Source organism: Sphaerisporangium flaviroseum (assembly GCF_039537005.1).
GTDB classification, from domain to species: Bacteria; Actinomycetota; Actinomycetes; order Streptosporangiales; family Streptosporangiaceae; genus Sphaerisporangium; species Sphaerisporangium flaviroseum.
Genome location: NZ_BAAAZR010000002.1, coordinates 1012447 through 1067032, shown reverse-complemented (window position 1 = coordinate 1067032; position 54586 = coordinate 1012447). Strand labels below are relative to the sequence as shown.

52 protein-coding genes and 4 tRNA genes (1 of these 56 cut by a window edge) are annotated in these 54586 nt (G+C 69.4%); 35 read left to right on the top strand and 21 right to left on the bottom strand.

Translation table 11 applies throughout. The features are described 5' to 3' along the window. Nucleotides 1-19 precede the first annotated feature (19 nt). The 6 genes from ABD810_RS10905 to ABD810_RS10880 form a co-directional block, all read right to left on the bottom strand. Nucleotides 20-3505: a ThuA domain-containing protein gene (locus ABD810_RS10905; RefSeq protein ID WP_344937503.1), complete on the bottom strand. Its 3486-nt coding sequence runs from the start codon at nucleotides 3503-3505 to the stop codon at nucleotides 20-22. A 70-nt stretch (nucleotides 3506-3575) separates the two neighbouring features. Further along, on the bottom strand, nucleotides 3576-4409 hold the full coding sequence (locus ABD810_RS10900; RefSeq protein ID WP_344937502.1) for a sugar phosphate isomerase/epimerase family protein: 834 nt from the start codon (nucleotides 4407-4409) through the stop codon (nucleotides 3576-3578). Further along, complete coding sequence (locus tag ABD810_RS10895; protein ID WP_344937501.1) at nucleotides 4406-5623, bottom strand: ABC transporter substrate-binding protein; 1218 nt, start codon at nucleotides 5621-5623, stop codon at nucleotides 4406-4408. Before ABD810_RS10895 ends, ABD810_RS10900 begins: the two co-directional genes overlap by 4 nt. 13 nt (nucleotides 5624-5636) lie before the next feature. Beyond that, the gene (locus ABD810_RS10890) at nucleotides 5637-6569 is read right to left on the bottom strand and encodes an ABC transporter permease (RefSeq protein ID WP_344937499.1); all 933 of its coding nucleotides are present in this window, start codon (nucleotides 6567-6569) and stop codon (nucleotides 5637-5639) included. Further along, a complete protein-coding gene (locus ABD810_RS10885) occupies nucleotides 6566-7567 on the bottom strand; it encodes an ABC transporter permease (RefSeq protein WP_344937497.1) in 1002 nt (333 codons plus the stop codon). Before ABD810_RS10885 ends, ABD810_RS10890 begins: the two co-directional genes overlap by 4 nt. Further along, nucleotides 7564-8988 (bottom strand): sugar ABC transporter ATP-binding protein, encoded by a 1425-nt coding sequence (locus tag ABD810_RS10880; protein WP_344937588.1) that lies wholly within the window; start codon nucleotides 8986-8988, stop codon nucleotides 7564-7566. The genes ABD810_RS10885 and ABD810_RS10880 overlap by 4 nt, the downstream gene beginning before the upstream one ends. A 1108-nt stretch (nucleotides 8989-10096) precedes the next feature. On the opposite strand from ABD810_RS10880, the gene ABD810_RS10875 reads away from it, so the two are divergent. After that, nucleotides 10097-12262, top strand: coding sequence for a hypothetical protein (locus tag ABD810_RS10875; protein ID WP_344937495.1), 2166 nt, complete (start codon nucleotides 10097-10099; stop codon nucleotides 12260-12262). 280 nt (nucleotides 12263-12542) lie between these two features. Here the strand turns inward: ABD810_RS10875 and ABD810_RS10870 are convergent, their stop codons facing one another. Then, nucleotides 12543-13262, bottom strand: a complete 720-nt coding sequence (locus tag ABD810_RS10870) for a GntR family transcriptional regulator (protein WP_344937493.1) — start codon at nucleotides 13260-13262, stop codon at nucleotides 12543-12545. Between the two features lie 18 nt (nucleotides 13263-13280). Then, nucleotides 13281-13817, bottom strand: a complete 537-nt coding sequence (locus tag ABD810_RS10865; protein ID WP_344937586.1) for a GntR family transcriptional regulator — start codon at nucleotides 13815-13817, stop codon at nucleotides 13281-13283. Nucleotides 13818-14099: 282 nt separating this feature from the next. On the opposite strand from ABD810_RS10865, the gene ABD810_RS10860 reads away from it, so the two are divergent. The 21 genes from ABD810_RS10860 to ABD810_RS10760 all read left to right on the top strand — a co-directional run bounded on the left by ABD810_RS10860 (nucleotide 14100) and on the right by ABD810_RS10760 (nucleotide 26758). Then, a complete protein-coding gene (locus ABD810_RS10860; protein ID WP_344937491.1) occupies nucleotides 14100-14255 on the top strand; it encodes a hypothetical protein in 156 nt (51 codons plus the stop codon). Continuing rightward, nucleotides 14255-14965, top strand: a complete 711-nt coding sequence (locus ABD810_RS10855) for a hypothetical protein (protein WP_344937489.1) — start codon at nucleotides 14255-14257, stop codon at nucleotides 14963-14965. Before ABD810_RS10860 ends, ABD810_RS10855 begins: the two co-directional genes overlap by 1 nt. Before the next feature lie 115 nt (nucleotides 14966-15080). Continuing rightward, nucleotides 15081-15221, top strand: coding sequence for a hypothetical protein (locus ABD810_RS10850; protein ID WP_344937487.1), 141 nt, complete (start codon nucleotides 15081-15083; stop codon nucleotides 15219-15221). Next, nucleotides 15218-15343, top strand: coding sequence for a hypothetical protein (locus ABD810_RS10845; protein WP_344937485.1), 126 nt, complete (start codon nucleotides 15218-15220; stop codon nucleotides 15341-15343). The genes ABD810_RS10850 and ABD810_RS10845 overlap by 4 nt, the downstream gene beginning before the upstream one ends. Before the next feature lie 35 nt (nucleotides 15344-15378). Further along, entirely contained in the window at nucleotides 15379-15609 is a 231-nt protein-coding gene (locus ABD810_RS10840; protein WP_344937483.1) for a hypothetical protein, read from the top strand. Between the two features lie 292 nt (nucleotides 15610-15901). After that, a complete protein-coding gene (locus ABD810_RS10835; protein ID WP_344937480.1) occupies nucleotides 15902-16039 on the top strand; it encodes a hypothetical protein in 138 nt (45 codons plus the stop codon). A gap of 84 nt (nucleotides 16040-16123) precedes the next feature. Next, the gene (locus ABD810_RS10830; RefSeq protein WP_344937477.1) at nucleotides 16124-16348 is read left to right on the top strand and encodes a helix-turn-helix domain-containing protein; all 225 of its coding nucleotides are present in this window, start codon (nucleotides 16124-16126) and stop codon (nucleotides 16346-16348) included. Next, a complete protein-coding gene (locus ABD810_RS10825) occupies nucleotides 16345-16647 on the top strand; it encodes a hypothetical protein (RefSeq protein ID WP_344937475.1) in 303 nt (100 codons plus the stop codon). Before ABD810_RS10830 ends, ABD810_RS10825 begins: the two co-directional genes overlap by 4 nt. Further along, the gene (locus ABD810_RS10820; RefSeq protein ID WP_344937472.1) at nucleotides 16647-16874 is read left to right on the top strand and encodes a hypothetical protein; all 228 of its coding nucleotides are present in this window, start codon (nucleotides 16647-16649) and stop codon (nucleotides 16872-16874) included. The genes ABD810_RS10825 and ABD810_RS10820 overlap by 1 nt, the downstream gene beginning before the upstream one ends. Then, the gene (locus ABD810_RS10815) at nucleotides 16871-18214 is read left to right on the top strand and encodes a DUF2637 domain-containing protein (protein ID WP_344937470.1); all 1344 of its coding nucleotides are present in this window, start codon (nucleotides 16871-16873) and stop codon (nucleotides 18212-18214) included. Before ABD810_RS10820 ends, ABD810_RS10815 begins: the two co-directional genes overlap by 4 nt. Then, a complete protein-coding gene (locus tag ABD810_RS10810; protein WP_344937468.1) occupies nucleotides 18211-18519 on the top strand; it encodes a hypothetical protein in 309 nt (102 codons plus the stop codon). Before ABD810_RS10815 ends, ABD810_RS10810 begins: the two co-directional genes overlap by 4 nt. Next, nucleotides 18516-18821, top strand: a complete 306-nt coding sequence (locus ABD810_RS10805; protein WP_344937467.1) for a hypothetical protein — start codon at nucleotides 18516-18518, stop codon at nucleotides 18819-18821. Before ABD810_RS10810 ends, ABD810_RS10805 begins: the two co-directional genes overlap by 4 nt. After that, nucleotides 18821-19138 carry a hypothetical protein gene (locus tag ABD810_RS10800; RefSeq protein WP_344937465.1) on the top strand — a complete coding sequence of 106 codons (318 nt, stop codon included), beginning with the start codon at nucleotides 18821-18823 and terminating at the stop codon, nucleotides 19136-19138. Before ABD810_RS10805 ends, ABD810_RS10800 begins: the two co-directional genes overlap by 1 nt. A gap of 24 nt (nucleotides 19139-19162) precedes the next feature. Further along, a complete protein-coding gene (locus tag ABD810_RS10795) occupies nucleotides 19163-19543 on the top strand; it encodes a hypothetical protein (protein ID WP_344937463.1) in 381 nt (126 codons plus the stop codon). Then, complete coding sequence (locus tag ABD810_RS10790; protein WP_344937462.1) at nucleotides 19543-21843, top strand: DNA translocase FtsK; 2301 nt, start codon at nucleotides 19543-19545, stop codon at nucleotides 21841-21843. Before ABD810_RS10795 ends, ABD810_RS10790 begins: the two co-directional genes overlap by 1 nt. Nucleotides 21844-22099: 256 nt before the next feature. Then, nucleotides 22100-22399: a hypothetical protein gene (locus ABD810_RS10785; protein ID WP_344937461.1), complete on the top strand. Its 300-nt coding sequence runs from the start codon at nucleotides 22100-22102 to the stop codon at nucleotides 22397-22399. Continuing rightward, complete coding sequence (locus ABD810_RS10780) at nucleotides 22396-22569, top strand: hypothetical protein (protein WP_344937459.1); 174 nt, start codon at nucleotides 22396-22398, stop codon at nucleotides 22567-22569. Before ABD810_RS10785 ends, ABD810_RS10780 begins: the two co-directional genes overlap by 4 nt. Continuing rightward, nucleotides 22556-23458, top strand: coding sequence for a bifunctional DNA primase/polymerase (locus ABD810_RS10775; protein WP_344937457.1), 903 nt, complete (start codon nucleotides 22556-22558; stop codon nucleotides 23456-23458). The genes ABD810_RS10780 and ABD810_RS10775 overlap by 14 nt, the downstream gene beginning before the upstream one ends. After that, nucleotides 23455-25029 carry a hypothetical protein gene (locus ABD810_RS10770; RefSeq protein ID WP_344937455.1) on the top strand — a complete coding sequence of 525 codons (1575 nt, stop codon included), beginning with the start codon at nucleotides 23455-23457 and terminating at the stop codon, nucleotides 25027-25029. Before ABD810_RS10775 ends, ABD810_RS10770 begins: the two co-directional genes overlap by 4 nt. Nucleotides 25030-25360: 331 nt before the next feature. After that, a complete protein-coding gene (locus tag ABD810_RS10765; protein ID WP_344937452.1) occupies nucleotides 25361-25513 on the top strand; it encodes a hypothetical protein in 153 nt (50 codons plus the stop codon). Between the two features lie 78 nt (nucleotides 25514-25591). Further along, nucleotides 25592-26758, top strand: a complete 1167-nt coding sequence (locus ABD810_RS10760; protein ID WP_344937449.1) for a site-specific integrase — start codon at nucleotides 25592-25594, stop codon at nucleotides 26756-26758. A gap of 65 nt (nucleotides 26759-26823) precedes the next feature. Here the strand turns inward: ABD810_RS10760 and ABD810_RS10755 are convergent. Further along, nucleotides 26824-26898 (bottom strand) — tRNA-Val (locus tag ABD810_RS10755). A gap of 447 nt (nucleotides 26899-27345) precedes the next feature. Here ABD810_RS10755 and ABD810_RS10750 point away from each other — a divergent pair. Continuing rightward, nucleotides 27346-27759, top strand: a complete 414-nt coding sequence (locus tag ABD810_RS10750) for an SsgA family sporulation/cell division regulator (RefSeq protein WP_262843788.1) — start codon at nucleotides 27346-27348, stop codon at nucleotides 27757-27759. Between the two features lie 44 nt (nucleotides 27760-27803). Here ABD810_RS10750 and ABD810_RS10745 read toward each other — a convergent pair whose 3' ends face one another. After that, on the bottom strand, nucleotides 27804-28436 hold the full coding sequence (locus ABD810_RS10745; RefSeq protein ID WP_344937444.1) for a DUF305 domain-containing protein: 633 nt from the start codon (nucleotides 28434-28436) through the stop codon (nucleotides 27804-27806). 100 nt (nucleotides 28437-28536) lie between these two features. Here ABD810_RS10745 and ABD810_RS10740 point away from each other — a divergent pair, with 100 nt between their 5' ends. Continuing rightward, entirely contained in the window at nucleotides 28537-29952 is a 1416-nt protein-coding gene (locus tag ABD810_RS10740) for an LVIVD repeat-containing protein (RefSeq protein ID WP_344937442.1), read from the top strand. Here the strand turns inward: ABD810_RS10740 and ABD810_RS10735 are convergent, their stop codons facing one another. The 3 genes from ABD810_RS10735 to ABD810_RS10725 all read right to left on the bottom strand — a co-directional run bounded on the left by ABD810_RS10735 (nucleotide 29953) and on the right by ABD810_RS10725 (nucleotide 32852). Beyond that, on the bottom strand, nucleotides 29953-30783 hold the full coding sequence (locus tag ABD810_RS10735; protein ID WP_344937440.1) for an aminotransferase class IV: 831 nt from the start codon (nucleotides 30781-30783) through the stop codon (nucleotides 29953-29955). A 114-nt stretch (nucleotides 30784-30897) separates the two neighbouring features. Continuing rightward, nucleotides 30898-31857: a chorismate-binding protein gene (locus tag ABD810_RS10730; protein ID WP_344937438.1), complete on the bottom strand. Its 960-nt coding sequence runs from the start codon at nucleotides 31855-31857 to the stop codon at nucleotides 30898-30900. A 29-nt stretch (nucleotides 31858-31886) separates the two neighbouring features. Then, nucleotides 31887-32852 carry a LysR family transcriptional regulator gene (locus ABD810_RS10725; RefSeq protein ID WP_344937436.1) on the bottom strand — a complete coding sequence of 322 codons (966 nt, stop codon included), beginning with the start codon at nucleotides 32850-32852 and terminating at the stop codon, nucleotides 31887-31889. Between the two features lie 73 nt (nucleotides 32853-32925). Here ABD810_RS10725 and ABD810_RS10720 point away from each other — a divergent pair, with 73 nt between their 5' ends. Continuing rightward, nucleotides 32926-34248, top strand: a complete 1323-nt coding sequence (locus tag ABD810_RS10720; RefSeq protein ID WP_344937434.1) for an NAD(P)-binding domain-containing protein — start codon at nucleotides 32926-32928, stop codon at nucleotides 34246-34248. A 69-nt stretch (nucleotides 34249-34317) separates the two neighbouring features. Here the strand turns inward: ABD810_RS10720 and ABD810_RS10715 are convergent, their stop codons facing one another. Together ABD810_RS10715 and ABD810_RS10710 are read right to left on the bottom strand one after the other, a co-directional pair. Further along, entirely contained in the window at nucleotides 34318-35142 is an 825-nt protein-coding gene (locus ABD810_RS10715) for a WD40 repeat domain-containing protein (RefSeq protein ID WP_344937432.1), read from the bottom strand. After that, nucleotides 35142-35270, bottom strand: coding sequence for a hypothetical protein (locus tag ABD810_RS10710; RefSeq protein ID WP_344937430.1), 129 nt, complete (start codon nucleotides 35268-35270; stop codon nucleotides 35142-35144). The genes ABD810_RS10715 and ABD810_RS10710 overlap by 1 nt, the downstream gene beginning before the upstream one ends. A 449-nt stretch (nucleotides 35271-35719) precedes the next feature. Here ABD810_RS10710 and ABD810_RS10705 point away from each other — a divergent pair, with 449 nt between their 5' ends. The 3 genes from ABD810_RS10705 to ABD810_RS10695 all read left to right on the top strand — a co-directional run bounded on the left by ABD810_RS10705 (nucleotide 35720) and on the right by ABD810_RS10695 (nucleotide 38887). Beyond that, complete coding sequence (locus ABD810_RS10705) at nucleotides 35720-36997, top strand: ABC transporter substrate-binding protein (protein WP_344937427.1); 1278 nt, start codon at nucleotides 35720-35722, stop codon at nucleotides 36995-36997. Nucleotides 36998-37078: 81 nt separating this feature from the next. Beyond that, nucleotides 37079-38035 carry a carbohydrate ABC transporter permease gene (locus tag ABD810_RS10700; protein WP_344937424.1) on the top strand — a complete coding sequence of 319 codons (957 nt, stop codon included), beginning with the start codon at nucleotides 37079-37081 and terminating at the stop codon, nucleotides 38033-38035. A gap of 9 nt (nucleotides 38036-38044) precedes the next feature. Beyond that, complete coding sequence (locus ABD810_RS10695; RefSeq protein WP_344937422.1) at nucleotides 38045-38887, top strand: carbohydrate ABC transporter permease; 843 nt, start codon at nucleotides 38045-38047, stop codon at nucleotides 38885-38887. A gap of 66 nt (nucleotides 38888-38953) precedes the next feature. On the opposite strand, the gene ABD810_RS10690 is transcribed toward ABD810_RS10695, so the two are convergent. Then, a complete protein-coding gene (locus ABD810_RS10690; RefSeq protein ID WP_344937420.1) occupies nucleotides 38954-40495 on the bottom strand; it encodes a glycosyl hydrolase family 18 protein in 1542 nt (513 codons plus the stop codon). 444 nt (nucleotides 40496-40939) lie between these two features. Between ABD810_RS10690 and ABD810_RS10685 the strand changes: the two genes are divergently transcribed. Continuing rightward, the gene (locus ABD810_RS10685) at nucleotides 40940-44113 is read left to right on the top strand and encodes an amidohydrolase family protein (protein ID WP_344937418.1); all 3174 of its coding nucleotides are present in this window, start codon (nucleotides 40940-40942) and stop codon (nucleotides 44111-44113) included. Nucleotides 44114-44140: 27 nt separating this feature from the next. On the opposite strand, the gene ABD810_RS10680 is transcribed toward ABD810_RS10685, so the two are convergent. Continuing rightward, the gene (locus tag ABD810_RS10680; RefSeq protein ID WP_344937415.1) at nucleotides 44141-44764 is read right to left on the bottom strand and encodes a lysozyme family protein; all 624 of its coding nucleotides are present in this window, start codon (nucleotides 44762-44764) and stop codon (nucleotides 44141-44143) included. Next, complete coding sequence (locus ABD810_RS10675) at nucleotides 44701-45675, bottom strand: serine/threonine-protein kinase (protein ID WP_344937413.1); 975 nt, start codon at nucleotides 45673-45675, stop codon at nucleotides 44701-44703. The genes ABD810_RS10680 and ABD810_RS10675 overlap by 64 nt, the downstream gene beginning before the upstream one ends. 109 nt (nucleotides 45676-45784) lie before the next feature. Between ABD810_RS10675 and ABD810_RS10670 the strand changes: the two genes are divergently transcribed. Continuing rightward, complete coding sequence (locus ABD810_RS10670) at nucleotides 45785-46513, top strand: FHA domain-containing protein (protein WP_344937411.1); 729 nt, start codon at nucleotides 45785-45787, stop codon at nucleotides 46511-46513. A 19-nt stretch (nucleotides 46514-46532) separates the two neighbouring features. On the opposite strand, the gene ABD810_RS10665 is transcribed toward ABD810_RS10670, so the two are convergent. Then, a complete protein-coding gene (locus ABD810_RS10665) occupies nucleotides 46533-47393 on the bottom strand; it encodes a M23 family metallopeptidase (protein WP_344937409.1) in 861 nt (286 codons plus the stop codon). A gap of 243 nt (nucleotides 47394-47636) precedes the next feature. On the opposite strand from ABD810_RS10665, the gene ABD810_RS10660 reads away from it, so the two are divergent. Continuing rightward, nucleotides 47637-49451: a CocE/NonD family hydrolase gene (locus ABD810_RS10660; RefSeq protein ID WP_344937407.1), complete on the top strand. Its 1815-nt coding sequence runs from the start codon at nucleotides 47637-47639 to the stop codon at nucleotides 49449-49451. A 115-nt stretch (nucleotides 49452-49566) separates the two neighbouring features. Here ABD810_RS10660 and hutH read toward each other — a convergent pair whose 3' ends face one another. Beyond that, a complete protein-coding gene (gene hutH / locus ABD810_RS10655; RefSeq protein ID WP_344937405.1) occupies nucleotides 49567-51114 on the bottom strand; it encodes a histidine ammonia-lyase in 1548 nt (515 codons plus the stop codon). Nucleotides 51115-51568: 454 nt separating this feature from the next. Between hutH and ABD810_RS10650 the strand changes: the two genes are divergently transcribed. The 3 genes from ABD810_RS10650 to ABD810_RS10640 all read left to right on the top strand — a co-directional run bounded on the left by ABD810_RS10650 (nucleotide 51569) and on the right by ABD810_RS10640 (nucleotide 51837). Then, nucleotides 51569-51640, top strand: a tRNA-Gly gene (locus tag ABD810_RS10650). A gap of 32 nt (nucleotides 51641-51672) precedes the next feature. Further along, nucleotides 51673-51743 (top strand) — tRNA-Cys (locus tag ABD810_RS10645). 19 nt (nucleotides 51744-51762) lie between these two features. Next, nucleotides 51763-51837 (top strand) — tRNA-Val (locus tag ABD810_RS10640). Between the two features lie 126 nt (nucleotides 51838-51963). Here ABD810_RS10640 and ABD810_RS10635 read toward each other — a convergent pair. Further along, nucleotides 51964-52971 carry a 1-aminocyclopropane-1-carboxylate deaminase gene (locus ABD810_RS10635; protein ID WP_344937403.1) on the bottom strand — a complete coding sequence of 336 codons (1008 nt, stop codon included), beginning with the start codon at nucleotides 52969-52971 and terminating at the stop codon, nucleotides 51964-51966. A 275-nt stretch (nucleotides 52972-53246) separates the two neighbouring features. On the opposite strand from ABD810_RS10635, the gene ABD810_RS10630 reads away from it, so the two are divergent. After that, nucleotides 53247-54586, top strand: the 5' portion of a protein-coding gene (locus ABD810_RS10630; RefSeq protein ID WP_344937400.1) for a serine/threonine protein kinase. The gene runs 562 nt beyond the window's last position; 1340 of the gene's 1902 nt are visible here — the first part of the coding sequence; the start codon lies at nucleotides 53247-53249; the stop codon falls past the right edge of the window.

The following is a 54586-nucleotide window of genomic DNA, read 5'->3' as shown; positions in this document are numbered from 1 at the left end:
TCGGGGCCTCACATCGCGGTCAGACGCGGGTCCACTTCTGGTTGTTCTGGCCGTTGCACGTCCAGATCTGCGCCTTGGTGCCGTTGGCGGTGCCGCTGACGTTCAGGCACTTGTTCGCCCCGATGGCGGTGATGGTGCCGTCGGAGTTGAGGCGCCATTTCTGGTTGTTCTGGCCGTTGCAGTCCCAGATGTTCACCGCGGTGCCGTCCGCGGTGCCGGCGCCGTTGACGTCCAGGCACTTGTTGCCGTAGACCCGCAGCTCACCGGAGGCGGTGGGGGTCCACTGCTGGTTGGCCTGCCCGTTGCAGTCCCAGATCTGCGCCAGGGCGCCGTTGGACTGTGAGGCGCCGTTGACGTCCAGGCACCGGTTCGACGCCACACCCCGCAGCGCGCTCGCGCTCCCCGGGGCGGTCGGAGTGGGCGTGGGCGACGGGTTGGACGACCCGCCGGCGACGGTGAACGAGTCGAAGTCGAACGCGTTCGCCGTCGGCGCCTTGAACACGACGTAGACGTTGCGGGTGCCACCGGGGTCGGTGACCCGCACCGCGGGCAGGTTCACGTAGGTGTCCCATCCTCCGGTCGCCGGCACGGAACTGGAGGCGATGAGCGTCCCGGTCGGCGAGTCGGCGCGCAGCTCGATGGACGCCCCGGTGCTGGACGGCGCGGAGACGCGGAAGGACACCGTCTCGATCCCGGACAGGTTGATCGGTGTGAAGGAGATCCAGTCGTTGTTGGAGATGTCGCCGACGCGCCTGCCGCCCTCGGCTCCGGCCTGGTCGACGATCCGGATCCCGGACGAGCCGGTGAAGTGCTCCGCCTGCTTGTGCCTGGGCTGGAGCGTGATGCCGGCGGTGCCCTTCAGGCCGCCCCTGTCGGTGTAGTCGGCGATCAGGGCGTAGTAGACGTTGGCGGCCTCGTCGTGGCCGGAGGCGGTGGTCGTGACCGTCCCGGTGCAACCGGTGTACTGACCGGTGTCGTGGGCGTGCTGGTCATGGCCCAGCGCGGTGATCACGTTGACTCTGGCGCAGTCGATGGTGCCGTCCTCGGGATCGGTGACAGTGACGGTGTAGGGCATCGTGTCGCCGAAGTCGAAGAACCCGCCGTCGGGCGGAGCCGAGAAGACGATCCGGGGCCGGGTGTTGCCGACGACGACGGACAACGTGATGGTGCCCGTCTTCCCGGTCGAGTCCCGTACGGTCAGCCTGACGGTGTAGGTGCCGTTGGCGGAGTAGGTGTGGGACGGGTTGGCGCTGGTGGAGGTCCCGCCGTCGCCGAAGTCCCAGCTGTAGGTGATCGGGTCGCCGTCGGGGTCGGACGAGCCGGCCGAGGAGAACGCCACCGTGAGCGGCGCGTTGCCCGAGTCGGGGTTGGCGCTCGCCTTGGCCGTGGGAGCGCGGCTTCCCACCACGTAGTCGATGCGGTAGATGCTGTCGTCGGTGTTCGCGTGGCCGAAGCCGTTGCCCCAGTCGGCCATGTACAGTGCGCCGTCCGGGCCGAACTTCATGTCGATCGGCGCGTGCGGAGCGATCTGCGCCACGAAGGGGTTGATCTTCAGCAGGTTGCCGGAGGAGTCCAGGCGGAGCTCCTTGACGAAGTTGCGGCTCCATTCGTAGAGGAACGGCGTGCCGTTGTAGTACTCGGGGAACTTGCGGTCGGAGGTGCTGGCCGCGTCGTAGCGGTAGAACGGCCCGCCCATCGGGCCCGCGCCGCCGCAGCAGTTGATCTCGGGGAACTCGGCCGAGGCGTGGTAGTTGTACCACACCGTCGCGGGCTGGGCCGCGGGCAGGGTCGTCAGGCCGGTGTTGTTGGGCGAGTTGTTGACCGCCGCCGAGCAGTTGAACTTCGCCCCCGAGGTGTTGGTGGCGAAGTTGAAGTCGTTGAACGGGATGTTGTTGCCGACGCAGTAGGGCCAGCCGTAGAAGCCCGGCTGCTTGATGAGGTTCCACTCGACCGTGCCCTCGGGGCCGCGGTTGGCGTTGGCGCTGCCCGCGTCGGGACCGTAGTCCCCCACCGAGATCCAGCCGGTGACCTTGTCGACCGAGAAGCGGAACGGGTTGCGGAAGCCCATCGCGTAGATCTCCGGCCGCGTCCTCGCGGTGCCCGGCGCGAACATGTTGCCGGACGGGGTCGTGTAGGTGCCGTCGGCCTCGGGGTGGATGCGCAGGATCTTGCCACGCAGGTCGTTGGTGTTGGCAGAGGACCGCTGGGCGTCGAAGTGCTCCCGGCCTTGCCGCTCGTCGATCGGGGCGTAGCCGCTGGACCCGTTGGGATTGGTGTCGTCACCCGGGCCGATGTACAGGTTGCCGCCCGGGCCGAACGCGAGGTAGCCACCGGTGTGGCCCGGCTCGTCGACGTTGCGGTACGCCGGAACCTCGATGACCCTCTTCTCACTCGCCAGGTCGAGGCTGGTGCCGTTGAAGGTGAACCGCGACACACGGTTCACCTCACCGCCACCGGACGGCGAGTAGTTGACGTAGATCCAGCCGTTGGTGGCGAAGTTCGGATCCAGTGCCAGCCCGATCCCGCCGTCCTCACCGCCGTCGTACACCGACAGGGTGCCGATGACGCGCGTGGCCCCGCCGCCCGCGGGGATCAGGTTCACCTTGCCCGATCGCGAGATGTAGAAGACCCGGCCGTCGGCGGCCACGTCCAGCTCCATCGGCTGGTCCGGCGCGCCGTCGAGGGTCACCTTCTGGTAGCGGGCCGCGATCGTGCCGCCGCAGTCACCGTTCGCCGCGCCGGCCGCCCATGTCACGCCACCCAGCAGGTGCTGCTTGAACAGCGTCTCAGAGTAGGAGGACGCCTGGTGGCCCATCGCGGTCGCCCACACCCGGCCGCCCTCCGGGTTGTGACACCAGGAGATCGGGTGGTCGGCGCCCATCCTGCTGGACCCCGCGTCATAGGTGGTCTCGTCGGCGGTCACCAGCACGTGCACCGAGCCGCGCATGTTCTTGTCGAAGTTGTACCACTCCTCGGTGCGCACCCATCGATCAGGCAGGCCCTTGGTGGAGGGGTGGACCTTGTCGGCCACCTTGGCGGTGCCCTGCACGGTGGCCGAGTGCGCGGTCATGTGCGCGCCGGCCAGCGCGACCTGGTCCCACCAGGGGAACTGTGCCTCGATGTTCATGTCGGTGGCGTTGTGGATCGCGACGACGCCGTGCCCGGCGCGCACGTAGGCCTGGAACGCCTGACGCTGGGCGTCGTTGTCCCACACCATGCCGCTGGTCTGGAACATGATGATCGCGTCGTAGGTGTTCAGGGTCGCCGACGTGAAGACGGAGGAGTCCTCGCTGCGGTCGAGCTGGAAGTTGTTGTCGGTCGCCATCTGCTGGAACATCGTGATACCGGCGGAGATGGAGTCGTGCCGGTAGGCGCCGCTCGCGGTCTTGCTGAACAACAGCACCTTGAACTGCGGGGCGGCCGCGTTCGCCACCGGCGGCGTCAACGACAGCAGCAGCCCTGACAGGGCCGCGACGAGGGCGAGAAGCAGGCGTGGTCTTCGCATGGATGGTCTCCTCGGGATGGTGGGAGTTGGGGGTGCGAAGGGGATGAGCCGTCGTGGCTCGGGCGGTCGGTCACGTCGTGAGGGTGCGGAGGAAGGCCAGGCCCTCGGTCGCGAGGGCGTCCTGGCTGGGGGCGAGGGGACGCCAGACGGATGCGGCGGTGGCGATGGCCTGGTTGCCGGCGGTGAAGGACTCGATCACGAGCGGGCCGCGGTAGCCCACGTCGCGGACGGCCGCGGCGAAGCCCGGCCAGTCGAAGTGGTCGCCGCCGGGGGCGCCGCGGTCGGTCCCGCACACCTGGAGGTGCGCGATCCGGGCGCCCGCCAGCCGGACGGCCCGCGGGGGATCCCTCTCCTCGATGTTCATGTGGTAGGTGTCGAGGGCGAGCCCACATTCCTCCGGGAGTGCTTCGAGCGCCTGCTCGACGGTGTTGATGACGCTGGTCTCGTACCGGTTGAGCGGTTCGACACCGATCCGGACCCCGCGTTCCGCCGCGTAGGCGACGACCGGTTTCAGGTTCTCCCTCAGCTCGGCGTAGAGCGCCCGCCGCTCGTCCGGGCTCATACGCCAGGCCCGGCCGACCGAGGCGTAGGCGGGACCGCTGACCGCCGGCGCACCGACGGTCACCGCCACATCCACGCAGTGCCGCAGATAGTCCTGGGTCTCCTGGACGCCCTGCGGCGAGGTGCCGACGAGCTCGCGTCCCGGTGGCATCGTGAGCACCACCGAGGCGCCGAGACCGAGACCGTCCAGGAGGGCCGCGGCCCGCTCCGGATCCCAGTCACCGGGGTGCTCGACCGGCAGTTCGGCGACGTCGAAGCCCCACTCCGCGATCCGCGGCGCGAGTGCGGCCAGGAGGTCATCGGTGAGCGGCGAGACCCAGACCCACGTGTTGACGCCGATCACGACGCGCCGCCCCACTTCTCGGGGTAGCCGGGCAGGTCCTCACAGCCGCACAGGGCGTAGTGCAGCGGCGGCATGCCGGGCTTGAGGTAGGTGGGGAGGTTCTCCTGAGTGATCGTCGGTTGCGGAAGGTTCCAGACCTTCGGCACCTGCTCACCCTTGAGGATCTTGAGCGCCGCGATGACGGGGGTACGCCACTGGTACGTCGGATAGGTCGGGGCGATCGCGGTGAGCTTCGCCTCGCTCCACTTCGCCAGGAAGTCCTGCTGGTCCTCGCCGTTGATCGGCGGTACGGGCCGGCCCGCGTCCTCGAACGCCTCGACGGCCGCGACGGCGGTGGCGCCCGCGTCCATCCAGACTCCGTCGATCTTGCCGTGGCGCTGGATGTAGTCGCTGACGATGCTCTTGGTCTTCGCGGCGTCGCCGTCGGTGAACTCCACGCCGACGACCTCGAGGTCGCTCTTGTCGAACGCGACCTTCGCCGCCGACCAGCGGGTCTCCAGCACGTCCACCCCGGGCAGGATGCGCAGCGCCAGGATCTTCCCGCCGGGCGGCACCTTGTCGATGAGGAACTCGGCCGCCTCGGCGCCGAAGGCGTACCCGCCGATCGGCTTGATGAAGGTGACCGGGCAGTCGGTCTGGACGCCCCGGTCGAACACGATGACCGGCACCTTCGGGCAGGCCCCGGACACCGCGGGAGTCAGCGTCGCCGTGGTGTTGGGCGAGATGATCAGCACGTCGCAGCCCTTGCTCCGCAGCTCCTCGATGTCGGAGATCTGCTTGTCGTCCTTGCCTTCGGCGTCCAGGGCGGTGAAGCGCGTGATCTCCTTGTGCAGGGCGACCTCCGCCTGCATGGTCTTCCAGCCGACCTGCCGCCAGGGGTTGTTGACCGCGGCGTTGGAGAAGCACAGGTGGTACGGCCCCGCCTTCTTGTACTCGGCGGTGTCGACGAGCCGCGGATCGATGCTCTGCTCCCACGGCTTGTCCGGCGAGCCGGTCGGCTCGGCCCGGCGCATCGCCATCTGGGCGTCGTGGTCGGCCTGCACGAAGAACTTCGACTGCGCTCCGGTGCCCTTGTCCGCCGGCCCGGCGGACCCGGCCGGCGCGGCGGAGGCGGAGGCGGAGGGCGAAGGTCTGTCGCTGGTGCACGCCGTCGCCGGCAACGTCAGCACGGCCAGCGCGGCGGCGGCGAGGAACCGCCGCGAATATGAAGGCATGGTCTTCCTTCCATCACGAGGTGGCCGCGGCTCTCCTGCGCGGGAGGCTCATGGCTCCCAGCGCCACCGCGGCGATGATGATCACGCCCTGTACGGCAGGCTCCAGCGCCCCCGAGACGCCGTACAGGTTGAGCAGGGTGAACAGCGCCTCCAGGGTGAAGGCGCCCGCCATCGCGGCGACCACGGAGCCGCGGCCGCCCCCGAGGGCCACGCCGCCGAGCACGACAGCGGTGATGGCCTGGAACTCCAGACCCTGGCCGACCTGTGCCGACACCCCGGCGAAGCCACCGAGCAGGATCGCGGCGACCGCCGCCGACAGCCCGGAGATCATGAACGCCACCGTCCGCACCCGGGCGACGCGGACACCGGACAGAGCCGCGGCCCGGTCGTTGTCGCCCGCCGCGACCAACGTGTGGCCGAAACCGGCGCGCATCACGTAGACGGCGGCCGCCGCCACCACGACGAGGATCAGCACCGACCAGGGCACCGGGCCCAGACTCCCCCGGCCCAGCTCCCGGAACTGCGGGGACAGGGCGCCCCGGGGCGCGCCGCCCGTCCACAGGAAGATCGCTCCCGACAGGATCAGCAGCATCCCGAGCGTCGTGATGAACGACGGAACGCGGAGCAGGGTGGAGACGACCCCGTTGACCAGCCCGATGAGCAGCCCGAAAACGATCAACAGGGCCAGCACGGGCCAGGTCGCCTCCGCGGACCCGTCGATGAGCCGGGCGGCGATCACCACCTCGGCGGTGACGAGGGAGCCGACCGACAGGTCGAACTCGCCGGACACGATGACGAAGTACTGCCCGGCCGCGAGGATCACCAGCGGAGCGGCCCGTTTGACGAAGGCGAGGAAGGCGGGCGGCTCCAGGAAGTACGGGTTGACGACCGCGATCGCGACCAGCAGTCCACCCAGCACCACGAAGATCGGCAGCGCACGTCTCATGCGGCCCGCCTCCTGCGCGCGTAGATCGCCAGGGCGGCCACCAGGACCACGCCCCGCACGACGTCCTTGGCGAAGGAGTTGACCTCCATCTGGTTGAAGATGCTGTCGAGGACGGCCAGGATCAGGACTCCGCCGACGGTCCCGGCGACCCCGCCGCGGCCGCCGGCCAGGGCGGTCCCGCCGAGCACCACCGCGGCGATCGACTCCAGGTCGTATCCGCCGTCGGTCCCGACCGTCGGCGCACCGGCTCCGAGCCGGGAGGCGAGCAGCAGTCCGGCGATCCCGGCGCAGACCGAGCAGAGCACGTGGGCGGCGACCACGACCCGCTCGGTACGGACGCCGGACAGCCGCGCGACCTCGGTGTCCCCGCCCACCGCGTAGATCCGGTATCCCAGTCGCGTCCGGCTGAGCAGGATCCACGCGGACGCCGCCACCGCGGCCAGCAGCAGCGCCGACACCGGCACCGGCCCGATGCGGTCGTACCCCAGATGCTGGAAGGACTCGGGCACGCTGCCCGCCGGCCCGTCGTACCGCTCGTCGAGCGCCCCTCTGATGATCAGCGCGACGCCGAGCGTGGCGATGAAGGCGTGCACCCGGAGCCTGGTGACGATCAGGCCGTTCACCAGTCCGGTCAACGCGCTCACCGCCAGCACCGCCGCGACCGCGACCGGCACGCGCGCGCCGGCGCCCGCCATGAGCTCGGCCGCGACCAGCGAGGTCAGGCTGATCAGGTAGGCCACCGAGAGGTCCAGGCTTCCGGCCAGGATCACCAAGGTCTGACCTACCGCGACGATGCCCAGTGCCGCCGATCGCTGCTGGATGCCGACGATGTTCTCCTGGCTGAGGAACTGCCCGCCGTCCAGAGCGAACAGCAGCCAGCCCAGCACGATGAGCAGGGCCAGCGCCACGTAGACGGCACGCGCGGGCCGGTCGGCCGACAGCCGCCGGAGAAACGAGCCCTGGGCCGGGACGCGCCGGAGCTTCAACTGCTCGGTCATGACGCGGCCGCCAGGCGCATCACGGACTCCTCGGTGGAGCCGGCCGGCAGCTCTCCGGCGATCCGGCCGTCCCGCAGCACCACGATGCGATCGCTCATGCCGATGAGTTCGGGAAGCTCGGAGGAGATCATCAAGATGGCCATGCCGTCGCGGGCGAGTTCGCGCATCAGCTCGTGGACGGCGGCCTTGGCGCCGACGTCGACGCCACGGGTGGGTTCGTCGAACAGCAGGACGCGCGGCGCGACCATCATCCATTTGGCCAGCACGACCTTCTGCTGGTTGCCCCCCGACAACAGCCGGACCTCCTGGGTGGGCCGGGGCGGGTTGAGCCGCACGCGTTCGAGCAGCTTCTCGATCCCGGGCCGGTGCTTCCCGGTGGCCCGGGCCACGAGCAGGGCGTTGTCGCGCACCCGCTGGTTCAGCAGAAGCCCTTCGGCCTTGCGGTCCTCGGTGACCAGGCCGATCCCCGCGGCGATGCCCTCGCGGGCCGAGCGGGGACGGCGGGGCGTCATCTCACCGCTGGTGAAGGGCTCCGCGCCGAACAGCGCCTTGGCCAGCTCGGTGCGGCCCGAGCCCTGCAGTCCGGCCACCCCGACGATCTCTCCCGCGCGCAGGTCGAGGTCGATGCCGTGCAGTCTGGCGTTTCCGCCGCCGCGCACGCTCAGCAGCACCTCTCCGGGCGGTTCCGCCGCCCGGGGAGGGTAGTAGGAGTCCAACTCCCGGCCGACCATCAGCCGGACCAGGGCCGCGGTGTCCAGGGTCGAGGCCTCCGCGGTGGTGACCCGGGCGCCGTCCTTGAGCACGGTGATGCGATCGGCGAGCTCGAAGACCTCGCGAAGGCGGTGCGAGATGTACAGGACCGCGATGCCGCGCCCGGTGAGCCGCCGCACCAGCGTGTAGAGCAGCTCCACCTCGTGGCCGGCCAGGGCGGCGGTCGGCTCGTCCATCACCACGATCCGGGCGTTCAGCGACACCGCCTTGGCGATCTCGACGACCTGCTGCTGCGCGACCGAGAGCCGCCGGACGAGATCCCGCGGCCCGAACGACTCCTCCCCGAGCGAGCTCAGCAGCTCACCGGTCGCCCATTCCATCGCCTTCCGGTCGACCAGCCCCCGCCGGACGGGTTCCCGGCCGAGGAAGACGTTCTCGGCCACCGTCCGCTGCGGCAGCAGGGTGAGCTCCTGGTAGATGATCGTCACCCCGGCCCGCTGCGCCTCGACCGGGTGCCTGAACGTCACGCTCCGGCCGTCGATCTCGATCGTCCCCTCGTCCGGGGTGTGCACCCCGGCGAGGATCTTCATGAGCGTCGACTTGCCCGCGCCGTTCTCCCCCACCACCGCGTGGACCTCGCCGGCGGACGCCTCCAGATCGACCGCGTTGAGAACCCGGACGCCCAGAAAGCTCTTGCCGATGCCGGCCATCTTCAGCACGTGGCCTGCCCCTCTGGCCACGTGGCCGGGACGAGCCCTGTGATTCGAATCGATTCGAACCGACCACCGGACCGCTCACTGTGACTATCAAGCATGCTTATCCATCAGATCGGAGGCGGATGTTTGCTTATCCATCGAGCGAAGGTCTCGCCGCGCCGACCACGGGTCCCCAGCTCCACGTGACCCTGATCATGTCCTAGGCGTCTCACCCCTTCAAGCCCCGGCGAAGATTGGGTAGGCTTTTCCAGAGACAGTGGCGAAATGAGTATGAAACTTTCACGGTGCGGTCCCGCACGTCCCCCGAGGGCCGCCCTCGGCTCAGCCCGATACCGTCCAGAACTCGAAACGATTCGACGGATCTCAACGGAGTGTGTGCGTGACCGGGCCGGTGGGACACCGCCGGCTCATCGGCTTGAACGATCACCGCCGGAGCAGGCGCGGGCCAGGCTGACGCACATCGTCACCTGTTACTCGGGATGCCGCGCCGGGTATCCGGTCACATGGGCGGCGTCCGGCACGGGTCTCGCCTGATCACTCAGAAGATCAAAAAGGCCACTTCCCCAGAAGGGAAGCGGCCTATGACCTGTGTGGGCGATACTGGGATCGAACCAGTGACCTCTTCGGTGTGAAGCAATGATCACGATTGTTGGATCACGTTCAACATCGCTGTCACTAGGCGCGATGCATCCGTCGACGTTCGCAGATGTGCGGGCTCGCGCCCTGGTGTTGTCACTCAGTTAGACACGCACGCCAGCTTCCGGAGGGAGCCAACTCCTAGATGGTTGCGGAGACGACAGCAAGGTCATTGCTGCTGGTAGCATCACCAGGCTGACCAGCGACCTCTCGCGTGTAAGCCAGCTCCTGCCAGCAGACACCTCCCTTCATGAGATCAACCCGCCCAGCACATCACTCTCGCTCTCTTTTGGCGCGGCGCTGTCGAGGGTGACCCTACGATCAGAACATGACACAGGGCGTGGCGGAGGCACGAGGGCGCGTAATGATCCGCCCATGGCGCGTCGGTGTTCTTGCGGATACTTCCTCTGCTGAGGCGGTCCGCGCGGCTATCGGCAATCTCAGCTCAGTGTGGGGTGGCCGTTATATGCCGATTTTCGACATAGGCGCGCCAATAGCTGAATTAGAAATACTTGGTGGGCAGTACGACGTTGATTCCCTCCATGCGGATGTGCTTGACGGACCCCTCGGTGATCTCCTAAGAAAGCCCGGATGGAGGTGGACCGGCGGCGGCCCTTGGGGACCGTTTGGCGAGGAGGACGGCTACAGAAAAGGCCTGCTCCCGGTCCGCTCGTTCATTGATTCATCGGCTGATTTCGTCCAACCCACGTGGGCCTCGGATGACCCTGCCGACCTGACGCTTGCGGCAACCTGGGGCCTCCCAGACTGCCTCGGCCTACCACTGTCTCCGACACTTGATGACACGGGACCGCGACTTGCGCCATATACCCAGTGTTTTTCGCGTCCCGAAGTGAGCACATCAATCATTGGCGCACTTGAGGCTACTTCGCTCCATGTACAACCGAAGCCACGCGCTTACCTCGACAATTTCATCGGCGTCTATATCATCCGCCCCCAACATCCAGCGGACGTTGTCGAGTTCTGGAACATGCGCACGTACGGTACGAAGATTATAGGCGTGCCCGCCGATGGGACCGCAGAGCTCCTGAGTGTCCTTTTGTCATCGACTCTCCCCAGCATCGAGATGCAAACGGGTAGCGGCAAAGAATCTGTTCCACGAGTTATACCCGTCTGGGGACTTGAGGACGCGTCTGACGAAACCTCGATAGCAATCCGATCAGCAGCTGAACGGGACAGTGCAAAAGTGCGACCCGCGGCGCGTGGAAGCTGGCCACGCTTCCTCTTCCAAGGACTTAGAACGCCGTTCAATCGTTCTATTCGCGCCGACTTCAGACCGGAGGCTCGCTGGATCGATGTCGCCCTCCCCACTCTCCCTCTCAGAGGCGCACCTCGCGCCTACTCCCATGGCGCGATCGCAGCAGACATTGAATTGCACAGCGTAACGGGGCAAGACCCTCGATTGACGGCCTCCATACCGCCCTATCGCCGCCACTCCTCGCTGCTTCAACATGCCTCTGGAAGGGATGGAATCGAGCACGCGCGCGTGGCGCACTCAGGAATTGTGCTTGGAATCGACGCTGATAATGACCATGTGGGCGTTCCCTTTGTCTACAACCATGACGTTATGCATCTTCTCTTTGACGACGACGCTGTGACGACGTCGCAGTCAGACGTGGGCAAGTTTCAATCCCGCGCGGCCGAGAAGTTCGGCGGACCATTCAGCGGCGTCTTCAACCAGCCCGGGTTGCGTGCAGTGGTTCAGCTTGCGGCGGGGAAAAACACTGGCGTGCCGCTCCCATACCTTCGCCGGACGATGGAGGACAACAAAGGCGGGTGGCCAGATCCGCTGTTTGAACACACCTTGGAGCCAAAGGACTATGCGATAAGAGCGGTAAACTACTTGTTCCACAGTGGACTATTCGTTCCAACCCTGAACGTTCATTGCAGCCATTGCCGAGTAGAACGCCACGTGTCAGCCGATGACTTGGCCACGACAATGACATGTGAGTTCTGCGGGCAACCCTTCAACCTCGCCCTCTCTCACTCACTTACTCAACCCGAGTGGCGCTACAGGTTGGCAGCACACCTGCGCGCCGATCAGGTCCAAGCCCTACTTCCGGCGCTAGCGACTACTTCTTTGTTGAGGCAGTTGAGGCACGTCGAGGAGCCTTCACTGCCTCATATGTTCGGACTTGAAGTATCGCTTGGTAAGCGCAAGATCGAGGTCGACGTTGCGGCCTACCTTCCTGATCGCGACTGGACCGCCGTGCTCGGCGAAGTCAAGACCGCGAATCGGATTGATGCAAACGACATCTCCAATCTGGAGTTTCTACAACAGAAGCTTTCCGAGAAAGATGTACGCTGTCTTCTCCTCTTCGCGACACTCAAAAATGAGCTATCCCCTGAGGAACTTCTCGACCTACGCGGACTTGTCGAGAGATCAAAGCCCATTCGAGTCGATAACGGCAATCTTATCCCCAATATGCCGCTAATCTTGACCGGGCCCGATCTCTCGCATCCACCTGGGAGCAAGAGCCACCCATGGCGATGGGATACCAAGGGATACTCAGGCGTCTTCGGAACAGCGATCACCTCCTGCGAACGAAACCTCGGGCTGCGAGATTATGATTTTAAGGATGACTGCACGGGGATTCTATGTCAGTGGACTTGATACAGGTCGCAATCCGTTTCCACGAACCTTATCGCTCAATACCGGTCACGAGATAGCCGCAAGTTCCTTTGAATGAGGCGGACCGTTGCATGGCATCCGGACTGCGCTGTGCGATCCCACTGGTCCTGTCCCTTGCGGTCCCTGAAAAGCCAGCCCCATACCCTCGCCGCCCGATGACGGCATGTCAAACCATGCTGTGCAAGGCCGCTTAGGGGGCACTCACCGCCCACGCTGCTCGGTCGGCCCCAGGACCGTTCTGTACGGCGCACTCCGGGAGGAGTCAGGAGCCTTCACCCGGGATTTGCTGCTGGTATCTCAACTCGTAGAGATGGCCACCCTTGATGAGGATAGATGCCTCAATCGGGCGCGCGTTGTCGGAGTAGACGACGCGGAACTGTCGGATCACGGGGATGCCCTCGGGGAGTTCCAGGAGTTCGGCTTCTTCTGTGGTGGGTGGCCGCACGGAGACGCTGTCGGTGAATTCGCGCTCGGGGTGGCCGAGTTCGGCGAGTACGGCCGGCGCACCCCCTTGGATGCGTCCCCGGCGGTTGAGTGCGGTCCCGGCGACCAGGCTGAGCGGGTAATAGGACCAGGACACCTCGACGGGTTCTTCGTCGCGCAGCATCAAGCGGTGGCGCAGTACGGCCCGCGGCTCGCCCAGCTCGGCCGCGACGGACTTGGGTGCGTCGACTTCTGCGACGTCGAGAAGCCGATAGGTGACACCGCGCTCGGCCGGGTCGAAGTAGGCGGCGGTGCGGACGATGAACGGGTGCCGGTCGCGGACGAACACGCCCTTGCCGGCCTGGCCGTAGGCGAATCCCTCGGCTTGGAGAAGCTTGGTCGCGTTGTGCGCGGTGGCCGCCGCGGTGCCGTACGTCTCTGCCAGTTCGGCGGTGGAGGGAAGCTTCTGGCCCGGCTCGAGTTCCCCCGACATGATCTTTGCCCGAAGGTCAGCGGCAATCTTCAGTTGCGGGGGCCGCTCGTCCGGCTTTCGCGCCACGGGACGGTTCCTCTCTGATCACAGGGTTGTCTCGTACCGCAGGTAGCGGCCTTGAGGGTTCATCTTCATCACGCTGACCTCGACCGGCTGGCCATTGTCCGCCGTGAGTGTGCGGATCAGCACGAGGACCCAGTCATGCTCGTTGAGCCCGAGGGCCTGCCGCTCGTCCTCCGAGGCCGGCCGTGTGTAGACGTCCTCCTCGGCGTGCCGCGGCTCGTAGCCGAGTTTGGCCAGGAGCGCGACGGCGCCGCCGGCGACCTTACGCGGCTCGGCGAGCCCGGTATCCCGGGCGACCGCCGTCGGGTAGTAGGAGTCCGCGAGTTCGACGGGCTGGCCGTCCAGGAGCACGATCCGGCGGCGGACGACCACCGGCTCGCCAGGGGTGAGCTGGAGCCGCTCCGCGACCTCTGGCGGTGCCGGCTGCTCCCCCACCTCTCCAAGCCGATGCGTGCCTGTGTGTCCATGCTGGGCCGCCTCGCTCGCCCATGCGTCCCCTTGCCCCGCGGTGTGCGGCCGGGTGTACGGCGTGGAGACGCTCGCCCACTTCCGCTCCATCACGCTGACCTCCCTACGGCCGCTGGATCCTCCACTTCGTCACCTTACTCGTGAGGCAGTAAGGCTCTCGGCATCGGACCTTCTACGCAATTCTATCCTTCACCTTGCTAGCCTTCATGGAAGGCAGTAAGGTGCGGAGCGTACGCCGATGGACGTCGGCGCACACAAGAAAGGCCCCGGCAGGTTGCCGCCTGCCAGGGCCTGATCAAACCCCTGTCCCTGGACTCCGGACGCCTATCCGACAAGACGTCGCCCGGAGTCTTCAAACAAGGAGATCCCAGGATGGCACGACAGACGACGGTTCACCACATCCCCGCGCACGCTGGTTGGCCCAACGGCGAACTGCCCTCGGGCTGGCCGGGCACCGACCCGGACCGCAACGTGCGCGAGGAGTACGACAAGCAGCAGGACGCCGGCCAGCAGGACGGTGAGCGTTGATGTCCCGCGCTGAGTACGTCGCGGGTCTGCGCCAGCTGGCGCGGCTGCTGGAGGACAACCCCGCCCTCACCCTGCCCTTCCCCGGGACCGGGATGGACATGAGCATCTACATCGCCGCGCCGGATGTGGTCGGGCAGGCGTTGCGCTACATGAAGGCGATGGACGCCCCCTCGGCCCCGCAGCTCGACTCGAACCCCGCGGGCACCTGGGTGAAGGTCCGGGGCCGCATCGCCGGCATGTCCGTCCGCCTCGACATGCGTGCGGACAAGGTCTGCGAGAAGCGCGTCACCGGCGTCTACCGCATGCCAGACGGCGGTAGGCAAGAGGTCTTCGAGTGGACGATCCCGGAGGCGTTGCTGGCCGCCGCCAACCCGCAGGCCGGAGCGACGACGCCAGAGGCGCCCGGCGAGCAGTCCTCGACCGAGCCCACCGGCGACGGCGACGGGCGGTGCGACTGCGGCCCAGACCAGGACTGCCAGGTCTGCGAGCCATGCGACGTCTGCCGGGACGGCGCCCGGGAGTGCGGCTGCGACGGCGAGTGGGACGACTGCCGTTGCGGCGGCTCCGGCTACGCCGTCCCCGATCACTGCTGCGGCTGCGGCGGCTCCCCCTACTGCGTGAAGTGCCACACGTGCGGCGCGGTGTGCTTCGGCGCCTGCATCTGCCCCGTCGCCGTGCAGCTCGAGAGCGGCGGCACCGTCACCCTGTGACCGCCGGTGAGCCAACGGCGGTAGTCGCCGGCCGAGCCCGGCCGGCGTCGTTTGACCCCGGGCCGCATCCGACCAAGAACCCGGCCCGGGGCCTCCCAAACAAGGAGGTTCCACCATGGCACAGCCGATGACCCGCGGCCAGCAGTGGCCCGCCGGAGCGAGCACCTCGGCGCCGGCGCGCCCACTGCACAGCTGCAGCTGCGGGGCGGTCAGTTCCTCCCCGATCTACCACGACCACTCCGGCGGCAGGCGGTGACCCGGCGGGAGGTGCTGGGTTACGCCCAGGATCTGGTCGCGCTGTCGCAGGTCCAGCAGTCCAAGCCCAAGCCGGCGTCGCCGGGCCCGGTGCGCGTTCCGGCCCGGCCGCCGCGCCGATAGCCGACATTCCTTCGACGAGAGGAAAGGCGCAGATCATGAAGACCATCCGCCTGGCCGCTGTCGCCCGGGCGCTGGGCTTGTCGGTGCCGTTCGGGGTGCTGATCGCCGCGGCGTTGAGCTGCCTGACGCTGGCCACGCTCGCCGGTATCGACGCCCTGTACGGCCTGGCGTGTGCGTGCGCGCTGCTGGCCGGCGTGGTGTGGGACCGCCAGATCGTCTGCACCAGCTGTCACCAGTCCCTCCAGGACCCGGACGAGTGGGACTGACATTGCGGGTCTCGCCCGGCCGGATGGCCGGGCGGGTGCCCGGAGCGCCAGCTCCACCACCACAACGACGAAGGGACCACTCGTGAAGATCCTGCCGATCACCCTCACCTGGACCTGCCCCCGCTGCAGCCAGACCGGCAACGTGCTCACCCACCGCTGCCGCCCGAGCGCGACGACCAAGAACCGCTGACCAGGCAGATCCCCGCGTCATCTCACCACCAACAGGCCGGCCCCGACCTCACCGACCAATAGCAGCGCCGGGGCGTCCCCACCGCAGGAGGAACCACAGCTCATGAGCACCGACCGGACCGATCACGAGCAGGAGATGGAGCGGCTGGCCGTTCGCATCGTCCAGATGAACCGCCGCGACACCACGATCACCGGCAGCGACCCGCGCGACGGCACCAGCGAGCACGACCGCGCCAAGTAGCCGCATCCATGTGAAGGCGGCCCCGGCCTCACCGACCAAAGCAGCGCCGGGGCCGCTCCCCCACCAAATGGAGGTACCACCATCATGGCAACCACCGCCGCCGGCACCCACGCCCCCGGCGAGATTCAGCTGTACCGCATCCCGGACGCGATGAAGGTTCTCGGTCTGGGCCGGAGCGTCATCTACGAGCTCATCCGCTCCAACCGGCTGCGCGCCGTCCGTCAGGGCCGCGCGCGGCTCATTCCCGCCGCCGCCATCCGCGAGTACGTCGCGCTGCTGGAGGCCGAGGCTCAGGAGGCGGCCAAGTGACCGGCCCGGCGATCCCCACCGGCCCGCTGGACGGCGAGCCTCACATCGTCCTGCCCGGCATGGACTCGATCGCCTCGGCCCGGGCGATCTGGCGGGACGCCCTGCGCGGCCTGCCGCTGGGCGCCTATGACCAGCGCATCGTCCAGTGGGCCGAGCACGGGCCGACTGACCAGGCGACCCTTATCGTCCTGGCCAGCCTGCTGGATCGGGCCCGCCAGGCGGGCCCGGACCACGGCAGCGCTCTCGACGAGCACGACCAGGAGCAGGGCGGCCGGGACGCTGAGGCGGTGAGCCACTGATGGAGATGCTGTTGATCCTCACGGTGTCGGCGCCGGCCGCCGAGGGCGGGATGCGGCAGTTCACGCTGAGCCGCCTGGTGGTGGCCAAGGCAGGGACGACGCGCGCTGAGATGTACAACTGGGCGCGCGCTCAGTGCCCCGAGGGCCTGCGCGAGGCCAACACTCTGTTCTTCTCCGTCGAGCCGAACGCCATCCCGGTGCCGGTTGAGGCGGTGACGGGCCGATGAGCACCTACTGGGACCCGAAGGCCGCGCGGATGGTCGCCGGTGCCGAGGCTCAGGCGCGCCGGGTGGAGGCCGGGGCCCGGCGTGAGGAGATGCGGCTGCAGGCTGAGCGTGCCCGGCTGGAGCTGGACATCCAGCGCGGTGAACAGGCCCGGCTGGACCGGGAGGCCGAAGATCGGCGTAAGGCTGAGCGGGCTCAGGCCCGGCGCCGGCGACGAGCCGCGCGTGGCAAGGCGCTGGTGGCCAGCGTGGCCGCGGCCGGCCGGGGGGTGCGCCGGTGGGCGCCGTCGCTGGGCGGGTGGCTGGTGGCGGCGGTCGCGATGGGCGCGCCGATCGTGATCGCCTGGCGCGGCCAGCTGGAGTTCGCCGAGAAGGTCATGCACCTGGAGGGGTTGTCGCCTGCGTTACCGATCGCGCTGGAGGGCGCGACCTGGTTCGTGGTCGGCCTGACCAACCTCGCCATCAGCCGCGGCCTGCCGATCGGCCAGTACCGGTTGTGGACCTGGGCGCTGGCCGGGGTGGCGGCCGGGATGAACTTCTGGCACGCCGCCGCGAGCGGCAGACCCGATGGTGTGCAGACCGGCGTCGTGCTCGCGCTGGCGAGCCTGCTTGGCGTGGGCCTGTGGGAGTTGATGGCCCGGCTGCGACAGCACACGGTCTCCGGCCGTAGCGCCGAGCAGATCCGCCGGGCGTTGTGGCGGTGGGTGCGCTACCCCAGGTTGTCGTGGTCGGCCGCCTCGATCCGCATCGCCCGCGACTGCGGCATCGAGGCCGCCTGGCAGGCGGCGTGGATCGACCGGTACGCCATGGGGCCGCACTCCTCGCGGCGGCAGCGCGCGCTGGGCCGGGCGATCGTACGCCGCCAGGCCAAGGCCGAACGCCGCGCCGCGCGTAAGGGCGAGCTGGGCATGGTCGGCGGTCTGGTGCTCGGCCGGCCGATCCCCGTCGTGCCGACCATGGACCCGCACGCCGCGCCGGTCCCCGGCGCCTCGATCGACACGGCCGTGAGGGTCGATGCCCGTCCGGTCGATCGGTCTTCGATCGGTGCTCCCTCGATCCAGGGTCGATCGACTCGGCGTAGGGCGGTCGAGGCACAGGCCGTCGATCGCCCGGCGCCCGCCTCGACCGACCGGCGGCGCCCTCGCTCGATCGAGGCCCCGGCGGGCCAGGGCACGTCGGCTCCGCGCCGATCGATTGACGAGCATCGGCGGCGGCTGCGGGAGCTGATCGAGGCCGGGCAGCTCGATGCGCTGGCCAAGGCCGAGCACATCCGCAAGACGCTGCGATGCGCGCCCAGCGTCGCCGCCAAGCTCCGCGACGAGCTGCGGGAGGTGGCGGCATGAGCGCGAAGACGACTCCGCCCGTCCCCGTGGCGCCGGTGCGGCACCGTCCGCAGATCGAGCGTGGCGCTGACGCGTGCGGCAAGACCTACCGGCTGGCCTGCACGTGCGGGACTCGCGGGGAGGAGCACTGCGCGCGTCACCTGGCCGAGTGGGACCTCAATGAGCACGTCGCGGGTCTGCCGAAGGTCGCGACCGGCCAGCAGTGCCGCGACCCCAAGCGGCACGACCGGCGGCCGTGGGAGCCGTGCGGGCTGTGTGAGCGCCAGGAGCTGCTGTTCGACCTCGCGGCGGAGGTGGCCTCATGAAGGGCCGCTCCCCTCGACCTGCCTGGGCGGTGAGGGTCCTCATGGTCGCCTGCTTCGCCCGGCCCTGCCAGTGGGCGAGACCGCCGGAGTGGTTGTGTGCCGCCTTGCGGGGGCTGCTGGCCGTGCTGGCGCTCCTGGTCACCGCGGCCGATGCGTGGCTGACCGCGACCTTGGGCCTGCCGCCCGCGGCCCCGATGTTGCGCCGCCTGGCCGAGGTCGTCGCCGACGCCTGGCGAGCAGGCGCGGCCCGTGCGATCGACGCCGAGATCATCGACGACCCCGAACGGAAGGTGTGGCACTGATGGCCCGCCGTGACATCACTGAACTGTCCACCATCGAGTTCACCGGTTCGCTGGGGGCCGCCTTCCTGGCCTACGGCAAGCAGTTGACCGAGCTGGCCGAGCGCTGGGGCCTGGAACTGGAGATCGCCGCGGTGGACGCCGAGGCCGCGATGGGGTCCATGAAGGGCCACCTGCTGCTGTTCGGCCTGGACTCCAAGGTCCGGGCCCGCCGAGTGGCCAAGCGGCTCAAGCGCGCCCAGGAGCTGACCGCCGCGATGGCCGAGCAGGGCCAGCTGCTGCACCGCACCTACCGCAAGCACTTCGCCCCCAAGCAGTGACCAACCCGAAAGGAGGAGAGCCCGATGGGGACCGGACAGGCCCGGCTGGATGAGATCGCCGGCATCGAGTTCCACGGCAAGGTGCCGGTGAAGATCACCGCCTACACCATCGCCACCCAGCAGTTCGCCCACGACCTGGCCCGCGAGCTGGACGCCGCCGAGGCCGCGGCCGAGCAGGCCATGAACCAGCTCAAGGGCCACCCGCTGCTGATGGGCGTGGACGTCCGCGCCCGCGCCTGGCGGGTGGCCCGCCACCTGCGCGACGCCCGTGAGCTGGCGCTGGGCATCTCGGCGGAGGCGGTGAAGTTCAACCTGCAGTTCCGCCAGGAGTTCCTGGAAGCCCTGCAGGCCATGGAACAGCGCTCCGCCAAGGGCAAGGACTACAAGGGGAAGGTCGATCTGTGATGGCCCGCAAGAGCGCTCCGTCGCTGCAGCTGGTGCAGGAAGCGACCATGGACCGCCTGGCCGCCTCGGCGGTCTCCAAGGTCGGCGTGCTGGTCCCGCCGTGGGCCGTGCTCGGCGCCGAGGCCGCCGCCGGCGCGATCTCCCACGCGGTGTGGGGGCAGGCGCCCGCGGTGACCTGGGCCGCGGTCGGCTGCACCCTCGGTTCCACCGTGCTCACCGGGCTGACGTGGGCCATCACTCACCAGCGGCGGCTGATCGGCCGGCTGCACGCCACCGCCACCACCGCCGCCGCCTCGGTGTGGTTCACCACCGCCACCATCACCGGCCTGGGCGCCCCGGTGGTGTCGGGTGCGTTGTTCTTCGGCGGCGCCACCCTGGCGCTGTCGTGGAACATCCGCACCGTCATCCGCAACACCACCGGCGACGGCGACGAGCACGGCGGCGATGCGCTGGGGTCGCTGTTCAATCGCGCCAAGGAGCAGGCCGGCCTCAAGGGCGCACGCGTGCGCGCGGTCGAGGTGACCGCGCACAAGGTCAAGGGGCAGATGCAGTTGCCGCCGGGGGAGAAGACCGCCGAGGATGTCGTCAAGGCCACCGACCGTATCGAGTCGGGCATGCGGCTGCCGCCGGGCAGCGTGGTGGTGGCCCGGGACGACGACCGCGCGGATCGGGCGCACATCACCGTCTCCGACCCGCGGGCGATCCGCCGGCCGATCCCCTGGCCCGGCCCCTCCCACCCCGGCGCCTCGATCGACAAGCCGTTGCGGATCGGCCTGTACCAGGACGGCGATGACGTCGCCTACCGGTTCGTCGGGCATCACCTGCAGATCATGGGCATGACCGGCTCCGGCAAGAGCATCGGCGGCGCGTGGAACATCATCGGGGAGATCATCACCCGGTGCGACGCTGCGGTGTTCTCCATCGACATCTCCAAGGACGACCAGACCATGGGGCCGCTGCGGGAGGGGCTGCACCGATTCGAGACCAGCAAGGCCGGCGCGGTGGAGCTGATCCGCGCCATGCACGCCGCCATCCCCGAGCGCACCAAGTGGCTGGCCGAGCACGGCTACTCCAACTGGGAGCCCGGGTGCGGGCTGACCTACTGGTACCTGCACATCGAAGAGATCGCCAAGCTCATGAGCGAACTCGGCAGCCAGGACGAGGACCTGCTGGGAGAGATCCTCAAAGAGATCCGCTCGGCGGGCGGCAGCGTGATCCTCTCGCTCCAGCGCGCCGACTACACCCAGATCCCGACCATCTTCCGCTCCCAGATGGCCAAGATGTGCTTCGGCCTGTCCGACCCCGACGACGTCAAGTACGGCGTGTCCTCCCGGCAGCGCAAGGCCGACGTCGAACCGCACGAGTGGGAAGACCGCCACCCCGGCATGGCCTACCTCGACGGCTCCAGCGTCCGCACCACCCACTACGCCATGCCGCTGCGCACCTTCACCTGGGGCCAGAACAGCCGCGAAGCCCGCGCCGCGATGGCCACCCACGCCGCCGCCTACCCGGCCGCCGGCAAGCAGGTCGACCCGTTCACCGCCGCCCTGACCCGTCCCGCCGTCCCTGCCGCATCAGATGGAGCCCGATCCATGGCCATCCCCATGCCACCCGTGCCCGCCGCGCCAGGCATCCCGCGTGACCCAGACGATGAGTTCGCGGCCGACTTCGCCGAACTGCTCGCCGACGCCGCACACCTGGTCATCGCGACCCAGCACGCCTCACCGGCCATGCTGCAGCGCAAACTGCGCATCGCCTGGGAGGACTCCCTGCGCCTGCTGGAGGCCCTGGAGCGCAAGGACATCGTCGGCCCGCCCGCCCCCGACAGCGACAACCGGCCGGTCCTGCTGGCCGCCGGCGACACCCTGGCCGCCGATGTGGTGGCCGCGCTGCGCGCCACCGGCGACGTCGTCACCCAAACCCTGGCCCGCACCGACGACCCCGACCCGTCCATCACCGCCGGCCACGCCGACCCGGTCCGCGAGCCGAGCGCCCAGGAGGCCGACGCGCTGCAGGCCGACGCCCCGGCGGACACGATGAACCCGGCCCAGGCACGCGCCCTGGTCTACGCCTGGCTGCGCCACCGACACCAGAACGGAAAGCCTTCCTTCACCGCCACCGACGAGGACCTGACCGCGGTGCGCCGCAAGACCGGCAACAGCCGCCCCTGGATCTACAAGGTCCTCACCGACCTGACCGACCGCGGCGTACTGACCGTCGCCAAGACCGGCAGCAGCCGCACCTGGACCATCACCGACCTGTCGCCCCTCGACCACGAGGACTACGGCCGCGCCGCCTGACACCGGGCCACCGGGCGGCCCGTGACGACGGGCCGCCCCCGCGCCTCGTGCGGCTGCGCGTGGAACGCCCGCGCGCCGCACCGATGATCTTGTCACGCGCGGTGTCACAGCCCTTGTCACGGGGCCGCTGTCACGACGTCACACCGCCGCTGACCTGTAACACCCATCCCCGGCCCCTTTCCGTGACACCCGCGCTGTCACACCACCCCTCCGCCCGCTCGGCCATCTCGCCATGCCTCGATCCAGGAGACCACCCATGCCCGCCCCGTCCATCCCCACCGCGCTCGCGACCCTCGCCCTCTGCCTCACCGTCCTGGCGCTGCTCGCGCTCGCCCTGGCCGTCGTCTACCGATACAGCCTGGCCCGCCACCCCTACACGGACTGCCGCCGCTGCAAGGGCACCGGCCAGCGCCGCAGCCGCCTGTTCGCCCACTCCTTCGGCTACTGCCCCGACTGCACCGGCACCGGCCGCCGTCCCCGCCCCGGAGCCCGCCTGCTCAAGGTCCGCCACCCCTCCCAGGAGGCCGCCCCGGCGGATCAGCAGGTGGAGCTGTGATCGGCCGCACCTACCTCGAACGCGGCAACCCTGTCGTGGTCCTCATCCGCTGGGGACCCGGCGGCGGCCCCCGCAACGTCCTGATCGAACGCGCTGACGGCACCAAGGTCGTCCGTCCTTTCCGCGGCTTGCGCCGTCCGAAGGAGAGCACCACCGATGCTGAGGACTGACATCGTCCGCTACGCCCTGGCCGCCGCCGCCCGAGGCTGGCATGTCTTCCCGCTCGCGCCGCGCGACAAGGTGCCGCTGGCGGGATGGAGCTGGACCCGGCAAGCCACCACCGACCCGCAGGTGATCCGCCAGTGGTGGGCCCGCCGGGCCTACAACGTCGGCATCGCCTGCGGCTCGTCAGGGTTGGTGGTGATCGACCTGGACGTGCCAAAGCCGGGCGAGCGTCCGCCGGGCGAGTGGGACCGGCCCGGCATCAGCGGCGGGGCGGACGTGCTGGCGCTGGTGTGCGAGCGCGCCGGCCACAGCCTGCCGACGTTGGAGACCTTCCAGGTGCGCACCCGCCTGGGCGGGGTCCACCTGTACTACACCGCCCCTGATGGGGTGCGGCTGGGCAACACGCGCGGCGAGGACGGCAACGGGCTGGGCTGGAAGGTCGACACCCGGGCCGTCGGCGGTTATGTCGTCGGGCCTGGCAGCGTCGTGGATCTGCCTGACGGGGCCGGAAGCTACGACGTGATCCACTCCGCGCCGCCAGCGCCGCTGCCCGGCTGGCTGGCCGAGCGGCTGCGCCCGGCGCCGCTGCCGCCGCAACGGCCGGTGGCAGTGCCGGTGGCCACCGACCGGCGCGGCTCCTACCTGCGCGCCGCCGTGCTCGCCGAGCTCGCCCGCGTCACCGGCTCACCCCCGGACGGGCACAACAACGCGCTGTATCTGGCCTCGGTCGCGCTCGGCCAGCTGGTCGCCGGCGGCGCCCTGAACCAGGCCGACGTGTTCGCCTGGCTGACCGAGGCCGCCGCGAAGGTGGGCCAGCGCCCCGGCGAAGCATTCCGCACCATCGCCTCCGGTATGCGCGCCGGCACCAAGCGGCCCCGGCGGGTGGCCGCGTGAGCGACGCCATCCCCGTGCAAGTCGGGTCCGGCCCCGAGACCATCCGCGTCCTCAAAGCCGCCCTGGCCCGCCAGCTACTGCCCGACACCTACGTGTCTGGTGGCGCCCTGGTCCACATGGAAACCGTCTCCGGGCAAACCAGCCCGGCCGCCGACGAAGACGCGCCCCTGCCCGTCACCGCAAGCCCCATCACCCCGGCCACCCTGGCCGGGCTGCTGGCCGAACACGCCTACGTCTACCGGCTGCGCTCCCGCAAGACCGGCAAAGGCGCCACCGAGACCTACGAGGAGGAGATCACCCCGCCCCGGGAGATCCTCGCCTCGGTCCTGGCCGCCAAGACCTGGCCCAAAGTCCCACCCCTGCGCGGCGTGATCGGCGCGCCGGTGCTGCGCCGAGACGGCACCCTGCTGCAACAGCCCGGCTACGACCCCACCACCGGGCTGTACCTGGCCGCCAAGGTCGCCCTGCCGCCCGTCCCCGACCAGCCCACACCGCGCCAGGTGCACGCCGCGCGAGAGTTCCTGCTGGGCCGGTTCCTGCGAGACTTCCCCTGGGCCAGCCCAGCGGACCGGGCCAACTATCTGGCGCTGCTGGCCACGCCGATCCTGCGGCACTTCACCCGCTCGCTGACCCCGTTCGCGCTGATCGACGCCACCATGCCTGCCTCCGGCAAGAGCATCCTGACCGGCGGCCCCGGCATGCTCTACGGCCAGCGCGTCATGCCCTGGGCCTACACCGAAGAAGAACTCCGCAAGAGCATCACCGCCGTCCTGGCCGAACAGGTCGGCGTGGTGGTCTGGGACAACCTCGCCGAAGGCACCGTCATCGACTCCCCCACCCTGGCGCTGCTGGTCACCGCCGGCGTCTGGTCAGACCGCCAGCTCGGCGCCTCCCGCAACATCGCCACCGTCAACGACCGGCTCTGGATGGCCACCGGCAACAACCTCCAGGTCGGCGGAGACATGGCCTCCCGCACCGTCCGCGTCCACCTCGACCCCAACATGCCCCGCCCCGAACAACGCGACCAATCCCGCTTCGGCATCCCCCACCTGGACCAATGGATCACCATCCCGGCCAACCAGCACACCGTGCTGTGGCACCTGCTGGTCCTAGTCCTGGACTGGACCCACAACGGCGCGCCCCGGGCCGCCAGCCTGTCCATGCGCCAGTTCACCCCCTGGGCCCAGCACCTGGGCGGATTCCTGGCCCATCACGGCATAGACGGCTTTCTGGCCAACGCCGCCGACGTCCGCGGCATCGATGAGGACGAGACCCGCTGGCGCGCCTTCCTGGCCTGCTGGCACACCCTGCACAGCGACCAACGCATGACCGCGGCCGAGCTGCGCCGTTCCGGAGAGCCCGTCTGGATCGGACAGGGGGCCGCCGGGGAGGAACACGATCGGTGGGAAGGCCAGTTCATCACCACCCACACCGGCCGCCTGCCCAACGCCCTCGCCCTCGGCCGCCTGCTCACCGGGCAAGTCGGCCGATGGCGCGGCGACTACGTGATCCGCTCGGCCAAGAACGACCGAGGCGACCGCAACGTCTTCTGGGTCGAACACCATGGCTGACCGCACCGAGCAGGCCGGAAGAACGCTGAAACATCTCCGCATCTCCGCAACGCCGCAGACAACTCCGCCACCTGGACAAACACCTGCGGAGATCAACCCCAAGATCAACACCACATCTCCGCAACTCCGCACCCGTTGCGGAGATGAAACCCCGTTTGCGGAGATGACCAGCCACCCCCACAGCCCATCTCCGCAACCATCCGCCCAGGTCACAGCCCATCGTGCGGAGATGCGGAGATGCGGAGATGTTTCAGCCCCTCCCACACCAGAGCCGCCGCACCTCGACGGGCCGCCAGCCCACACCACCCCAACTCACCAACCGGAAGGACCCATGAAGATCCGCATCATCGGCCTGCCCGACGAAGTCACCCAGGCCGCCGACATCCTCGCCCAGATGTTCGACCTCATCGAGATCTCCGAGCCCTACTCCTGCCGCGGCACCACGCGAAACGTACGCCTCTACGCCGAGGCGCGACTTCCCTGACGACCACCCGCCAAGGCGGCCGGCCTCACCGACCAAAGCAGCGCCGGCCTCGGACACCACCATCTGGAGGGACCCGAATTGACCAAACGCAGAAGCCGCGGAGACGGCGGCCTTCACTGGGATGAGAAGCGGCAGCGCTGGATCGCGACGGCGAGCCTCGGCTTCGCTGCCGACGGCAGGCGGATCACCAAGCGTGCCAGCGGCAAGACCAAGACGGAGGCGAAAGCCAAGCTCAAGGAGATCTTGAGGGATCACGACGACGGACTATCGAGCTCAGGAAACGGCGGCACGGTCGCTGACGCGGTAAGAGACTGGCTCGCCTTCGGGCTCAACGGCCGCGACGCCGCCACGATCGAGAACCGCACGATTCTGGCCAACTCGCACGTGATCCCCGCCTTGGGGGCGCGGAAGCTCCGCGAGCTGTCGGCCGACGACGTCGATCGGTGGCTGGCCGCCAAGTCCAAGGAGGTCAGCACGCGGACGCTTCGGGATCTCCGGTCCATCCTCAAGCGGGCCATCGACCGCGCCCAGGCGCGGGACAAGGTCAAGCGGAACGTGGTCCTGCTCTGCGAGGTCCCCAAGGGCAAGGAGGGCCGTCCCTCCAAGTCGCTCACCCTGGAGCAGGCCGAAGCCCTGTTGAAGGCCGCGGAGGCGAGCAGCATGCGCGCCTACATCGTCCTGTCTCTCTTGATCGGCGCGCGGACGGAGGAACTGCGGGCCCTCACGTGGTCGCACGTCGACCTCGATGGCAAGCCGGCCGCGGCCCCGCCCGTCCCACCCTCCGTGATGCTGTGGCGCTCTGTCCGGGCCTCAGGGGACACCAAGACCCGGAAGTCACGACGGACCCTGGCGTTGCCCGAGCGGGCCGTTGAGGCGCTCAGGCAACAGCACGCGCAGCAGAGCGTGGCCAGGACGAGAGCCGGCGACCGGTGGCAGGACCACGATCTGGTCTTCTGTACCCGGTACGGCACGGCGCTGGAGGCCGGCAACGTCCGGCGCGCCTTCCGGACGGTGGCGAGGAAGGCCGGCCTGAACCCGGACGAGTGGGTCCCCCGGGAGCTGCGGCACAGCTTTGTGTCACTGCTGTCCGATAGCGGCGTGCCGCTGGAGAACATCTCCCGCTTGGTCGGGCACGGGAACACGACGGTGACCGAGACCGTCTACCGCAAGCAGCTGCGGCCGGTGCTCCTGGAGGGCGCCGAGGCGATGGACCGGATCTTCCCTCGGGCCGAGGACGGAGCGTAGTCACTCACTTAGTCACTCAGAAGATCAAGAAGGCCGCTTCCCCGAAAGGGAAGCGGCCTGTGACGTGGTGGGCGATACTGGGATCGAACCAGTGACCTCTTCGGTGTGAACGAAGCGCTCTCCCGCTGAGCTAATCGCCCTCCAGTGCCGGGGATCCCCGCTCGGAGGACCTTGCCGACGGGGAAAACCATACCTCACTCGGAGGCGTGCTGGCGAAGCGGTACGCCAACCCGATCACGAAAGGTTCTCAGGAGTCCGGCGGCGTGGCGCTCTGTTGTCATAGCATCGTCATGCCCCATACTCATCCGAATCGCACCACTTATGATCTTTAACCCGAGACCACCGTAGATGCCCCGTAGGACGGCAGGAACCACGCGCAAAACCCTTGCAAACAGGCGCCTCTAAGCGATGTTTGACCAGGTAGAGGCACAAATGTCGCGCTGTGATATGCGTTACAGAAGGGCTCAGGAGCGGAATCTCTCCTGGAGGTTCCTTCGTTCCGCAGACATGGCTCCGAACGAAGTCCTTCAGAGCACCGCAACCCAAGCCCCGCCCAGGGGACCCACCGACGAAAGGTTTGGCTGACGATGAACGCCACCGTCTCTGCCGAGCTGGGCCTTCGACTTGTGGTCCCCGACCGTACCACCGTGCCCCTGCTGGCCGGCCTGAGCTATACGGCCGATGATCCATACGCCATCAGGATGGCCTTCCACGTGGGGAACGACGAGCCGGTCGAGTGGATCTTCGCCCGCGAGCTGCTGACCGTCGGCATCGTCAGGCGGGTGGGAGACGGCGACGTCCAGGTGTGGCCCGCACGGGCCGACGGCGAGCGCACGCTGAACATCAGCCTCACCTCGCCCTTCGGCCAGGCCCTCTTCGAGGTGCCGCTGCCGCCGCTGACCGAGTTCCTGCACCGCACGTACGATCTCGTGGCGGCCGGCCGTGAGACCGACTTCATGGACCTCGACGAAGAGCTGTCGAACATGCTCTGGAGCTCCTGACCCGATCAGCCGGCGTTGATCGCACGACGCGGGCCGTACCGCCGTCACTTCATGAGGTCGCGCATCCGGTAGATCTCCACCCGCTGGCCCGAGGCGACGTCCTGGGCCATCTTCCGCAGGATCTGGTCGGTGCCGTCCGACAACTCCTCCCCCGCCATCCGCACGGCGCCCTCGTGGTGCCTGATCATGAGCCGCAGCAGCAGCGCGTCGAAGGCGGCGTCGCGTGAGGAGCGCAGCCGGTTCATCTCCTCCAGGTTCGCCATGCCGTACCCGTCCTGGCCCGGTGAGGTCTCGTGAGCGGAGTGACCTGCGGGGACCTCGCGGCCGAGCGCGGTCAGCCATCGCGTCATCACGCCGATCTCCGGCCGCTGGCCGACCGCGATGCGCTCGCAGATGCGCCGCACGGCGCCGTTGGAGGTACGCGAGGCGGCGAGGCCGGCCATCTCCAGCGCCTGCCGGTGGTGGGGGATCATCCGCTGGGCGAACAGGACGTCGGCCGCGGACGCCTTCGACTCCGACCGGCCGAGGCGCTCCCCTGGCCTGGCCGTACGCCCGGCGTCACCGGGGGCTCCCGGGACGATCACCGGGGCACCGCTGCCGGCCACCAGGAGCGGAGGGTTTCCCGATTCCTCGCTCGTACAGCCGGCCAGCGCGCAGGAGAGCCCGGATCCCAGCACAACCGTTACCAAAAATGCACACGTCCGGCGGCGGATCCACATAGCTTCCATACTGGGGCACAATCCCAAATCGGGTCGAACAACGGGGGGTACTGTGGGCATGCGTCGGATTGGCGCGATCGCTTCTCTGGCAGGCGTCGTCCTCCTTCTGGGGGCCTGCGCCGGCGATCCGTCGCCCTCCACGCCCGCCGCCTCGACGGGCTCCCCCGGCGCCGCGCCAGGGTCCCCCGCCGCGGCCGGAGAGGTCCAGCACAGCCCCAACGCCAAGCTGGTGGCCAACGTCCCGCTGTCCGCGCCGTTCGACGGCGACGAGGCCTGGGGCACCGATCTGGCCTTCCAGGGAGACTACGCCTACGTCGGCAACTACAGGGGCTTCACGATCCACGACATCAGCGACCCGGCCAAGCCCAAGGTCGTCACCCGCGTGGTCTGCCCCGGCGGCCAGAACGACATCTCCGTGAGCGGGAACCTGCTGTTCCTCTCGGTCGACGAGCCCCGGGACGGCGACACGTGCGAGAGCGACCAGGGTGACATGTTGGAGGGCTGGGAAGGCATCCGGATCTTCGACATCGCCGACAAGACCCACCCCCGGTACATCAAGTCTCTCGCCACGTCGTGCGGTTCGCACACCCACACGCTGGTGCCCGGCAAGGACGCCGAGAAGATCTACCTGTACATCTCCTCGTTCGGCCCCGCCCCCGAGGCCAAGAACTGCCGGCCGCCCCACGACTCGATCGCGATCGTCGAGGTCCCGGTGCGCGACCCCGCCCAGTCGAAGGTCGTCGCCGAGCCGGTGCTGTTCACCGACGGCGCCGCGGACGACGACAGCAGGCCGGGCGCGACCAGCGGCTGCCACGACATCACGGTCTACCCGGAGAAGGACCTCGCCGCGGGGGCGTGCCTCGGCAACGGCATCCTGATGGACATCTCCGACAGGGTGCGCCCGAAGGTGCTCCAGCAGATCACCGACACCGAGAACTTCTCCATCTGGCACTCGGCGACCTTCACCAACGACGCCAGCAAGGTGATCTTCTCCGACGAGCTCGGCGGCGGCGTCGCCCCGACCTGCGACGCCAAGACCGGCCCGACGCGGGGCGCCGACGCGATCTACGACATCACCGAGGACCGCAAGCTCCAGCGCAGGGCCTACTTCAAGATCCCGCGCAACCAGACCTCGGCCGAGAACTGCGTCGCCCACAACGGCTCGCTGATCCCCGTGCCCGGCAAGACCGTCATGGTCCAGGGCTGGTACCAGGGCGGCATCTCGGTGGTCGACTTCACCGACGCCGACCACCCCAAGGAGATCGCGTACGTCGAGCGCGGCCCGGTGGGCGACGACGGGGAGCCCACGGTGGGCGGCTCCTGGTCGGCGTACTACTACAACGGCTACATCTACTCCAGCGACATCACCAAGGGCCTGGACGTCATCTCGATCGACGACCCCATCACCGACCCGGCGAAGTCGGTCAAGGTGGACGAGCTCAACGCCCAGACCCAGGTGTCCTACCCCGAGTGATCACGGGTCGACGTCGGCCGCGCTCCGCTCCGCGAAGACGCGCATCGCCTTGGCTGTGACGGGGCCGGGCGCGACCGGCAGCGCCGTGCCGTTCACGAGCCTGATCGGCTGCACGTCGCGGGTGGTGGAGGTGAGGAACGCCTCGTCCGCCTCGTAGAGCGCGGAGATCGGCAGGTCCGTCTCCTCGCCACCGTTCCACTCGAGGACCAGGGCCCTGGTCACCCCGGCCAGGCAGCCGGAGGCGATGGTGGGGGTGAAGAGGTTGCCGTCCTTGACGACGAAGACGTTGCTGCCGGTGCCCTCGCACAGGTTGCCCGCGAGGTTCTCGAAGATGGCCTCCTCGCCCCCGCGCTCCTTGGCGTAGGCCAGCGCCTTGGCGTTGTCGCCGTAGGAGGTGCTCTTGACCCCCGACAGCGCGCCGCGCTCGTTCCGCGGCCAGGGGACCACGGTCACGCTCGCGCTCTCCGGGAACGGCGCCTGCGCCCCGACGATCACGATGGCGGTGGTGCCCTGGTTGCCCCGGTCGGAGCCGAGCGGCCCGTTACCGCTGGTGTAGGTGACCCGGATGCGGCCGAGCGGCCACGGCGGGGCCGCCGCCAGGCAGCCACGCACGCCCTCGGCGATCGCGTCCACGTCGGGCGCGGGCAGGCCGAGGCGTTCTGCGGAGAGCTTGAGCCGGTCGAGGTGCCGGGTGAGGGCGAAGGCCCCGCCGTTCACACACTTGATCGTCTCGAACACTCCGTCGCCGACCATCAGCCCGTGGTCGAAGACGGAGACGCTGGCCTTCGTGGGATCGAGCAGTTCGCCGTTGACCCAGACCGGAACGTTCATCTATGGGATCTCCATTCTTCCAAAGTGTGCTTTCGCCGAGCGGCCCGCTTGTAGGGCCGCCGGGCGCCCGTGTGGCCTGCCGTCCGCGCCTCCGGCCCGGAGCCGGGACGGCCGTCAGCGCCTCCCGGAGGCGAGCGCGATGAGCCGGGACGCCTTCAACTCGGTCTCGTGCCACTCGCGCCGCGGATCGGAACCCCAGGTGATGCCGGCTCCCGTGCCGAAGCGGATGAGGTCACGCTCGATCCAGAAGGTGCGGATGCCGACGGCCAGCGCGGCATCGCGCCTATCGGCGTCGACCCAGCCCACTGCCCCACAGTACGGCCCCCGGGGCTCTGGTTCGAGCTCATTGATGATTCGAAGGGCCGAGGACTTCGGCGCGCCGGTGACCGAGCCGGGAGGGAAGGTGACCGAGAAGAGCTCGGGCCACCCACGTCCCTCTTCCAGCGTGGCGCGGACGGTGGACACCAGATGCACCAGGCCTGGATGATCCTCCACCACGCAAAGGGCTGGAACCGTGACGGAGCCGACCTCGGCGACCCTGCCGAGATCATTGCGCACCAGGTCCACGATCATCACATTCTCCGCGTAGTCCTTTTCCAGCAGGTCGTCCGCTGTCACGCCCGTGCCCTTGATCGGCCCTGACTCGACGACGTTCCCGGCGCGGGACAGGTAGAGCTCCGGCGAGGCCGAGACCACCGTCAGGCCCGGCACGTGGACAGTCGCGGCGTACGGCGCCGGATTGCCCCTCGCCAGCCGCCCGGCCAGCACCAGCGGGTCGGCATCGAGCGGGATCTCGGCCGTCAGGATCCGGCACAGGTTGGCCTGGTAGACCTCTCCCTGCTCGATGTAGTCGCGTATCCGCCGCACGCCGTCCTCGTACCCTGGCCGGTCGAGCGAACTGGTCCACCGCAGCGAGGCGGGCCAGGGCCCCGAGGCGCGGGGAAGGGGGGCCGGCCGCACCTCGTCGAAACGGGCACACGTGACCTTGCCCTCGTAGCTCACCACGACGGCCCACCATCCGGTCCCGTCGAGGGCGCCGAGATCGGTGGTCACATCCCGCAGCCCCGTGGCCAACCGGCCTCCGACATGGGCGAAATACACCCCTACATTGTCTCGCGTCCTGAAGCCCTCCTCGCGCCACCCGCCCTACCGCCCTCATTCGCCGGAGCGCCATCGCCGCCCCCATCCTCACCCCGTTGGAGCAGGCCGAGAAGCCTCTCCGCGGCCGGTAGGGGTGTCGTATGGGGCAGCGCCGCGTAGACCCGCCGCCTCGGGGCCTGCTCGCCAAGCGACCGGAGCGCCAGATCGCCCCGTACGGCCCGCGCCGCCATGGCCGGCACCAGCGCGACACCCAGCCCGGCGGCGACGTACCCGAGCTTGCCGGTCCACTCGCCGATGCGGATGCCGACCTTCGGCGCGAAGCCCACGCGCATGCACGACTCGGCGAGCATCGTGGCGTGCCCGGGCGGCGCGCCCTCGATCCAGTTCTCGTCCCGGAGGTCGCCCAGATCGACCACCTCTTGGTGCGCCAGCCGGTGATCGCGCGGCAGCGCGAGCAGGAGCTCGTCGGTGAACAGCAGGGTGAGCCCGGCCTCACCGGACCGCGACAGCCCCGACGGGTAGTCGCTGACGACCGCGAGGTCGAGCGAGCCCTCCTGGAGCCGTTCCATCAGCCGCGCGCTGACCCCCTCGACCAGGGTGAGCTCCACCTCGGGACGCGCTTCCTTGAACCGGCGCAGCGCCTCGGGCACCAGAACGGCGTTGGCGGTGGCGAACGCCCCGACCCGCAGCCGCCCTCCCGACCCGTGGTGGACGGCGGCCAGCTCCGCCCTCGCGCGGTCGAGCCGCTCCAGCACCTCCCGCGCGTGGCGGTGGAGCAGGGTCCCCGCCGGCGTCGGGCGTACGCCTCGGGCGAGGCGCTCGAACAGCGGCCCGCCGGCCTCGCGCTCGAGGGAGGCGATGCGGCGGGACACGGCGGACTGGGTGTAGTTGAGCTCGTCCGCCGCCGCCGTGAACGACCCGGTGCGGGCGACCACGTCGAGCAGCCGCAGAGCGTCGATCTCGAACACATTCCTCCCGGGCATGGCTGATATGTAATCTAGTCGCTGGTCGCATGGCTGTGCGGGGCATAGCGTCGGTCCGGTGATCGCATTTCTCGGACTGGGGCGCATGGGTGCGCCCATGGCCCGCCGCCTCGTGGAGGCCGGGCACAAGGTGACGGTGTGGAACCGCACGGCGCGCGCGGTGCCGGGCGCGGAGACGGCGGCGTCGGCGGCGGAGGCCGTAGCGGACGCGGACCTGGTCATCACCATGTTGCGCGACCCCGCGGCCGTCGAGGAGGTCCTCACGTCGGCCAGGCCACGACCGGGGTCCCTGGTGGTGGAGATGTCCACCATCGGCCCCGCGGCGGTCTCCCGGCTCCGCTCCCTGCTTCCCGGGGACGTCGGCCTGGTGGACGCCCCCGTGCTGGGCAGCGTCCAGCCGGCCGCGGAGGGCTCGCTCACCGTGCTGGCCGGGGGATCGGACACCGACCTCGGGCGCTGCCGCGGCGTGCTGGAGGTCTTCGGCACGGTACGGGAAGTGGGCCCGCCGGGCGCGGGGGCGGCGATGAAGCTGGCCGTGATGAGCACGCTCGTACCGGCCCAGGTGATGATCGCCGAGGCCCTCGCGTACGCGGACACCCAGGGCGTCGACCGCACGGCGCTGCTTGAGGTGCTGTCGGGCACCCCGCTCGGGCCGCTGGTGGAACGCCTCAGGCCCGCCCTCCTGGAGGGGCCGCCGCAGACCCGCTACGCGCTCGGCCTCGCCGCCAAGGACCTCACCCTCGCCGCCCACGAGGTTCAGACCATGGCGGCGGCCGCCCGCGACCGCCTCGCCGAAGCGGTCGCGGCAGGCCTCGGCGACAGCGACCTCACGGCCATCGTCACCTCCCCCGGCCTGCGAGCCACCACCACGCCCCGCTCCGGCGCGACCACGACCGCGGGTGAGCACCGGACCGCGGCGGCGGCCGAGGACAGGAGCGGGACAGCAGGTGAGCACCGGACCGCGGCGGCGGGTGAGGACCCTCGCCGGGGCAGGGTCGTCAAGCTGAACCCCGCGAGCGTGCCCGCCCCCGCCGGGGCGTACTCGCATGCCGTACGGGCCGGTGACCTGCTGTTCGTCTCCGGGCAGGCGGCGCTGGACGGGAACGGGGCGGTGGTGGGCGAGGGCGACATCGTCCGGCAGTCGGAATGCGTCATGGACCACCTCGAGCGCATCCTGGCCGACCAGGGATGCGTCTTCGACGATGTCGTGTCGATCAGGACGTTCCTCACCGACATGGGTGACCTGCCGGCCTACGCGTCGGTACGCCGGCGCCGCATCACCTGCGAGCCCCCGTCGAGCACCACCGTCGAAGTCCCCCGCCTGTTCCGTCCCGGCCTGCTCATCGAGGTCGACGTGGTCGCGGCCGTCCCGGCCCGATGACCGATCACCTCTTCTTTCGCATCGTGCTCTTCCCTCACTGCGACAGGCGGACGGCGAGTACTCCCGCGGTCAGGCCGACCGCCACCCCTCCGGGAACCGGGCACAACGTCGAAGCCTCGTGCTGGACGGGCACGACCCACAGGCACGAACCTGTCGCCGGATCCCACAGACGCACCGTACGGTCGTGGCTTGATGTGGCGAGCAGCTTCCGGCCGTCCATGTCAGGGCGCACGCCGCGGTGACCTCCGCGGGGTGCCCGGTCAGCGTACGCAGGCAGCGGCCGGTGGCGGGATCCCAGACCCGGGCCGTCCTGTCGTCGCTGATGGTGACCAGCAGGGTGCGGCCGTCCACGGTCAGCGTGCACAGGCCGGTGACCCCGTAGGTGTGACCTTTGCAGGTGCGCAGGAGGGCTCCGGTGGCCGGGTCCCAGACGCGCATCGTCTTGTCCATGCTGGAGGCGGCCAGCATGGTCACATCGGCGGCCGTGAACGCGCGAACGGCTGTGACCTCCGCGGTGTGCCCGGTAAGGGTGCGTACCCTGGTGCCGGTGGCCGGGTCCCACAGGCGCACGGTCCTGTCCGAACCTGCGGTCGCCAGGAGCGTGCGATCGCCGACGGTCACGGCGCAGGCGCCGTTGACGGAGTCGTCATGGCCGGTGAGCACCGTCTCCGTGAGGCGGGGTTCCGCCTGTGCCCACATCGCCCGGTACGGTGATGGATGCGGCATGCGCTGGTAGGTGTCCCCGAGAGCGTCCAGGGCCTCCGCGATGCTCAGCACCCCCAGCCGCTCGTCCGGCGGCTCCGCGGTCACCGCCTGCGGGGCGGAACGGAGCAGGCGCGAACGCTGCCTGCCCTGCGGTGTGGCCGCCTTGCGCGACAGAGGTGTCAACCGCATCAGATCTGCACCCTTGGCCGCGTGCAGAGCGCGGTCTTGCCCGGGAAGGCCACCCACAGGTCGGGGCGCTCCGGCCGTCCCTTGGGCCGAGCCACATGCGCGCAGGTGAGCACGCGCCGCTCGTCCAAGAGATCTCGAGCCGGCTTCATGGCCCCCCGCGCGCGTGGAGATCTCGTGGGACGCCGCTTCCGTCGTCTCGGCCAGGGTGCGGCGTGACCCCGAAACATAAAGCCAGCAAGCCGATTGTTTCAGAGACATTGCCGTCAGATTATTGACGCTGAGGTTGACACAGGCTTAATGTCCCGGAACAACGATCGAAGTGACATGCCGAAATTTTCGACCCTCCAAGCGGGACACCAGCAGGCTCAGCAGATGAAACTCCTGGTCGGCATGGTGGTGCTGCACCTGTCCGGCGCTCGTGGTCCGGAGCGCGCAGTGGCACGGCACCGTCGCCTTCCGGCGTTTCGGTCACTCACCGGACCGAAACTTTAGAAAGTACCCGGCGAGCGCAACGCATCCTCTCGGCGCCGGGCCGCACATCACATCCCCCCTCCCACAGCAAGCGAAAGAGGTTGCCGTGAAGTTCCGCAAGGTCTCAGCGGTCGTGCTCGCCGCTACCGCGGCCCTCACCATGGCAGCGTGCTCAGGCTCGTCGTCCGGGACCTCCTCCGGCGGGTCGGACAGCAAGTCGTTCGAGTTCTGGTCGTTCACCGGGATCAACGCCAAGGGCTCCGCCGCGGAGTACAAGGCGATCAGGCCGGACATCCAGATCAAGCTGACCGAGGTGGGGGGCGCGCAGGAGACGGCGCAGGCGCTCACCACCGCGCTCGCCGGCGGCAAGGTGCCCGACCTGGTGCTGATCCAGGGCGACGACCTGCCCAAGTTCGTCCAGCAGCCGCAGAACTTCGTCGACCTGCGCACGATGGGCGCCGACAAGATCAAGGGCGACTACCTCGACTGGGTGATCAGCCAGTCCACGGCCAAGGACGGCTCGATCATCGCCATCCCGACCGACGTCGGTGGCATGGCCATCGCCTACCGGGCCGACCTGTTCAAGGAAGCCGGGCTGCCGACGGACCGCGAGGAGGTCGGCAAGCTCTGGCCCAACTGGGACGCCTTCATCGAGACCGGCAAGAAGTACAAGGCGGCCACCGGCAAGGCGTTCATCGACAATGCCGGCGGGAGCATCTACTCGCAGGTGGTCAACCAGGGGCAGGAGAAGTACTACGACCCCGCGGGCAATCTGGTGTACGACCGGAGCCCTCAGGTCAAGGCCGCCTTCGACCAGGCGCTCAAAGCCGTGGCCGCCGGGATCACCGCCAAGCAGAGCTCGTTCACCGACGGCTGGAGCGCCGCGATGAAGAAGGGCGACTTCGCCGTCATCGCCGCACCGATCTGGTTGCTCGGCCAGATCCGCGACAACGCCCCCGACACCAAGGGCAAGTGGGACGTCGCCACGATCCCCGGCGGCTCGGGCAACTGGGGCGGCAGCTTCCTCGCCATCCCCAAGCGCGCCAAGAACCCTAAGGCCGCCTGGGACTACATCGCCGCCACGCAGTCACCGCAGGGCCAGCTCAACCACTTCTCCCAGGCCAGGTCGCTGCCCTCGACCCCGTCGGTCTACAAGGACCCGAAGCTCACCTCGGTCAAGGACCCGTTCTTCTCCGGCGCGCCCCTCGGCACGATCTACACCAACTCGCTGCTCGGCCTCAAGCCCTTCCTCATCGGGCCGGACAGCGCCACGATCGGCACGGAGTTCACCAACGCCATCCAGAACGTCGAGCAGGGCAAGGGCGATCCCGCGAAGGCATGGGACGCGGCGGTGACCAACATCAAGAACGCGATCGGCGGCTAGGACCTCCCTCCTGCCACGAGCGCCGCCGGTGCCGGGGCGTCCCGGACGCCCGGCACCGGCGACGGGGAAGTGACCACACCCGTGACGACGAGCATCAGCCTCACCAAGGAGGCCCCGCCTCCGCCGGCGCCGGTGGAGACCAGGCGGGGCCGCCTCACCGAGTTCGCGGCCCCCTACGCCTACATCGCCCCGTTCTTCGTGCTCTTCGCGATTTTCGGCCTCATCCCGCTGCTGTTCACCTTCTACGTGGCGTTGTTCGACTGGAACCCGATCGGCGAGCACGTGTTCATCGGGGTGGACAACTTCACCCGGCTGTTCCAGGACGTGCGGTTCTGGAACGCGGCGCGCAACACCATCAGCATCTGGGCGCTGTCGACCGTGCCGCAGCTGCTGGTGGCGCTCGTGCTGGCGCACCTGCTCAACCACGTCCGGCTGCGCTTCGCGGTGCTCTTCCGCATGTCGATGCTCGTGCCGTACATCACCTCGGTGGCCGCCACCGCGATCGTCTTCGCCCAGATGTTCGACCGTGACTACGGGCTGCTGAACTGGCTGCTCGGCCTGGTGGGCATCGGGCCCATCGACTTCATCCAGTCGGTGGCGGGCAGCCACGCGCTGATCGCCGTGATGGTCACCTGGCGGTGGTTCGGCTATACGACGCTGCTCTACCTCGCGTCCCTGCAGGCCGTCCCCCGGACGATCTACGAGGCTGCCGCCGTCGACGGCGCCGGCAGCCTGCGGCAGTTCGTGCACATCTCCATCCCCGCGCTGCGGCCGGTCATCGTGTTCACCATCGTGACCTCGACCATCTACGGGTTGCAGATCTTCACCGAGCCCCTGCTCATCTCCCGGAGCGCGCCGAACACCTGCGGGCCGATCCGCCAGTGCCAGACGCTGACCCTCTTCCTGTTCGAGCAGGGATTCACCCAGTTCAAGTTCGGTTACGCCGCGGCCATCGGCGTGGCGCTGTTCGTCATGGTCATCGTGTTCGCCTGGCTCAACTACCTGCTGTCCACCCGCATCCGGCCGGAGCGGGGATGAGGAGCGATCATGAGTAGGACGAAGCCGCGGTCCGGCGACCGCCTCCGATGGTGGGTCTACGCTCTGCTGGCCCTGGCCGTGTTCGCCTGTGTGTTCCCCCTCTACTGGATGTTCGTCGTCGCCACCACCGACACCGCGACGGCCACGAACCTGCCGCCCGAGATCGTGCCCGGCGGCAACTTCTTCCACCTCGCGGGTCTGGTCTTCTCCACCGTGCCGTTCGTCCGTTCGGTGATCAACAGTCTGGTCGTGTCCGGGACGATCGGCGTAGGTCAGGCGGTACTGTGCGCGCTGGCCGGTTTCGCGTTCGCCAAACTGCGCTTCCGGGGACGCGATGCGCTGTTCCTGCTCGTCGTCCTCACCATGACCGTGCCGACCCAGCTCGCCATCGTCCCGCAGTACATGATCATCTCATCGCTGGGCTGGGTGGACACGTTGCAGGCGCTGATCATTCCCGGTCTGGCCAACGCGTTCGGCATCTTCTGGATGCGCCAGCACATGGCCAATGCCATCAGCGACGAGATCCTCCAGGCGGCCCGCATCGACGGGGCGACCACCTGGCAGATCTTCTGGCGCATCGCGTTCCCCCTGGTGCGCCCGGCCGCGTTCGTGCTCGGCCTGCTCGGGTTCGTCTACGCCTGGAACGACTTCTTCTGGCCGTTCGTGGTGCTCAAGTCGCCGGAGATGTACACCGTCCAGATCGCGATCAAAGCCCTGCAGAACAGCTTCAGCATCGACCTCGGGCTCGCCATGTCCGGATCCTTCCTCGCCACCCTCCCGCTGATCGTCCTGTTCGTCTTCGTCGGCCGGCGCATGGTGGCCGGGATCATGGACGGCGCCTTCAAGGGCTGAGGCCACCGCCGCTCACCGGGCCCCGGGCGGCCGCGGGGTCCGGGGCCGCCCGGGGCAGGACCGGCGCTAGCGGCCTTGGAGTGCCTTGACGTTGTCGCCGAAGGTCCAGCCCTTCGATCCGTCCCAGTTGATGGACCAGGTCATCAGGCCCTTGAGGCTGCCGCTGAAGGCGTTCCAGCTCTGGGACACCAGAGAGGGCGCCATGTAGCCGCCTCCGGCTCCGCTCTGGGCGGGCAGACCGGGGACCTGCTTGTCATAGGGGACCCTGATCGTCGTGCCCTGGATGACCAGGCCGTTGTTCAGGCAGGTGGTCTGGGCGGTGAACCCCTGAACCGTGCCCGCGGAGTAGGAGTCACCGGAGCAGCCGTACATGCTTCCGTTGTAGTACTGCATGTTGAGCCACCACAGGCGGCCGTTGTCGGCGTACTTCTTGATGATCGGCAGGTACGCTCCCCAGATCGAGCCGTAGGTGACGCTGCCCCCGGTGACGTACGCCGTCTCGGGTGCCATGGTCAGGCCGAAGTTGGACGGCATCTGGGCGAGAACGCCGTCGATGATACGGATGAGATTGGCCTGGGACGGGGACAACTGGCCGATGGTGCCGCTGCCGGTGAGGCCGGTCTCGATGTCGATGTCGATGCCGTCGAAGTTGTAGCGCTTGAGGATCGGCACGACCGTGGCGACGAAGCGGTCGGCCACGGCGCTGGAGCTCAGGTCGATGCCGGCGGTCGCTCCGCCGATGGACATCAGGATCGTCAGACCGGCGGCCTTGGCCTGGCACATTTCGGCCGGGGTCGCGACCTTGACGGTGGAGTCCATGCCGTCTTCCCACAGGACGGTTCCATCGGAGCGGATGACCGGGAACGCCGCGTTGATCACGTTGTAGCCATGGGCCTTGATGCGCGAGTCGGTGATCGGGATCCAGCCGAGCGGCGGGTGCACACCATTCGACGCGCCGTCCCAGTTCTCCCAGTACCCCTGAAGAACCTTGCCCGCCGGCCTTGACTTCACCGCGCACGTGCCACCCGTCGGCGTGGGAGTGGGCGTCACCGTGGGTGTCGGCGTGGGCGTCGGCGTGGGTGTCGGCGTGGGTGTCGCAGTGGGGGTGGGGGTGCTCGACGGGGGGGCTCCCGGCCCGTCGAAGCTGACGTCATCGGCGTAGTACGTGCCCTGCCCGTACCATCCGTGCAGGTAGACCACGGCGGTGGTCTGGCCGGCCGCGGTGGTGAAGGCGACAGAGAGCTGCGTGTACGTCGCCGACGAGGTCCAGGTGGACCCGCCGCCGTTCACGCCGAGGTAGACGTAATCGCCACGAACCCAGGCGGTCAACGTGTAGGCGGTGCTCGGCCTGACGGTCACCGACTGGGTGCACTGGGCGTTGTCGGAGGCGCTCGCCGCGCCGGCGAGCGCCTTCGTGCCGGAGCGGACCGGGGAGTTGACCGCCGAACCGAGCCCACCGGTGCAGGTCCAGGGGGAAAGGGAGCCGGTCTCGAAGCCCGGATTCGCCAGGAGGTTGGCGGCCTGAGCCGACGTCTGCGTGACCAGGACGCCTATGACCGCCAGCAACAGCGAAACTGCCAGTGCCAGAAGGCGGGGGGTTCGTTTCATGGGTAGACCCTTCTAGCGCCCAGGTGCACGGGGGTCACCGGGCATCGATGGCGGACGGAAGGGGCGGCGGCTTCCCCGAACGCCGGCTCCACCCGGCGGCCTTGACGAGGGGCGAGGCCGGACGGGACGGTCTGCGATCCGAGTTCTTATAGGAAAGTTTCCTAAGAGTCGTCGCGATCGTAGCCCCGACTTCAATGCCGTACAAGGCCCAAAACGGGACGTCCATGTGGTTCGTGGCGTGGAAACGCGGTCTCCGGGACGATGCGCCGCCCCGGCGGCCCATGGGGATATGGCGGCCGCTCGGCATCGTGCCGCTGGGCGGCAACCGGCGCCCACTCACCGCACGGAGTGCCGCATGGTCCTGTCAGAGATCGGGTTCGAAGTCATGATTGACGGGACCATCGCGTTTGTCAGGCGACGTGCAGTGTAGGAGGAAAAGTCGTAATGTCCCCCGCCCCTACCTCCCCTAACGCACCCGTCCCCGCCACCGGGCCGGCGTTCCACCCATCTCGCCGTGCGGTCCTGGCCGGCACTGGAGCGGCCCTTGCGGGCGCGTTCATCCCCGCCACCGCCACCAATGCCCGAGCCGACGACGCGCGCGGCGGTGGCGGCACCTCCGTCGCGTCGGGCACCGACTTCGCCGTCGCGCTCTCCCCCGACGGCCGCATGCTGGCTCTGGACATGCTCGGCGTCCTGTGGATCTGCTCCGCCTCCGGCGGCACCGCCCGCCGGCTCACCAGCGACCTGTACGACATCGCCCAGCCCGACTGGTCCCCCGATGGGTACACCATCGTGTTCCAGTCGTACCGCGAGGGTGTCTTCGACCTGTGGACGATCAGGCCTGACGGGTCCGCGATCCGCCGGCTGACCACCGGGCCGTTCGACCATCGCGAGCCCCGGTACAGCCCGGACGGGCGCACCATCGCCTACTCGTCCGACGCGGGCGGCAGGTACGGCATCCACCTGCTCGACGTCGCCACCGGTGCGAGCCGCGTCCTGACCGACACCAGCGCCGAGGAGTACGAGCCGGCCTGGTCGCCCGACGGAAGCAAGATCGCGTTCGTCGTCGCCGACACCAGGGTCGACGTCGTGGACGTGGCCACCGGCGCCCGCAGCACCGCGGTCACCGTCCCCGCCGGCCAGATCATCCACCAGCCGTCCTGGATGCCGAACGGGACCGACATCGCCTACCACCTCTTCCACGACGGCGTGAACGAACTGGCCGGCACCGCGGGCACGCTCGTCACCGGCGAGGAGGTCTTCCCGTTCAGGGCCAGGTTCACCTCGGACGGACGCTACTTCTACACCTCCGCCGGCACCATCCGGACCCGCCGCCTCGGCTCCACGTCCGCCGGCACGGTCGGCTTCACCGCCGCACTGACCGCGACGACCCCGAAGTACCGGAAGAGCGTCCGCGTGTTCGACGCGCCCGGGTCTTTTCCGGTCGTCGGCATCGGCAGCCCCACCATGTCCCCGGACGGCTCCACCGTCGCCTTCCGCGCCCTCAACGACATCTACCTGATGCGGATCGGGCACAGGCCGACCCCGCTGTTCCGCGACCGGTGGTGGAAGGCCGACCCGGACTTCTCCCCGGACGGGCGGCGGCTCGCGTACGTCACCGACCGCACCGGCACACTGAACATCTGGGTCCGCGACCTCGCCACCGGCACCGACCGGCAGCTGACTCATCTGACGAACTCCGCCGCCCAGTCGGTCCGGTGGTCGCCGAGCGGCGATGAGATCGCCTATCTGGACCAGGACGGCGCGCTGTGGGTCCTGGACGTCGCCACCGGCGACATCCAGAAGGTCTTCGACGCGACCTTCGAACCGGGCCGGCCGACCTGGTCGCCGGACGGGAAGACGATCGCCTTGGCGGCGGTCGTGCCGTACTCGCGTCGCTACCGTGAGGGCCTGTCCAAGATCCTTCTTGTGGACCGGGCGACAGGTGCCGGTACGTACGTCGACCCGGCCCCGCACCGATCCCTGCAGACCCGCGGCGACGACGGCCCCGTGTGGTCACCAGACGGCACCATGCTCGCCTTCGCCATGGAATCGCTTCTGTGGGTGCTGCCGGTGGACAAGACCGGACGGCCCGCGGGCCCTGCCCGCCAGGTCACGCGAGAGCTGTCCGACGCCCCGGCCTGGTCCGGCGACTCGGCCACGCTGCTCTACCTCAACGGCGGGCGGCTGAAGACCGTCCGCGTCGACGGCGGGCCCGGCCGGTCCATCCCCGTCCAGCTGTCCTGGCGCAACGACCGCGGCCCCGACCAGGTCGTCGTGCACGCCGGCCGCATGTGGGACGGCGTCTCCGCGACCGTGGTCCGCGACGTCGACATCATCGTGCGCGGCCAGCGCATCGCCGCGATCGAGCCGCACCGGGAGGGGCGGTCCGGCACCCTCGTCGACGCCCGTGACAGGTTCGTCATGCCCGGCCTGATCGACATCCACCACCACCGCGAGATGCAGGGCTACGCCTACGGCTCCCGGCAGGGGCCGCTGTGGCTCGCGCTCGGCGTCACGACGACCCGCTCACCCGGCTCGCCCGCCTACCACATGGTCGAGGAGCGGGAGTCGGTCCAGTCGGGCGCCCGGCTCGCCCCGCGCTACCTGGGCACCGGCGAGGCCGTCGACGGGCCGCGCATCTACTACAACTTCATGCGCCCGACGTTCTCCCACCGGCAACTGCGGCTGGAGCTGGAAAGGGCCGCGAGCCTCGACTACGACCTGATGAAGTGCTACGTGCGGCTGCCCGTCGTCTGGCACAAGGAGGTCATCGACTGGGCGCATCGCAGGGGCAAGCCGGTCACGTCCCACTACCACTACCCGGCCATCGCGATGGGCGGGGACGGAACCGAGCACGTCGGCGCGACCAACAGGTTCGGCTACTCGCGCACCGTCACCAACGTCGGCTCCGCCTACTCCGACGTCATCTCCATGTTCAACGCCTCGAATATGGCACGGACCCCCACCCTGTTCGGCTCCGCCACCCTCTACAGGGAGGACACCTCGCTGGTCACCGACGAGCGGGTGCGCCGGCTCTACCCGAACTGGCGGATGCAGAGGCTCCAGGCGACCGTCACCACCGCGCAGACCACCGACCAGACGGCGAGCCGGGCGAATCTGGCCAACCAGGTCGCTCAGCTCGCGGCGATGGTCCGCGGCGGCGGCGTCGTCACCGCCGGCACCGACGCTCCGATCGACCACGTCGCGATCAGCCTCCACATGAACCTGCGGGCCATGGTGAAGTACGGACTGACACCGCTGGAGACGCTCATCACCGCGACCAGCACGTCCGGGACCTACCTCGGCCTGCCGCTGGGCAGGATCGCCAAGGGCATGTATGCCGACCTGGCCATCGTCGACGGCGATCCGCTGTCCCGCATCGAGGACGCCGCGAACGTCACCGCCGTCGTCGTGGGCGGGAGGCACCACACGGTCGAGCGGCTGCTCGCGCCGTACCCGTCCGCCACGACGACCGACCAGGCCGCCCCCGATGCCCTGGCTGTGCGTGGCACGGTCAAGGCCCGTGTGCCCGCCCACCCGAGTACCGCGGGCTTCTGGTGGAACCACCCCGCCGAGCTGGAGAGAGCCCGCGTCTCGTGCGGTCACGACCACTGAGGCGACGGAGGTGGCCGAACCGGTCCGTCAGCGGGGGTTGTACTGGTTCATGTACCGCTTGACCTTGTATGCGTGGTCGCTCCACTGTGGCGGGACCCCGTTGTACTGGCGGACGGTGGTGACGCTGGTCCGGTACAGCCCCACGAGGTTCATCGCCGGGTCGCCTGGAATGGAGGCGATCTGCGGGCCGAGCCGGCAGAAGAACTTGCCCATGGCCGGGATGGACAGCTCCGGTGAGTACGGCGGCCTGGGCTCGGGCTTGCTGAGGCCGCCGGGCTGCCAGTGCCGCAGGACCCTGGGGGTCCACCTGGCGATGCCGTACTCGTCAAGGTCGGGGTCGGACAGGTTCGGGTCGAAGCCGCTCTCCGCGTTGAGCACGGCCGCGATGAAGACAGGGCTCAGGCCAGGCTGGTCGCACATCGTGCCGGCCTGGATGATCAGGTCGAGGTACTCCGGAGGGATGCCGCTGTCGAGGTTCAGCCACCGGGCGCGCGGGTCGGCGGCCGTGCCGGCCCCCGGGCTCCGGCCGGCCGCGACCGCGGCCGGGCTCGACGCGATGCTTCGGGAGGCCGTGGCGGCGGGTGGGCTCAACCCCCCGCTGGTGCCCCGCGAGGCCGCCGGGACGTCCGGGGTGGGGGGCAGGAGAAGCACGCCCGCCACCACCAGGCCGCCCAGAAAGGAGACGCCCACGGCGAGCCGCGCGAGAGGCCTGCCCGATCGCGGCCGGGGAAGGGCCGGGCAGGCGCCCGCCGCCCCGGCCGCGCATCGCCCGGCGGTGCGGCGGCGGCCGACAGCGCGTCCGCGAACGCGCGTGCCGACGGCCACCGGTCTTCCCGGTCGCGGGCGATCGCCTTCATCACCACGTCGCCGACCGCCTTCGGCACGTCGGCACGGCCCGCGCCGGGGAGGATCCGCTCTTCGTACGGGGCGGGCGGGCGCCCGGCGAGAAGGTGGTAGACCAGCGCGCCCAGGCCGTAGACGTCGGCGCGCGCGTCGAGGTCCTGACCGATCGGCATCTGCTCGGGGGCGGCGTACCCGACGGTGCCCAGCCCTGCGGTCATACCCTGCGCGGTCATGAACTGCTTGGCGGCTCCCAGGTCGGACAGCAGCAACCGCTCGCCGCCGGAGGGCGACGTGCGGATCAGCACGTTGGACGGCTTGACGTCGCGGTGCACGACGCCCATGTCGTGCAGGACGGTGAGCCCGTCGGCGACGGCGCCGGCCACATGGACGATCTCGTCGAGCGGCAGCGGTCCGCCGGGGAGCCTGCCTTCGAGCGTGCCCCGATCGGCATGGGACATGACGAAGTAGGGGCGGCCGTCGGGCAGCTCACCGACGTCGAACACCTGGACGAGCAGGTGCGAGTCGGCCCGGCGCAGCAGCCGCGCCTCCTGGAGGAAGCGGTTCCTGACGTCCTTGCGACCGGCCCAGTGTGTCCCCAGTATCTTCACGGCGACCGACGCGTCCAGCTCTTCGTCGTAGCCCAGCCATACGGTGGAGAAGCCGCCGTCGCCCAGCAGTCCGTCGATGCGATAGCGCCCCGCACGCGCCGGACCGTCCATGCCGCTTTGTTTACTCAGACGAGTTGCGTTTCGTCAATGGCATATTCATATCTATGGTATGACCGCGACTTGTCAAGCCGGCGTCGTGCCGCCGCGCTACGTTGGGCAGATGCAGACGATCTTGATCCAGACCGACGCCGGCAACGGCGCCGAGCTGCGCTCATGGGAGCTCCGGCCGGGAGAGGAGGCGACCTTCGGCCGTGGTGTCCCCGGCGTGCCGGTGGACATCGAGCTCGGCGATCCCGCGGTCTCCCGGCTCGCGGGCCGCATCCGGGCCGTCGACACCTACTGGACGCTCACCAACCTCAGCCGCGCCCACACCTACGTGGTGGAGAACCCCGAAGGCGGCGGCGAGTTCGTCAAGGTGCCGCCGGGGCGTCTCGAGGCGCCCATCCCGTTCGAGTTCGGCAGGGTCATCCTCCCGGCGGGCAGGGCGCCCGCGTCCTTCCTCGTCTTCGCTCCGGTGCACTCGTTCCTCGACCCGCTCGCCCTGGCCTCCGGGTCCTCCGGGGTGAAGACCTCCATGGCGTTCACACTCGACCCGACCGCCAAGTATTTCCTGGTCCTCGTCGCGCTCTGCGAGCCCCGGCTTCGCGACCCGTCCTCGCCGGTGATCCCCACGGTCCCGCAGATCATCGAGCGGCTCGGTGACTCCGGCCTCACCCCGAGCGCGGTCGCCTTTCACATCAAGTACCTCGCGACGACGAAGCTGCGGGTCCGTCAGCAAGGTGGCGAGGGACGGGCCGACTGGCAGCGCGCGGCGTTGGTCTCGCAGGCCCTCCGGTTCGACCTCGTGCGGGAGGAGCACCTCGCGCTCCTCCCGCACACCGACGCCTGAAAGGCCCCTCGGCGGGGCGTCAGCAGTCGGGGATGTCGCGGCCGCTGTTGTCCTTGGCCTCGTCGTTGCCCCATCGCGCGAGGTAGTAGGCCGAGACCCACTGGTTCTGCCAGGGGTTTCCCGAGTCCAGGTCGGTCTTCAGCCACCAGTGGTTGTAGTCGCTCCCCACCTGAACGTTCGGACCCCACGTCCGGCAGTAGACGTAGTTCGTTCCCGCGTTCAGGGTTCCGGTACGGGTGCCACCAGGGGTGGAGTACCCCGGTGCCGCGGCGAAGGTGTCCACCGAGTACGTGCCGGGCGTGGCGCCGCAGTTGCCGCTGGTCTCCGTGTGCTGGCCGTAGGACCACGTCACCGGGATGTAGTGCCCGGCCACCATGGCCTGGACGACCGAGCCGTTCAGCTTCTGCTCATAGTGCAGGTGGGATCCGGTGGTCGCGCTCCCTGTGTTGCCGACGGTGCCGATCCGCTGGCCAAGGCCCACCGAGGCGCCGACCCCGACGGCCCGATCGGCCATGTGCAGGTAGCGCGTGACCCAGCCGCTTCCATGGTCGATCACGATGGTGTTGCCCGCGTCGCTGTAGAAGGTCGAGGTGGTCACCCGACCGGCCGCGGAGGCCAGCACGGGGGTTCCCTGAGTCGCGCCGCTCTGCGAGATCATGTCCACCATGTACTGACTGGCGTGCCCACTATGGGTCGACGTCGTCCACCGCTGGCCGCACGGTACCGGAAGCTGGAAACCGGGGCGGGCCAGCACCTGCGGGTCGTCGTCGGCGGTGGCCGGCGCCGCCGTCCCGGCCAGCAGGAGCGTGCCGACCACGCTCACCACCAAGGAGATGCCCATCGTCCCGCGTAAACGGGACCGTAGCCTGGTCAAGGTCATCCGAGTCCTCCTGTAGCTCGTCTCGCAGACGACACAACAGGAGGAGGCATGCGGCGACTACCTCTCAGCCGCGAGGGTCGCACCAGGGCGGCCTCCTCGGCGGGAACCGTGGTCCGCCATTGCTCCCACGGCAGGAAATCCACCAGGCGCGGCTTTTGCCCGGACCACCCTGAAACGTCAAGTAGCGACAAACCCTGTGAAAATCGTTAGCCTCCCATGGCAGCCACTGTCACGGGAGTGTCAATGAACATTCGCGGGAAAGCGTCGACCGCCGCGGCGGCCGTCGCGCTGGTCACCTTAGCCACCCTCACCGCGGGCGGATCGCCCGCGGCCGCCCAGGCCGGAGCGGTGACCGCGCCGGCCGGGGCCCCGGTCACACACGAGGAGAACCCACGGGTTCCCGAGGGCGCCGCGTGGACGGAGGCGTACTTCCCCTCCTCGGACGGCAGTGGTGTCGAACTGCACGCCGACGTGCTGCGCCCGGCGCACCTGCCGGCCGAAGCCAAGACGCCGGTGATCCTCTCGGTGGGCCCCTACTTCGCGCACGCGGGGCAGACGGGTCCCGAGGGATGGGACCGGGTCGGGCCATCGGCTCGCTTCCAGGACTTCATCGACGGCGCCGGCCTGATGGCCCGCGGCTACACCTTCGTGATGGTCGACCTGCGCGGCTTCGGCGGCAGCACCGGGTGCCTGGACTGGGTCGGACCTGGCGAACAGGCCGACGTCCGCGCCGCCATCGACTGGGCGGCCGGCCAGCCCTGGTCGACCGGCAAGGTCGCGATGTACGGCAAGTCGTACGACGCCGTCACCGGGCTGGTGGGCAACAACCTCAAGCTGCGGAGCCTGAAGGCGGTCGTCGCGCAGGAGCCGGTCTGGAACATGTACAACTACCTGTTCAGCAACAAGGTCGCGCGCCCCAACGTCACCGGCACGCCGGCGGCGTACAACTCGATCGCGACGATCCCCGCGATGGCCGACGACAGCGACCGGTACAAGGCGAACGCGGCGTACGAGGTGAGCCATCCAGAGTGCCTGAGCGACAACATCACCAACAACAACGACCCCGACGAGCACTCGGCGTACTGGAGTGCCCGCGACCTGGCCGCCCACGCCGCCGGCACCCGCACGCCGTTGTTCGTGACCCAGGGCTTCATCGAGCCCAACACCAAGCCTGAGGACATGGAGGTCTACCTGGACCACCACCGGGGCCGGGAACGCGGATGGCTCGGCCAGTGGGAGCACGTGCGGGGCAACGACACCGACGCCGAGGGCCGGCTGCTGCAGGGTCGTGCCGGCTGGTTCGACGAGGTGATGCGGTTCTACGACCAGTACCTCCGCGGCGTCGATCCGTCGGTGACCGACCCGGCGTACGCCATCGAGGACAGCCTCGGCCACTGGCGCGCCCAGACGACCTGGCCTGTGATCACAGCGTCGTACGGCGCGCGGCTCTCCTCCGGCCGGTACCTCGACCAGGGCGGTGCCACCACGACGGCCGCCCCGGCGGATGACGGCCGCTGGGACATGGAGCGGGCACCGCGGATCGAGCCGCTGTCCGGCACCGAGAAGAACGCGGCCAAGCGGGGCGACGCCGCCGCCACCAGCTACTGGACCTGGTCCACGCCCGCCCCGCAGCCACTCCGGATCACCGGTACGCCCAAGATCAGGCTCAACGCCAGTACGAGCGGGAACGTGATGGTCCGCCTGTGGGACGTCGCTCCTGACGGCACGGCGACGATGTTCGACGAGAACGTCGCCCTGCTGGAGAACAGAGGAACGATCTCGTTCGATCTGAAGTCGGCCGACTGGACCTTCGAAGAGGGGCACCGGCTGGGGGTCCAGATCGGGACCATCGACTCCGGCCGCTGGCGGGACGTGCCCTCTGGCAACACGATCAGGATCTCCGACGCGCGGCTGAGCCTGGACCTGCAGTCCCCGAGGTCCGACGTGCCGACGCAGGGCGACCGCTCGCCGTACCTGGACCAGTACCTCGCGGCCAACACCGTCACGCTCGGCGACGTCGGTCCCGGCACCTTCCCGCTGCGGATCCGGCGGGGCTGACCAAGTACGCCCGGTACCCGCCACAGCGGGTGCCGGGCACCCGGCAACGACCCGAAGGTCACAGACCCACGGGAGCCGGCCTCTGGGGGCCGTGAGAGGCCCCGGAGGCCAGGTCTCAGGCGAGGGGGCCGGTGACGGACTCGGCGGCGGCCAGCACGGTGCGGTCGCCGACCAGTGCGACGGCCGACTCGATCTCGGGGGCGAGGAACCGGTCCGGGCCCGGGCCTGGCACCTCCTGACGCAGGGCGGCGACCACGGCGCCGGTCGCGGGAGCGGGCTCGAACGGCCGGCGCAGCTCGATCGCGCGGGCCGCGGTGAGGACCTCGATGGCGAGCACGCGCGTGAGCCCGTCGATCGAGCGGCGCAGCTTGCGCGCGGCCGACCAGCCCATGGAGACGTGGTCCTCCTGCATCGCCGAACTCGGGATCGAGTCGACGCTGGCCGGCACGGCGAGGCGCTTGAGCTCCGAGACGATCGCCGCCTGGGTGTACTGGGCGATCATGTGCCCGGAATCGACGCCCGGGTCGTCGGCCAGGAACGCGGGCAGGCCGTGGCTGCGGGAGACGTCGAGCATGCGGTCCGTGCGCCGCTCGGCCATGGAGGCGACGTCGGCCACGGCGATCGCCAGGAAGTCGAGCACGTACCCGACAGGGGCGCCGTGGAAGTTGCCGTTGGACTCGACCCGGCCGTCGTCGAGCACCACGGGGTTGTCGACGGCCGAGGCCAGCTCCCTGCCCGCCACGGTGGCGGCGTGGGCGGCGGTGTCACGGGCCGCCCCGGCGACCTGGGGCGCGCAGCGCAGCGAGTAGGCGTCCTGGACCCGGGTGCAGGTGTCGTCGCGGTGGGAGGCCATGATCCCCGAGTCGCGCAGCAGCGCCCGCAGGTTGGCCGCGGAAGCCGCCTGGCCCGGATGGGGGCGCAGGGCCTGCAGTTCCCCGGCGAACACGCGGTCGGTGCCGAGCAGGGCCTCCACGCTCATGGCGGCACTGATGTCGGCGGTCTTGAGAAGGGCGGAAAGGTCGTCGAGGGCCAGCACCAGCATGCCGAGCATGCCGTCGGTGCCGTTGATGAGGGCCAGGCCCTCCTTGGCGGCCAGCTCGACCGGCTCCAGCCCCACGGGCTTCATCGCCTCGCGGGCGGTCTTCAGCTCGCCGTCGCGGTCGCGCACCGGCCCCTCCCCCATGAGCGCGAGGGCGACGTGGGAGAGCGGCGCGAGGTCGCCGGAGCAGCCGAGGCTTCCGTGCTCGTGGACGACCGGCGTGATCCCGGCGCCGAGCAGCCCCGCGAGGAGCTGGGCGGTGGACGGCCGCACTCCGGTGTGCCCGGTGGCCAGGGTGTGCAGGCGCAGGAGCATCATCGCGCGGACCACCTCGGTCTCCACCTCGGGGCCGGACCCCGCGGCGTGCGACCGCACCAGGGAACGCTGCAGCTGCGCGCGCAGCTCGGGGTCGATGTGCCGGGTGGCGAGGGCGCCGAACCCCGTGGAGACGCCGTAGGCGGGGGTGGGGCTCGCCGCGAGCTCGTCCACGCGGGCACGGGCGCGGGCCATGGCCGTGACCGCCTCGTCGGTGAGGCGAACGGCGGCGCCGTGCCGGGCGACGCGGATCACGTCGGCGAAGCTCAGCGGTTCCGGACCGATGTTCACGACCTCGTTGTCGCGCATGGTGTCACTCTCTCGCTTAGGTAACTGGCGTATTGGATGTTAGCCCCTTACCGGAGAACATCGCGGCCAGCCCTTTTCTGCCCAGGTCGGTCAACTCCAGCGCGCGCCCAGGAACGCCATCGGGGCGATGCCGGCGTCGTTGGCGACCATGTTTCGACGGTAGCCCAAACATGGTTCGACCAGGATCGAAGCATGGACGAGCACCCGGCGCCCCCGCCGCCCAAGATCCCTTCCCCCTTGTCCCGCGCCGATCACGTGACCGCCCTCCCAGGATCGAGGCGATCAGAGCGCGTGGGATCTTCCCCGCGACCCCGACTGGACCCTGCGCCAGATCGCCGAACACGTCGCCGGGATCACCTGGTACGCGGAGCAGATCGGCCGGCTTCGGTTTGGGGAGTTGGCCGGGATTCGCTAGAGTTCTCTGCGTGAGGCCGGGTGTTCACCGGCCGATCATGCGGACGTGGCTCAGTGGTAGAGCATCACCTTGCCAAGGTGAGGGTCGCGGGTTCGAATCCCGTCGTCCGCTCGGAGAGGCCTTGTGGAGACGAGGCCTCGCCCGGTGGAGTGGCCGAGAGGCGAGGCAGCGGCCTGCAAAGCCGCGTACACGGGTTCAAATCCCGTCTCCACCTCTGCAATGATGATCAGCACGGGCGATTAGCTCAGTGGGAGAGCGCTACCTTGACACGGTAGAGGCCACTGGTTCAATCCCAGTATCGCCCACCACCACCGAATCCCCAGGTCACCGACCTGGGGATTCTCCTTTTCCAGCCGCGTCCCCGGCTCCGCCGATCTCCGGATCGCCGAGGCGGATGCGACCAGGCGACCTGGCGACCCGGCCCAGCCGGGACGCTAGCGGAAGAGCCCGCTGTAGGCGTTCAGGGCCGGCTGGCCGCCGAGGTGGGCGTACAGGACGTTGGAGTCCTTGGGGATGTCGCCGTCGCGGACCAGGTCGATCAGCGCGGCCATCGACTTGCCTTCGTACACCGGGTCGAGGATGACCCCTTCGAGTCCTCCGGTGAGCCGGATGGCGTCCAACGTGGAGGCGACCGGGATGCCGTAGCGGTCCCCCGCCCAGCCCTCCAGGACGGTGATCTCCTCGTCGCGCAGGTCGCGGCCGAGCCCGATCAGCTCGGCGGTGCCGCGAGCGATCTTCTCGACCTGGGCGCGGGTCTCGGCCGCTCGTGCCGAGGCATCGATGCCCAGGATCCGGCGGGGACGGTCCTGCCCGGCGAAGCCCGCGATCATCCCGGCCTGCGTGCTGCCGGTGACCGTGCAGACCACAATGGTGTCGAAGAAGACGCCGAGCTCCTGCTCCTGCACCTGCACCTCACGCGCCCAGTTGGCGAACCCCAGGCCGCCGAGCGGATGGTCGGAGGCGCCGGCCGGGATGGCGTACGGCGTGCCACCGGCGGCCCGGACCTCTTCCAAGGCCTGGTTCCAGCTGTCCTTGAAGCCGATGCCGAAGCCGGCGTCGACGAGCTCCACATGGGCGCCCATGATGCGGGACAGCAGGATGTTGCCCACCTTGTCGTTGACCGGATCGGGCCAGTCGACCCAGCTCTCCTGCACGAGCCTGGCCTTCAGCCCCACCTTGGCCGCCACCGCGGCCACCTGCCGGGTGTGGTTCGACTGCACCCCTCCGATGGTCACCAGGGTGTCCGCGCCCTGCCGGAGCGCGTCGGGGACGAAGTACTCCAGCTTCCGCGTCTTGTTGCCGCCGAAGGCCAGGCCGCTGTTGCAGTCCTCACGCTTGGCCCAGACCCGGGCTCCGCCGAGGTGCTGGCTGAGCCGGTCGAGCGGATGGACCGGGCTGGGGCCGAACAGCAGGGGATGGCGCTCGAAGTCGTCCAGGGACATGTCCGGCTCCTCGTGGTCGTACCCGCTCGCATGGTGCGCGGCGGTCCCACCAGATCGTACGCGCGGCCCGGTCAACGCCTGGATTCCGCCCACTTCCCGGCGCTCGGACCGTCCCAGGTGGGCGAATCAACTCCCCTGGGGCCAGCGCCCGAGGCGCTGAAAATCACAGCGGCGTCGCGCCTTTCGCGCTCCACCTCAGGGTGCGTTCCACGCCCGGCAAGCCCTATGCTCGTTGATGACATTGGAGAGCAAGCTCCCACTGGAGCAGGCGGCGAATGATCACGGATGCTCCGCTCAGCCGGTCGGATCCCACAGAGATCGGTGGATATTCACTGGTAGCCCGGCTTCGCGAGGACGACGCGGCATGTGTCTACCTTGCGCAGGACCCCTCAGGGGACCGGGTCGATGTCATGTGGATGCGCGACGGCGTGGTGCCCGACGACGCGTCCGGGCGATTATCCGAGGCGGTCAGGAAGCTCGCGGTCGTGTCGGTCTCTTCCATCGTGCAGACGATCTCCTCCGGAGTGCAGGACGGCCGGCCGTACATCGTCAGCGAGCATGTGGACGGGGTGTCCCTGCGCGAGGCGGTGGAGCGCGACGGGCCGCTACGCGAGACGGCGCTGCACCGGATGGCCATCTCCACGATGACCGCGCTGGTCGCTCTGCACCAGGCGGGCATCGCCCACGGTGACCTGCACCCCGGGAACGTGCTACTGGGACCTGACGGCGTGCGCGTGTCGGGGTCCGGCATGGCGCAGGCGATGCCGGTCGACGGCGAGGGGTCCACCCGCGCGCTGGCGTCCATCGCCTATCTCCCTCCCGAACGGTTCGAAAGTCCCGAGCCGGAACCGCCGGGGGACCTGTTCGCCTGGGCCGCCACACTGGTCTACGCGGCGACCGGCCACGACGCCTTCGACGGCGGCTCGACGGCGGCCACGATCAACCTGGTGATGCGGGGACAGGCCGACCTCGATGCGCTGGACGACCACCTGCGCGGGGTCGCGGCCGCCTGCCTGGACAAAGACCCGGCCGAGCGGCCCGCGGCGGCCGACGCCCTGCTCGGGCTGGTCGGCCACTCCATGCTGACGATCGCGGGGGAACCACCGCCCGGTGTGACGGCCCCCGATCCGGTGCCCGGCCCCTGGCCGCGGAGGCTGCTGCTCGGCGCCGGCGCCCTGGTCGTCATCGCGGCCTCGGCGACCGCGGGCCATCTCCTGGCCGCCGGCTCCATACAGGCCGCCCCCCGGGCCCCGGCCACCACGCCGACGCCGTCGCTCAACCTGGCGGCCACCGCGCCCCGGCCGGTCGCTCCTCCGGAGGTCACCAGCAAGGTGTCCCTTCCCGGCATCGATGCGACACTTCACGAGAATCCCGCCGATCCTCAGCGGTTCGTCGCCTACCGCGGTAAGGGCGGCGCCTATGTGCGAGCCGTCGGCACTACGCGTTTCACCCCCGCCGGGCTGTCCGCGAAGGACGTGACGTCCGCGGCGGACGGTTCCCGGCTGGCCTTCCTCGGCGACGGTGCGGACTCCGGAACCGTCGTGTTCGTCGACCGCGACGGGAGCGGGCGTTTCTCGGTCGCCGTTCCGGCCTCCGCCCGGCGGCCGGTGTTCGA

Excerpts from the sequence above, each read along its gene's own strand:
- ABD810_RS10695 (WP_344937422.1), top strand. The coding sequence starts at position 38,045 with ATGAGTAGGACGAAGCCGCGGTCCGGCGACCGCCTCCGATGGTGGGTC.
- ABD810_RS10855 (WP_344937489.1), top strand. The coding sequence starts at position 14,255 with ATGTCCCGCGCTGAGTACGTCGCGGGTCTGCGCCAGCTGGCGCGGCTG.
- ABD810_RS10675 (WP_344937413.1), bottom strand. The coding sequence starts at position 45,675 with ATGGACGGTCCGGCGCGTGCGGGGCGCTATCGCATCGACGGACTGCTG.
- ABD810_RS10685 (WP_344937418.1), top strand. The coding sequence starts at position 40,940 with ATGTCCCCCGCCCCTACCTCCCCTAACGCACCCGTCCCCGCCACCGGG.
- ABD810_RS10880 (WP_344937588.1), bottom strand. The coding sequence starts at position 8,988 with ATGGCCGGCATCGGCAAGAGCTTTCTGGGCGTCCGGGTTCTCAACGCG.
- ABD810_RS10800 (WP_344937465.1), top strand. The coding sequence starts at position 18,821 with ATGGCCCGCCGTGACATCACTGAACTGTCCACCATCGAGTTCACCGGT.
- ABD810_RS10830 (WP_344937477.1), top strand. The coding sequence starts at position 16,124 with ATGGCAACCACCGCCGCCGGCACCCACGCCCCCGGCGAGATTCAGCTG.
- ABD810_RS10890 (WP_344937499.1), bottom strand. The coding sequence starts at position 6,569 with ATGAGACGTGCGCTGCCGATCTTCGTGGTGCTGGGTGGACTGCTGGTC.
- hutH (WP_344937405.1), bottom strand. The coding sequence starts at position 51,114 with ATGCGCGACAACGAGGTCGTGAACATCGGTCCGGAACCGCTGAGCTTC.
- ABD810_RS10690 (WP_344937420.1), bottom strand. The coding sequence starts at position 40,495 with ATGAAACGAACCCCCCGCCTTCTGGCACTGGCAGTTTCGCTGTTGCTG.
- ABD810_RS10835 (WP_344937480.1), top strand. The coding sequence starts at position 15,902 with ATGAGCACCGACCGGACCGATCACGAGCAGGAGATGGAGCGGCTGGCC.
- ABD810_RS10820 (WP_344937472.1), top strand. The coding sequence starts at position 16,647 with ATGGAGATGCTGTTGATCCTCACGGTGTCGGCGCCGGCCGCCGAGGGC.
- ABD810_RS10665 (WP_344937409.1), bottom strand. The coding sequence starts at position 47,393 with ATGACCTTGACCAGGCTACGGTCCCGTTTACGCGGGACGATGGGCATC.
- ABD810_RS10860 (WP_344937491.1), top strand. The coding sequence starts at position 14,100 with ATGGCACGACAGACGACGGTTCACCACATCCCCGCGCACGCTGGTTGG.
- ABD810_RS10905 (WP_344937503.1), bottom strand. The coding sequence starts at position 3,505 with ATGCGAAGACCACGCCTGCTTCTCGCCCTCGTCGCGGCCCTGTCAGGG.
- ABD810_RS10715 (WP_344937432.1), bottom strand. The coding sequence starts at position 35,142 with ATGCGGTTGACACCTCTGTCGCGCAAGGCGGCCACACCGCAGGGCAGG.
- ABD810_RS10790 (WP_344937462.1), top strand. The coding sequence starts at position 19,543 with ATGGCCCGCAAGAGCGCTCCGTCGCTGCAGCTGGTGCAGGAAGCGACC.
- ABD810_RS10865 (WP_344937586.1), bottom strand. The coding sequence starts at position 13,817 with ATGGAGCGGAAGTGGGCGAGCGTCTCCACGCCGTACACCCGGCCGCAC.
- ABD810_RS10795 (WP_344937463.1), top strand. The coding sequence starts at position 19,163 with ATGGGGACCGGACAGGCCCGGCTGGATGAGATCGCCGGCATCGAGTTC.
- ABD810_RS10660 (WP_344937407.1), top strand. The coding sequence starts at position 47,637 with ATGAACATTCGCGGGAAAGCGTCGACCGCCGCGGCGGCCGTCGCGCTG.
- ABD810_RS10850 (WP_344937487.1), top strand. The coding sequence starts at position 15,081 with ATGGCACAGCCGATGACCCGCGGCCAGCAGTGGCCCGCCGGAGCGAGC.
- ABD810_RS10775 (WP_344937457.1), top strand. The coding sequence starts at position 22,556 with ATGCTGAGGACTGACATCGTCCGCTACGCCCTGGCCGCCGCCGCCCGA.
- ABD810_RS10765 (WP_344937452.1), top strand. The coding sequence starts at position 25,361 with ATGAAGATCCGCATCATCGGCCTGCCCGACGAAGTCACCCAGGCCGCC.
- ABD810_RS10810 (WP_344937468.1), top strand. The coding sequence starts at position 18,211 with ATGAGCGCGAAGACGACTCCGCCCGTCCCCGTGGCGCCGGTGCGGCAC.
- ABD810_RS10635 (WP_344937403.1), bottom strand. The coding sequence starts at position 52,971 with ATGTCCCTGGACGACTTCGAGCGCCATCCCCTGCTGTTCGGCCCCAGC.
- ABD810_RS10740 (WP_344937442.1), top strand. The coding sequence starts at position 28,537 with ATGCGTCGGATTGGCGCGATCGCTTCTCTGGCAGGCGTCGTCCTCCTT.
- ABD810_RS10895 (WP_344937501.1), bottom strand. The coding sequence starts at position 5,623 with ATGCCTTCATATTCGCGGCGGTTCCTCGCCGCCGCCGCGCTGGCCGTG.
- ABD810_RS10670 (WP_344937411.1), top strand. The coding sequence starts at position 45,785 with ATGCAGACGATCTTGATCCAGACCGACGCCGGCAACGGCGCCGAGCTG.
- ABD810_RS10875 (WP_344937495.1), top strand. The coding sequence starts at position 10,097 with ATGCCGATTTTCGACATAGGCGCGCCAATAGCTGAATTAGAAATACTT.
- ABD810_RS10785 (WP_344937461.1), top strand. The coding sequence starts at position 22,100 with ATGCCCGCCCCGTCCATCCCCACCGCGCTCGCGACCCTCGCCCTCTGC.
- ABD810_RS10815 (WP_344937470.1), top strand. The coding sequence starts at position 16,871 with ATGAGCACCTACTGGGACCCGAAGGCCGCGCGGATGGTCGCCGGTGCC.
- ABD810_RS10840 (WP_344937483.1), top strand. The coding sequence starts at position 15,379 with ATGAAGACCATCCGCCTGGCCGCTGTCGCCCGGGCGCTGGGCTTGTCG.
- ABD810_RS10735 (WP_344937440.1), bottom strand. The coding sequence starts at position 30,783 with ATGAACGTTCCGGTCTGGGTCAACGGCGAACTGCTCGATCCCACGAAG.
- ABD810_RS10885 (WP_344937497.1), bottom strand. The coding sequence starts at position 7,567 with ATGACCGAGCAGTTGAAGCTCCGGCGCGTCCCGGCCCAGGGCTCGTTT.
- ABD810_RS10805 (WP_344937467.1), top strand. The coding sequence starts at position 18,516 with ATGAAGGGCCGCTCCCCTCGACCTGCCTGGGCGGTGAGGGTCCTCATG.
- ABD810_RS10750 (WP_262843788.1), top strand. The coding sequence starts at position 27,346 with ATGAACGCCACCGTCTCTGCCGAGCTGGGCCTTCGACTTGTGGTCCCC.